At 71.7% G+C, this 56,711-nt stretch carries 51 protein-coding genes and 1 pseudogene (2 of these 52 cut by a window edge); 29 read left to right on the top strand and 23 right to left on the bottom strand.

Annotated elements, in window-relative coordinates:
* Positions 1-166, bottom strand: the 5' portion of a protein-coding gene (locus ABZU76_RS17435; RefSeq protein ID WP_354870332.1) for an NAD(P)H-binding protein. It extends 35 nt beyond the left edge of the window; only the first 166 of its 201 coding nucleotides appear in the window; it begins with the start codon at positions 164-166; its stop codon lies beyond the left edge, outside the window.
* Between the two features lie 5 nt (positions 167-171).
* Positions 172-1,032 carry an SAM-dependent methyltransferase gene (locus ABZU76_RS17430; protein ID WP_354870330.1) on the bottom strand — a complete coding sequence of 287 codons (861 nt, stop codon included), beginning with the start codon at positions 1,030-1,032 and terminating at the stop codon, positions 172-174.
* A 521-nt stretch (positions 1,033-1,553) separates the two neighbouring features.
* Between ABZU76_RS17430 and ABZU76_RS17425 the strand changes: the two genes are divergently transcribed.
* Complete coding sequence (locus tag ABZU76_RS17425) at positions 1,554-1,793, top strand: 4-hydroxyphenylacetate 3-hydroxylase C-terminal domain-containing protein (RefSeq protein WP_354870841.1); 240 nt, start codon at positions 1,554-1,556, stop codon at positions 1,791-1,793.
* Positions 1,794-1,805: 12 nt separating this feature from the next.
* Here the strand turns inward: ABZU76_RS17425 and ABZU76_RS17420 are convergent, their stop codons facing one another.
* From ABZU76_RS17420 to ABZU76_RS17405, 4 genes are all read right to left on the bottom strand, one after another.
* Positions 1,806-2,639: a DMT family transporter gene (locus tag ABZU76_RS17420; protein ID WP_354870328.1), complete on the bottom strand. Its 834-nt coding sequence runs from the start codon at positions 2,637-2,639 to the stop codon at positions 1,806-1,808.
* A gap of 190 nt (positions 2,640-2,829) precedes the next feature.
* Positions 2,830-3,666: a DNA-formamidopyrimidine glycosylase family protein gene (locus ABZU76_RS17415; protein WP_354870325.1), complete on the bottom strand. Its 837-nt coding sequence runs from the start codon at positions 3,664-3,666 to the stop codon at positions 2,830-2,832.
* 75 nt (positions 3,667-3,741) lie between these two features.
* Positions 3,742-3,870: a hypothetical protein gene (locus tag ABZU76_RS17410; RefSeq protein WP_354870323.1), complete on the bottom strand. Its 129-nt coding sequence runs from the start codon at positions 3,868-3,870 to the stop codon at positions 3,742-3,744.
* An 85-nt stretch (positions 3,871-3,955) separates the two neighbouring features.
* Positions 3,956-5,401: an aldehyde dehydrogenase gene (locus ABZU76_RS17405; RefSeq protein WP_354870322.1), complete on the bottom strand. Its 1,446-nt coding sequence runs from the start codon at positions 5,399-5,401 to the stop codon at positions 3,956-3,958.
* Between the two features lie 175 nt (positions 5,402-5,576).
* Between ABZU76_RS17405 and ABZU76_RS17400 the strand changes: the two genes are divergently transcribed.
* The 8 genes from ABZU76_RS17400 to ABZU76_RS17365 all read left to right on the top strand — a co-directional run bounded on the left by ABZU76_RS17400 (position 5,577) and on the right by ABZU76_RS17365 (position 11,808).
* Positions 5,577-6,392 (top strand): fumarylacetoacetate hydrolase family protein, encoded by an 816-nt coding sequence (locus tag ABZU76_RS17400; protein WP_354870320.1) that lies wholly within the window; start codon positions 5,577-5,579, stop codon positions 6,390-6,392.
* Complete coding sequence (locus tag ABZU76_RS17395; RefSeq protein ID WP_354870318.1) at positions 6,389-7,159, top strand: fumarylacetoacetate hydrolase family protein; 771 nt, start codon at positions 6,389-6,391, stop codon at positions 7,157-7,159. Before ABZU76_RS17400 ends, ABZU76_RS17395 begins: the two co-directional genes overlap by 4 nt.
* 14 nt (positions 7,160-7,173) lie before the next feature.
* On the top strand, positions 7,174-7,386 hold the full coding sequence (locus tag ABZU76_RS17390; RefSeq protein ID WP_354870316.1) for a tautomerase family protein: 213 nt from the start codon (positions 7,174-7,176) through the stop codon (positions 7,384-7,386).
* Positions 7,383-8,096, top strand: a complete 714-nt coding sequence (locus ABZU76_RS17385; RefSeq protein ID WP_354870313.1) for an alpha/beta fold hydrolase — start codon at positions 7,383-7,385, stop codon at positions 8,094-8,096. The genes ABZU76_RS17390 and ABZU76_RS17385 overlap by 4 nt, the downstream gene beginning before the upstream one ends.
* Positions 8,093-8,587 carry an aromatic-ring-hydroxylating dioxygenase subunit beta gene (locus ABZU76_RS17380; RefSeq protein ID WP_354870311.1) on the top strand — a complete coding sequence of 165 codons (495 nt, stop codon included), beginning with the start codon at positions 8,093-8,095 and terminating at the stop codon, positions 8,585-8,587. The genes ABZU76_RS17385 and ABZU76_RS17380 overlap by 4 nt, the downstream gene beginning before the upstream one ends.
* Positions 8,588-8,600: 13 nt before the next feature.
* The gene (locus ABZU76_RS17375) at positions 8,601-9,566 is read left to right on the top strand and encodes an amidohydrolase family protein (protein WP_354870309.1); all 966 of its coding nucleotides are present in this window, start codon (positions 8,601-8,603) and stop codon (positions 9,564-9,566) included.
* 29 nt (positions 9,567-9,595) lie between these two features.
* Entirely contained in the window at positions 9,596-10,876 is a 1,281-nt protein-coding gene (locus ABZU76_RS17370; protein ID WP_354870306.1) for an aromatic ring-hydroxylating dioxygenase subunit alpha, read from the top strand.
* 146 nt (positions 10,877-11,022) lie between these two features.
* On the top strand, positions 11,023-11,808 hold the full coding sequence (locus tag ABZU76_RS17365; protein ID WP_255637996.1) for an IclR family transcriptional regulator: 786 nt from the start codon (positions 11,023-11,025) through the stop codon (positions 11,806-11,808).
* Positions 11,809-11,818: 10 nt separating this feature from the next.
* Here ABZU76_RS17365 and ABZU76_RS17360 read toward each other — a convergent pair whose 3' ends face one another.
* Positions 11,819-12,610, bottom strand: a complete 792-nt coding sequence (locus tag ABZU76_RS17360) for a fumarylacetoacetate hydrolase family protein (RefSeq protein WP_354870303.1) — start codon at positions 12,608-12,610, stop codon at positions 11,819-11,821.
* 128 nt (positions 12,611-12,738) lie between these two features.
* On the opposite strand from ABZU76_RS17360, the gene ABZU76_RS17355 reads away from it, so the two are divergent.
* The 13 genes and pseudogenes from ABZU76_RS17355 (at position 12,739) to ABZU76_RS17295 (ending at position 26,116) form a co-directional block, all read left to right on the top strand.
* A complete protein-coding gene (locus ABZU76_RS17355; RefSeq protein WP_354870301.1) occupies positions 12,739-13,812 on the top strand; it encodes an extradiol ring-cleavage dioxygenase in 1,074 nt (357 codons plus the stop codon).
* Entirely contained in the window at positions 13,809-14,813 is a 1,005-nt protein-coding gene (locus ABZU76_RS17350) for an NAD(P)/FAD-dependent oxidoreductase (RefSeq protein ID WP_354870299.1), read from the top strand. Before ABZU76_RS17355 ends, ABZU76_RS17350 begins: the two co-directional genes overlap by 4 nt.
* An 18-nt stretch (positions 14,814-14,831) precedes the next feature.
* Positions 14,832-15,173, top strand: a complete 342-nt coding sequence (gene fdxA / locus ABZU76_RS17345) for a ferredoxin (RefSeq protein ID WP_354870297.1) — start codon at positions 14,832-14,834, stop codon at positions 15,171-15,173.
* A 13-nt stretch (positions 15,174-15,186) separates the two neighbouring features.
* Complete coding sequence (locus ABZU76_RS17340; protein WP_354870295.1) at positions 15,187-16,710, top strand: aldehyde dehydrogenase family protein; 1,524 nt, start codon at positions 15,187-15,189, stop codon at positions 16,708-16,710.
* Positions 16,711-16,917: 207 nt separating this feature from the next.
* On the top strand, positions 16,918-18,252 hold the full coding sequence (locus ABZU76_RS17335; protein WP_354870292.1) for a beta-propeller fold lactonase family protein: 1,335 nt from the start codon (positions 16,918-16,920) through the stop codon (positions 18,250-18,252).
* 173 nt (positions 18,253-18,425) lie between these two features.
* Positions 18,426-19,826: an FAD-dependent oxidoreductase gene (locus ABZU76_RS17330; RefSeq protein ID WP_354870290.1), complete on the top strand. Its 1,401-nt coding sequence runs from the start codon at positions 18,426-18,428 to the stop codon at positions 19,824-19,826.
* A 164-nt stretch (positions 19,827-19,990) separates the two neighbouring features.
* Positions 19,991-21,226, top strand: a complete 1,236-nt coding sequence (locus ABZU76_RS17325) for a beta-propeller fold lactonase family protein (protein ID WP_354870287.1) — start codon at positions 19,991-19,993, stop codon at positions 21,224-21,226.
* A 53-nt stretch (positions 21,227-21,279) separates the two neighbouring features.
* Positions 21,280-21,582, top strand: coding sequence for an urease subunit gamma (locus ABZU76_RS17320; RefSeq protein WP_354870839.1), 303 nt, complete (start codon positions 21,280-21,282; stop codon positions 21,580-21,582).
* Between the two features lie 9 nt (positions 21,583-21,591).
* Positions 21,592-21,888, top strand: a pseudogene (locus tag ABZU76_RS17315) (urease subunit beta); the annotation flags it as partial.
* A gap of 80 nt (positions 21,889-21,968) precedes the next feature.
* Complete coding sequence (gene ureC, locus ABZU76_RS17310; protein ID WP_354870284.1) at positions 21,969-23,687, top strand: urease subunit alpha; 1,719 nt, start codon at positions 21,969-21,971, stop codon at positions 23,685-23,687.
* Positions 23,688-23,737: 50 nt separating this feature from the next.
* The gene (locus ABZU76_RS17305) at positions 23,738-24,469 is read left to right on the top strand and encodes an urease accessory UreF family protein (RefSeq protein WP_354870281.1); all 732 of its coding nucleotides are present in this window, start codon (positions 23,738-23,740) and stop codon (positions 24,467-24,469) included.
* A 13-nt stretch (positions 24,470-24,482) separates the two neighbouring features.
* Positions 24,483-25,181, top strand: coding sequence for an urease accessory protein UreG (ureG, locus tag ABZU76_RS17300; protein ID WP_354870279.1), 699 nt, complete (start codon positions 24,483-24,485; stop codon positions 25,179-25,181).
* Positions 25,178-26,116, top strand: a complete 939-nt coding sequence (locus ABZU76_RS17295; RefSeq protein WP_354870277.1) for an urease accessory protein UreD — start codon at positions 25,178-25,180, stop codon at positions 26,114-26,116. The genes ureG and ABZU76_RS17295 overlap by 4 nt, the downstream gene beginning before the upstream one ends.
* Before the next feature lie 296 nt (positions 26,117-26,412).
* On the opposite strand, the gene ABZU76_RS17290 is transcribed toward ABZU76_RS17295, so the two are convergent.
* A complete protein-coding gene (locus tag ABZU76_RS17290; protein ID WP_354870275.1) occupies positions 26,413-29,058 on the bottom strand; it encodes an AAA family ATPase in 2,646 nt (881 codons plus the stop codon).
* Entirely contained in the window at positions 29,055-31,583 is a 2,529-nt protein-coding gene (locus ABZU76_RS17285; protein WP_354870273.1) for a LuxR C-terminal-related transcriptional regulator, read from the bottom strand. The genes ABZU76_RS17290 and ABZU76_RS17285 overlap by 4 nt, the downstream gene beginning before the upstream one ends.
* Positions 31,584-31,795: 212 nt before the next feature.
* On the opposite strand from ABZU76_RS17285, the gene ABZU76_RS17280 reads away from it, so the two are divergent.
* Positions 31,796-34,495, top strand: a complete 2,700-nt coding sequence (locus tag ABZU76_RS17280) for an AAA family ATPase (RefSeq protein WP_354870271.1) — start codon at positions 31,796-31,798, stop codon at positions 34,493-34,495.
* Here ABZU76_RS17280 and ABZU76_RS17275 read toward each other — a convergent pair.
* The 3 genes from ABZU76_RS17275 to ABZU76_RS17265 are packed head-to-tail and all read right to left on the bottom strand — an operon-like array spanning position 34,486 to position 36,061.
* On the bottom strand, positions 34,486-34,746 hold the full coding sequence (locus ABZU76_RS17275; protein ID WP_354870269.1) for a DUF6510 family protein: 261 nt from the start codon (positions 34,744-34,746) through the stop codon (positions 34,486-34,488). The two genes, ABZU76_RS17280 and ABZU76_RS17275, sit on opposite strands and share 10 nt — an antisense overlap.
* Positions 34,743-35,489 (bottom strand): ferredoxin reductase, encoded by a 747-nt coding sequence (locus tag ABZU76_RS17270; RefSeq protein ID WP_354870266.1) that lies wholly within the window; start codon positions 35,487-35,489, stop codon positions 34,743-34,745. The genes ABZU76_RS17275 and ABZU76_RS17270 overlap by 4 nt, the downstream gene beginning before the upstream one ends.
* Positions 35,459-36,061: a sulfite oxidase-like oxidoreductase gene (locus ABZU76_RS17265; protein WP_354870264.1), complete on the bottom strand. Its 603-nt coding sequence runs from the start codon at positions 36,059-36,061 to the stop codon at positions 35,459-35,461. Before ABZU76_RS17265 ends, ABZU76_RS17270 begins: the two co-directional genes overlap by 31 nt.
* A gap of 207 nt (positions 36,062-36,268) precedes the next feature.
* Between ABZU76_RS17265 and ABZU76_RS17260 the strand changes: the two genes are divergently transcribed.
* The gene (locus tag ABZU76_RS17260) at positions 36,269-36,535 is read left to right on the top strand and encodes a hypothetical protein (RefSeq protein WP_354870262.1); all 267 of its coding nucleotides are present in this window, start codon (positions 36,269-36,271) and stop codon (positions 36,533-36,535) included.
* Positions 36,536-36,635: 100 nt separating this feature from the next.
* On the opposite strand, the gene ABZU76_RS17255 is transcribed toward ABZU76_RS17260, so the two are convergent.
* Positions 36,636-37,382: a hypothetical protein gene (locus ABZU76_RS17255; protein ID WP_354870259.1), complete on the bottom strand. Its 747-nt coding sequence runs from the start codon at positions 37,380-37,382 to the stop codon at positions 36,636-36,638.
* Positions 37,383-37,391: 9 nt separating this feature from the next.
* On the opposite strand from ABZU76_RS17255, the gene ABZU76_RS17250 reads away from it, so the two are divergent.
* The gene (locus tag ABZU76_RS17250) at positions 37,392-37,949 is read left to right on the top strand and encodes a flavoprotein (RefSeq protein ID WP_354870256.1); all 558 of its coding nucleotides are present in this window, start codon (positions 37,392-37,394) and stop codon (positions 37,947-37,949) included.
* Between the two features lie 3 nt (positions 37,950-37,952).
* Here the strand turns inward: ABZU76_RS17250 and ABZU76_RS17245 are convergent, their stop codons facing one another.
* Entirely contained in the window at positions 37,953-38,882 is a 930-nt protein-coding gene (locus ABZU76_RS17245) for an AraC family transcriptional regulator (RefSeq protein ID WP_354870254.1), read from the bottom strand.
* A gap of 400 nt (positions 38,883-39,282) precedes the next feature.
* Between ABZU76_RS17245 and ABZU76_RS17240 the strand changes: the two genes are divergently transcribed.
* The gene (locus ABZU76_RS17240) at positions 39,283-39,780 is read left to right on the top strand and encodes a DinB family protein (RefSeq protein WP_354870251.1); all 498 of its coding nucleotides are present in this window, start codon (positions 39,283-39,285) and stop codon (positions 39,778-39,780) included.
* A gap of 84 nt (positions 39,781-39,864) precedes the next feature.
* Here ABZU76_RS17240 and ABZU76_RS17235 read toward each other — a convergent pair whose 3' ends face one another.
* Positions 39,865-42,918, bottom strand: a complete 3,054-nt coding sequence (locus tag ABZU76_RS17235) for an NACHT domain-containing protein (RefSeq protein WP_354870248.1) — start codon at positions 42,916-42,918, stop codon at positions 39,865-39,867.
* A gap of 141 nt (positions 42,919-43,059) precedes the next feature.
* On the opposite strand from ABZU76_RS17235, the gene ABZU76_RS17230 reads away from it, so the two are divergent.
* Positions 43,060-44,082 (top strand): LLM class flavin-dependent oxidoreductase, encoded by a 1,023-nt coding sequence (locus tag ABZU76_RS17230; protein ID WP_354870246.1) that lies wholly within the window; start codon positions 43,060-43,062, stop codon positions 44,080-44,082.
* A gap of 48 nt (positions 44,083-44,130) precedes the next feature.
* Here the strand turns inward: ABZU76_RS17230 and ABZU76_RS17225 are convergent, their stop codons facing one another.
* The 8 genes from ABZU76_RS17225 to ABZU76_RS17190 all read right to left on the bottom strand — a co-directional run bounded on the left by ABZU76_RS17225 (position 44,131) and on the right by ABZU76_RS17190 (position 54,949).
* Positions 44,131-45,867, bottom strand: coding sequence for an amidohydrolase (locus ABZU76_RS17225; protein WP_354870243.1), 1,737 nt, complete (start codon positions 45,865-45,867; stop codon positions 44,131-44,133).
* 329 nt (positions 45,868-46,196) lie between these two features.
* Positions 46,197-49,316: an amidohydrolase family protein gene (locus ABZU76_RS17220; RefSeq protein ID WP_354870241.1), complete on the bottom strand. Its 3,120-nt coding sequence runs from the start codon at positions 49,314-49,316 to the stop codon at positions 46,197-46,199.
* Positions 49,317-49,485: 169 nt separating this feature from the next.
* Positions 49,486-50,418, bottom strand: a complete 933-nt coding sequence (locus ABZU76_RS17215) for a TIGR03619 family F420-dependent LLM class oxidoreductase (RefSeq protein WP_354870238.1) — start codon at positions 50,416-50,418, stop codon at positions 49,486-49,488.
* Positions 50,419-50,506: 88 nt separating this feature from the next.
* On the bottom strand, positions 50,507-51,130 hold the full coding sequence (locus tag ABZU76_RS17210; RefSeq protein WP_354870236.1) for a TetR family transcriptional regulator: 624 nt from the start codon (positions 51,128-51,130) through the stop codon (positions 50,507-50,509).
* Between the two features lie 314 nt (positions 51,131-51,444).
* Positions 51,445-51,978: a hypothetical protein gene (locus tag ABZU76_RS17205; RefSeq protein ID WP_354870233.1), complete on the bottom strand. Its 534-nt coding sequence runs from the start codon at positions 51,976-51,978 to the stop codon at positions 51,445-51,447.
* 113 nt (positions 51,979-52,091) lie between these two features.
* Positions 52,092-52,913, bottom strand: a complete 822-nt coding sequence (locus ABZU76_RS17200) for a nuclear transport factor 2 family protein (RefSeq protein WP_354870230.1) — start codon at positions 52,911-52,913, stop codon at positions 52,092-52,094.
* Between the two features lie 137 nt (positions 52,914-53,050).
* Positions 53,051-53,458, bottom strand: coding sequence for a YkvA family protein (locus ABZU76_RS17195; protein WP_220240429.1), 408 nt, complete (start codon positions 53,456-53,458; stop codon positions 53,051-53,053).
* 63 nt (positions 53,459-53,521) lie between these two features.
* The gene (locus ABZU76_RS17190; protein WP_354870226.1) at positions 53,522-54,949 is read right to left on the bottom strand and encodes a helix-turn-helix domain-containing protein; all 1,428 of its coding nucleotides are present in this window, start codon (positions 54,947-54,949) and stop codon (positions 53,522-53,524) included.
* Between the two features lie 198 nt (positions 54,950-55,147).
* Between ABZU76_RS17190 and ABZU76_RS17185 the strand changes: the two genes are divergently transcribed.
* Both ABZU76_RS17185 and ABZU76_RS17180 read left to right on the top strand, forming a co-directional pair.
* A complete protein-coding gene (locus ABZU76_RS17185) occupies positions 55,148-56,173 on the top strand; it encodes an amidohydrolase family protein (RefSeq protein ID WP_354870224.1) in 1,026 nt (341 codons plus the stop codon).
* Positions 56,173-56,711, top strand: partial view of an iron-sulfur cluster assembly protein gene (locus ABZU76_RS17180; RefSeq protein ID WP_354870221.1) — the 5' portion only. Its footprint extends 214 nt past the window's final position; 539 of the gene's 753 nt are visible here — the first part of the coding sequence; the start codon lies at positions 56,173-56,175; the stop codon falls past the right edge of the window. Before ABZU76_RS17185 ends, ABZU76_RS17180 begins: the two co-directional genes overlap by 1 nt.

The raw sequence follows: 56,711 nt of genomic DNA, 5'->3' as shown, positions 1-56,711 counted from the left end.
CCGACGCGGGCGGCAGCGTCTCGGGCTTCGCGAGATCGAGCGTCACCGCCGGTTGTCCGGACTCGAGCGCGCGAGCGGTCTTGGCCGGGTCGCGGTGAGCAGCTACGGCTTCCGCGTCGAGCAGGGCGATCAGTGCCGAGCCGACGTTGCCGCTCGCGCCGGTCACAAGGATCAGGGCTTGCGCGCGATGCCGCCGACGATCAGGCGCTGGGCGACGTTCATCCCGGACAGCAGGGGACCGGCCGGCCACCAGGCCGCCAGCGGCACGATCTCCGGCTCGGCGCCCGGGCCCTGCGGCACGAGCTCGAGACCGTGGAACAGCTCCCGGATCTCCGCGCGCGTGCGCATGGTGGCGCCGCCTAGCGCGCCACTGCGAACGGTCTCGATGAGCTGTTCCATGGCCTGCGCGTCGTCGGAGCCGTCGTGCGGGTCGAGGATGTGGGAGATCACCACGAACGAACCCGGCGGCAGCCGGTCGATGAACTCCTGCGTGACCTCGGCCGGGCGGCCGCGGTCGCCTTTCCAGTGGTGCAGCGTCGCGACGAACAGCAGCGCGATCGGCCTCGTCCAGTCCAGGTGGCCGCGCACCACTTCGTCGTCGAGGATGCTGGCCGGCCGGTAGATGTCGCCCTCGACGTAACGGGTCCGCTCGTTCTCTTCGAGCAGCGCGCGGCCGTGCGCGGTGACAACCGGGTCGAAGTCGGTGTACACGACCTTCGCCTCGGGGTTGACGCGCTGCACGACCTGGTGCACGTTCTCGGCAGTCGGCAGGCCCGAGCCGCAGTCGAGGTACTGGTCGATCCCGGCGTTGCGGGCGAGGAAGGTGCACGCGCGGATGAGGAACGCCCGGTTCTCGACGGCGAGGTCGCGCACCTCCGGCATCTTCTCTGCCAGCTCGCGGGCGACCTTGCGGTCCACCTCGTAGTGCGTGTTGCCGCCCAGCAGGTAGTCGTACACGCGCGCGACGCTCGCCCGGTTCGGGTCGACGCCCGGCGGGCTGTCGAGTGCCGATCGGTCCGCGGGCTGCGACATCCGGGTGCCTCCTCGGTTTGCGTGGCGGGTACGACACCGAGGGTAGGGGTTCGCAGGTCACCGCGTAAAACCGGGCGGCGCGGTTCACGCGGCGCGCGGGACCGCCTTCGCGGCCGCCGGCTGTTGTACGCGCAGGTCGACGACCCGCAGCCGTGGCAGGACAACGCGCGGCCCGCCGACGGGCGCGTGATCCCGTTCGCCGACCTCATCCGCGAGCAGTGGAAGCGCGTCACCACCGAGGACCTCGCGCTGTCACCGATGTTCGTCGACGTGCAGTTCGACCGCGGCCGCGCCGACGCTGGTGGAGACGCCGATGCTGAGCGTGGTGTCCCAGGGCGACGACGGCATCGTCGTGCGCGGCTGGAAGGCGACGGGCACCTCGCTCGCCTTCGTGAACGGCTGCTGATCGGCAACCTGTGGCACCCGGGCCAAACGCCCGAGCAGACCGTACGCGCTCGTGCCGGTGAACTCTTAAGGACTCTCGCTCGTCTGCTGGGACTCCAACGCGACCCCGGACGCCGATCCGCGAGACCTGCAAGGCCTTTGTGATCGCTGTCGAGGAAACGGGGTTACTCACCGCCGGCGGGCTGTTCAAGCCGAACAACGTCTACGTCGACCTCGGCCGCGCCCACTATCTCGAGCACATCCACGACGTGGTCAACCAGCTGATCGAGTTCTGCGGCCGCGGGGTCGTGATGGCCCCGACGAAGGCCGATTTCGACCACCCGTACCTCGGTCCGAAGCTGGAGGAGCCGACCTGACGCAGGGCGGGGTCACGGCTGGCCGAGCGTGATGGCCGTGACCCCGGCCGCCGCGATGACGAGGCCGGTGATCTGGGGGCGGCTCCAGCGTTCGTGCAGCAGGCCGCGCGCGAGGACGATCGTGATGGCGGGGTAGAGCGACGTGATGACCGCGACCACGGCCAGCTGGCCCGCCCCGGTGGCGGCGACGAACAGCAGGTTGGCCGCGCCACCGAGGATCCCGGCGGCGGTCGCCGGCCACCACGCGCGCGACCACGACGTCGGCCGCAGCCAGATCGCGGCGATCACCAGCAGGAGCACGCCGACGGACTGGCCGGCGGCCAGCGGCCAGCTGCCCGCCCCCGTGCCCGCGCGGTCGAGGCCGATGAACAGGACCCCGAACCCGGCGCCGGCGATCACGCCCTCGACCACGCCGGACCGCTGGCGTTCCGCGTCGTCGCCCTGGTGCTGCGAGACGAGCGCGATGGCCGGCAGCACCAGCGCGATCCCCACCCACGACAGCCACGCCAGCCGGTCGCCCGTCGCGAACCCGACCAGCGCGGGCAGTGCCGCTGCGAGCACCGCGGAGACAGGCGCGACCACGCTCATCCGGGCTGTGGACAGCCCCCGGTAGAGCGCGAACGTGCCGACAGCCGTGCCGAGCCCGCTCACCGCGCCCCACATCAGCTCCTCGGCGTGCGGGGCGCGCGGGCCCATCACCAGCACGGCGACCAGGGCCGCGAGCAGGCTCCACGGCTGCGCGAGGACCGTGACGGCGTTCGGGTCGCTGCGCCGCCCGCCCACGCCGGCGACGAAATCGGAAGCGCCGTAGCTGAGCGCGGACAACAACCCCAGAAGGACACCCACGGGTCCATTCTGCCGAGTTCCCGCCGGGCCGGGATCGCGGCGTCGGTGAGGGAGCTGGTGGGCCTCGGCGGAACGGCTTCCACTCGGGCCGCCCTCGCCCTACCGGCGGCGCGGCGCGCGACCTCGCCGCACGCGAGCCAGGAGCGACGCGAGCCGCCGCGCCGAGGGCGGCTCGCCGGTGGTTCCGGCGTCAGTGAGGGAGCTGCTGCTCCGCGCTGCACCACCAGCTCGTGCGCCCGCCGACTTTGCCGCGGGCCATGGGCGCGTGGTCGCGCGGGCATTGGGCGCCGGGTTTGCGGTAGGGGATCACGGTGAGGGTGTGGACGCCGCCGTGGTCGAGGGCGGCGGTGACGGAGCCGCGGGTGGCGCGCAGGAGGCGGTCGACGGCCGGGCGGTCGAGCTCGTCGACGCGGTGGGCTGGGTGCACGCGGGCGCGCCAGAGGATCTCGTCGGCGAGGAGGTTGCCGATGCCGGCCAGGGCGTGCTGGTCGAGCAGGCGCGCCTTGACGGGTGCGGTGCCCTTGGTGATCGCGGTGCGGAACTCGGCGGGCGTGACCGCGGCGGCGTCGGGGCCGAGCAGCTCGATGTGCGGGTCGAGGGTGATCCGGCCGAGGCGGCGCGGGTCGACGAGCATCATGAGGCCGCCGTCGTCGAAGGTGAGGGCGAAGCGCGACCAGCGGTAGTCGCCCTGCACGCGGCGGCCTTCCCAGTAGTCGCCGCCGTCGATCTCGGTGCCGTCGGCGTCGGCGATCACGATCTTGCCGGACATCCCGAGGTGGACGCCGAGCGCGGGACCATCCTCGGCCGTGTCGCACCACAGCGATTTGCCCCGCCGGTGCGCGGCCACGAGCCGGCGCCCGAGGAGCGCCTCGCGGATCTCCCCGGGCGCGTGGGGCCGGCACACGTAGGAATCGGTGTCGTCGACGTCGACGATCAGCCGGCCGAGCGCCGCCCGGTCGATCACCGATCGGGCCGACTCGACCTCGGGCAGTTCGGGCACGGCGACTCCGCGGCTCGGGATGGACACGACGGCGACCATTGTCACCGACGCGATGCGATCCGGGCCGGTGACCCGCGAGCCCCGCGGATCACCGGCCGTGCGTCACTGGCAGGCTTCGCAGTCCGGGTCGTCGATGCGGCACGAGGCGCCGTCGGTGAGCTCGAAGTCGAAGTCGTCGAGCACGGGCACCGGCAGGGCCTCGGCCGTCTCGGACGCGGTGGAAGCAGTCATGTCTCTCCCTCGGGTCGGAACTGGTGTCTCCCTTCTGTAGCGCCGAAGATCGTCCGGCATTCCGTGACCCGGACCACAACGCGTGTCAGAACTGGTAGATCGACTTCGCCTGCTGGTAGCTCGCGAGCCCGTCCGGCCCGAGCTCGCGCCCGATGCCGCTCTGCTTCACGCCGCCGAAGGGGGCGGCGAGGTCCGGGACGTACCCGTTGATTCCGATGGATCCGGTGCGCACGCGGGCGGCGAGCGCGAGGCCGCGGTCCACGTCGGCGGTCCAGACGCTGCCGGCGAGGCCGTAGTCGGAGTCGTTGGCCAGCGCCACGGCTTCGTCGTCCGTGTCGTACGGCGTCACCGTGAGGACGGGGCCGAAGATGTCCTCGCGGGCGACGGCCCAGCGGTTGTCCACGTCGGCAAGGACGGTCGGCTGCAGGAACCAGCCGTCGTCCAACCCGGGCGGCCGTGCGCCACCCGTGACCAGGTGGGCGCCGTCTTCGAGGCCGCGGGAGATCGCGTCCTCGACCGTCTGCCGGTGGCGCTGCGACACCAGCGGGCCGATCTGCGTGGCGGGGTCGAGCGCGTCGCCCACGGTCAGCGAGCCGGCGAACGCGGCCAGGGTGTCGACGACTTCGGTGTAGCGGCTGCGCGGCGCGAGCACGCGGGTGGAGAGGAAACAGGTCTGCCCGTTGTTGATGAGCATCGCGCCGAACAGTGCCTCGCCCACCCGCGCCAGGTCGAGGTCGGCGTCGTCGAGCACCACGGCCGCCGATCGCCCGCCCAGCTCGAGGATCACCGGACGGATCAGCGTGCCGCAGATCTCGGAGATCCGCCGCCCGATCGCGGTGGACCCGGTGAACGCCACCAGGTCCACGCCGGGGTGGCCCACGAGGTAGGAGCTGGCGTCGGCTTCGGCGGGCACGACGTTGAGCACACCCGGCGGCAACCCGGCCTCGATCGCCGCTTCCGCGACGGCCCGGGTGTCGAGCACGGTCTGCGGCGACGGCTTGAGGATCACCGTGCACCCGGCGGCGAGCGCGGGCGCGTACTTCTGCGCAGCCAGCGCCTGCGGGAAATTCCACGGCGCGACCGCGGCGACCACACCGGCGGGTTCGCGCCGGACGTGTGTGGTGCCGCCGAACATCCCCGGGTTGCTGGTCTGCTCCGGCTGCGCGCGCACGAGTCCCGCGAAGTAGCGCAGCATCGCGGACGGGAATTGCGCTTCGATCTGCCCGGAGACGGCGATGGGCATGCCGTTCTGCTCGCTCACCGTCCGAGCCGTCTCGGCACCGCGCCGGTCGAGCGCCGCGGCGAACCGGTCGAGCGCGTCGGCGCGCTCCGAGACCGGCCATGTGGCCCAGCCGGCCGGATCGTCGAACGCGCCGCGGGCGGCGGCCACCGCCCGGTCCACGTCGGTGCGGTTGGCGGACACCGTGGTGCCGAGCGGTTTTCCGGTGCCGGCCGACCAGACGGAGATCGTCTCGGTACCGGCCGAAGCAGCCCAATCGCCGCCGATGAAAAGGGATTCACTGGTCGTCATTGCCCACTCTCCCTGGAGAAACGGTTCTCGCCCGCCGAGCCAACCGCGGTGATCGACACCGCTCCACGGATCGGTCCACTGGGCGGGCCCGGAACCTGAGCCGGCTGCTGGAGAACCGGTCCACTGGCCGAACCGTCCGGGTGATTTCGCGCTCGGCGGCCCGCACGCTGCCTGCATGGCACTCAGTGAAGAGGACGTCCGGCACCTCGCCGGCGAGCTGTGGGAGGCGGAGCGCAAGGCCGCTCCGGTCGCTCCCATCACCGGCAGGTTCCCCGGCGCGAACGTCGAAGACGCGTACGGCATCCAGCTGGAGGGCGTGCGGCTTCGTTGCGAGGCCGGCGATTCCGTGCGCGGGCACAAGGTCGGGCTCACGGCCCGGGTGATGCAAACGCAGTTCGGCGTGGACCGGCCCGACTTCGGCCACCTGCTCGCGTCGATGTTCCACCCGGAAGGAGAACCGCTGCCCGTCGGCTCGCTCATCGCCCCGCGAGCGGAGCCCGAGCTGGCGTTCGTGCTCGACTCCCCGTTGCAGGGCCCCGGCGTGACCGTGGCCGACGTGCTCGCCGCGACCGCGTTCGTGATGCCGGCGCTGGAGATCATCGACTCGCGCATCCAGGACTGGCGGATCGGGATCGTCGACACCGTGGCGGACAACGCGTCGTCGGCGCGCGTGGTGCTCGGCGGCAAGCGCACCCCGATCGCGGGGCTCGACCCGCGGCTGATCGGCGTGGTGCTGCGGCGCAACGGCGAGATCGTCGAAACGGGCGCGAGCGGCGCGGTGCTGGGGAACCCGGCGCAGGCCGTCGCGTGGCTCGCCAATACCGTGGCCGGCGACGGCGTGGTGCTCAAGGCGGGCGACGTGATCATGCCCGGCACCTGCACGCGCGCGGTCGAGCTCAAGCCCGGTGACACCGTGCGCGCGGACTTCGAGCACCTGGGCCACGTCGGCGTTTCCTTCAGCGCCGCCCGCGCCGCGGAGGTGGCCGCGTGACCGGCGTACGCACCTGGGCGGGCCGGCTCGACGACGCCGCCACCACGCAGGCGACGGTCGCGCCGCTCACCACCGACGGCCTGGCCGACCTCCGCACCGCCTACGAGGTGCAGGACACGCTCGTCCGCCTGCGGCTCGACCGCGGCGAACGCCTGGTCGGCGGCAAGCTCGGCCTGACCAGCCGTGCCAAACAGCTCGCGATGGGCGTGGACAAACCGCTCTACGGCCTGGTCACCAGCGGCATGAGCCGCGCCTCGGGCTCGCGCCTGTCGCTGAAAGACCTGATCCACCCGCGCGTCGAGCCGGAGATCGCGTTCGTGCTCGGCGAGGCGCTGGAAGGCCCCGACGTCACGGTCTCCGACGTCCTCGGCGCGACGCGGTACCTCTGCGCCGCGCTCGACGTGATCGACAGCCGCTACGAGGGGTTCTCCTTCCGTCACCTCGACGCGATCGCGGACAACGCGTCCTCCGCGGCCTTCGCGCTGGGCGACGACCTGGTCGCGCCGCACGGAGATCTCGCGTTGACGGGCTGTGTGCTCGAGGTCGACGGGCAGGTCGTCGAGTCGGCGGCCGGCGCCGCGGTGATGGGGCACCCGGCCGCCGCCGTCGCGTTCATGGCCAACCAGCTCGCCCTGGCCGGGAAACGTCTCGAGGCCGGCTGGGTCGTGCTCTCGGGCGGGCTCACCGCGCCTGTTCCGTTGCGGGCCGGTTCGACCGTGACCGCGACGCTCAGCGGGCTCGGCAGCGTCACCCTCGGCGCGGAATAAGGGAAAGGGACACCATGCCGTTCATCCAGATCAACCTTGGGGCCGGTCGCACGCCCGAGCAGAAGGACCAGCTCATCCGCGCCGTGTCCGCGGCGGCGGCCGAGGCGATCTCCGTACCGGAGACGTCGGTACGCGTGTGGGTCGTCGAAGTCCCGGCGACGGAGGTCCTCGTCGGCGGGGTCACGCTCGCCGAGCGGCAGGCCGCGAAACCGGCGGGCCCGGCATGACGCACTTCGTGCTGGTGCACGGCGGCTGGCACGGCGCGTGGTGCTGGGAGGCCGAGGTCTCCGCCCTGGAGGAGCGCGGCCACTCGGCGACGGCCGTGGAACTGCCGTCGGACGACGTGCGCGCGGGCGCCCGCCAGTACGCCGCCACGATCGCCGCCGCCGTGCGCGGTCCTGGCGACGTCGTGGTGGGTCACTCGCTGGCCGGCCTGGCGATTCCGCTGGTCCCGCAGCGGACGGCGGTCGCCGCGCTCGTCTTCCTGGCGTCGTTGCTGCCCGAGCCGGGCCGGTCGTGGCGAGACCAGCTGACGCTCGGACGCCCGATGGCCGAGTGGTTCTACGACAACGGATTGCCGAAGCAGGAACGCGACGAGCACGGGCGAACGGTGTGGCCGGCGTCGGTCGCGGCCGAGCTGTTCTTCCACGACTGTCCACCCGAGACGGCCGCCGCGGCCGCGGCCAGGCTCCGGCCCCAGTCGCCGGCCCCGATCACGGAAGTCACGCCCCTGCAGGCGTTTCCCGAGCTGCCGATGCACTACGTCGGCTGCCGCGCCGATCGGGCCGTCTCCGGGGAATGGGCCGAACGCACCGTGAAGGACCGGCTCGGCGCCGAAGTGACCTGGCTCGACACCTCCCACAGCCCGTTCCTGTCCGCCCCCGGCGAGCTGGCCGACCTGCTCGTCACCCTCGCTTCGAGATCGGAGGTCCGATGACCGCCGCCGTCACCACGCCCGACCTGCACCACCGCGTCGAACAGTTCCTCTACCGGGAAGCCGCGCTGCTCGACGAGTGGCGGCTCGACGAGTGGTTCGCGCTGATGCACCGGCGGATCGAGTACCGCATTCCGTCGCCGGGCTCCGACCACCTCGACCCGCGCCGCACGCTCCAGGTGATCCACGACGACCACACCCGCCTCGGTGGGCGCGTGACCCGGTTGAAGAGCAAGCACGCGCACGCCGAAAGCCCGCATTCGCGCACGCGCCGGCTGGTCACCAACATCCGGGCCGAACCCCTCGACGACACGGTGGTGGCGCGCGCCAACTTCCACGTGATGCGCACGCGGCTCGGCCAGCTCGACCACTTCCTCGGCACCTACCGCCACGTGCTGGTCGAAGACGGCGCCGGGTTCCTCGTCCGCGAACGGGTCGCGACCCTCGACCACGGCATCGTCGAGGCGGGCGGCACCGTGTCGATCATCCTGTGACGGGAGCGTGACCATGCTCGACCTGCACACCCACGTGGTGCCTCGGGAGACGCCCTTCATCACCTCGGCCGACTCGCGCTGGGCCCGGCTCGACACCGGAACCGGGGTCGTTTCGGTGTCCGGTAAGCCGTTCCGGACGGTGCACCGCGTCGCCTGGGATCTCGACGCCCGCCGCACCGCCGCCGAAGCCGCGGGCGGGACCGGCCAAATGCTGTCCGCCATGCCCGAGCTGCTCGCGCCGTGGGCCTCGCCCGGCGAAGGCCTCGCCTACGCGCAGGCCTTCAACGCTTGGCTCGCGAACGAAGTGGGACAGCACAACGGGTTCTTCACCGGACTGGGTGTCGTTCCGTTGCAGGATCCCGACGCCGCGGCAGATCTGCTCACCGAGATCGCCGACGCCGGTCTGCTCGGCGTCGAGGTGCCCTCGAACCCGCCGACGGCGCCCCTGCACGCGCCGGCGTGGGCCGGGTTCCTCGACGAGGCCGAACGGCTGGGGCTGCTCGTGTTCGTGCACGCGGCCGGGGGAGCGGCGGTCGCGGACTACCCGCACCCGATGGCCGCCAACGGGGTGCTGTTCCCCGCGGGCATCGGCACGGCGCTCGGCGGCCTGATCGTCACGGGCGCGCTGGCCGCGCGGCCCGGGCTGCGGCTGCTGGCCAGCCACGGCGGCGGTGCCCTGATCACCGAGCTGCCGAGGATCGACTACCTGCGCGGAATCACCCCGGCACTGCGGGAGCTGATGCCCGAGTCCGCTGTGGACTCCGCGCGCCGCCTGTGGTTCGACCCGCTGCTGTTCGACGCCGACCTGGTGCGCCACCTCGCAGAGACCGTCGGCGCGGATCGGATCGTGCTCGGCACGGACCACCCGTTCATGCCGACGGACCCGCTCGCGTTCCTCGATGACCCGGCGCTGCCCGCGGGGTTCGCGAAGGCCGTGCGCGAGACCAACCCCGCGGCGCTGCTCACCGCGCTCACCTGACCGAACTCCCGGCAAAGGAGCTGGAGACGATGACCTCCGAACCGATCGCACCCCCGTCCACCACGCTGGTCGACGACCGCCCCGCCGACGGGCTCTTCCGCGTCGACCGGGCCGCGCTCGTCGACGAGGGCGTGCTCGCGCGGGAACGCCGCGCCATCTTCGACAAGTGCTGGCTCTACGTCGGACACGTCTCGGAGGTGCCGAACCCGGGCGATTTCCGCGCCCGCACGGTGGCCGGGCGTCCGCTCGTGCTGTGGCGCGGCGGCGACGGCGAGGTGCGGGTGTTCCTCAACGCGTGCCGGCACCGCGGCGCCCAGCTGTGCCGCGTGCCCGAAGGTAACGCGCGTGGAATGTCGTGCTTCTACCACGCGTGGACCTACGCCAACGACGGCCGGCTGACCGCACTGCCCGACGTCGACGGCTACGGCCCCGACTTCGACCGTTCCCGCTTCAGCCTGAACTCCCCGCCGCGCGTGGAGGAGTACCGCGGGTTCGTCTTCTGCTGCTTCGATCCCGACGCTGTGACGTTGCCGGAGTACCTCGGCGAAGCCCGCGACTACCTGGACCTGGTGGCCGACCAGTCGCCGGACATGGAGGTGGTCGACGGTGTGCACGAGTACTCGATGGAGGCGAACTGGAAGCTGTTCGTGGAGAACAGTCTCGACGGCTACCACCTGATCCCCTTGCACCGCACGTACTTCGACTACCTGAAGTCCACTGAGGACTCCTACCTCGACCCGCGCAAGGCGACCGAGGCGAAGGATCTCGGAAACGGGCACGCGGTGATCACCGTCGAGGGTCCGTGGGCCCGCCCGGTCGCGCGGTGGACGCCGGCGATGGGGGAGGAGAACCGCGAGTACATCGAGGGGCAGCGGGCTCGGCTCGAAGAAGAGTTCGGTGCCGACCGCGCGCGCCGGATCGCGACGACCGACCGGAACCTGCTGATCTTCCCCAACCTCGTGATCAACGACATCATGGGGATCGTCGTCCGCACGATCACGCCCACCGCGGCCGGGCGCACGCTGGTGGCGCAGTGGACGATGGCGACGAAGGGCGAGCCGGAGTCGGTGCGGGCGCGGCGGCTGGACTCGTACGTGACCTTCCAGGGGCCGGGTGGGCTGGCGACGCCGGACGACATGGAGGCGTGCGAGTCCTGCCAGGAGGGGTTCGCCGTCGCGGCCGAGTCGCCGTGGTCGGACATTTCGCGGGGGATCCACAAGGAAGCCACGGATGGACCGTTCGTCGCGTCCGACGAAGTCCAGCAGCGTGCGTTCTGGCGTCGGTGGCGGGATCTGCTCGGCACCGTTTGATCGGGCACTGGATGATTCGGCAGTGTGGTCCGGCGGCGTTTGATCCGGCAGCGCTTGATTCGGCACTGCGTAGTCGGAGCGCCACCACGCGTTGACCTCACCCGAACAAATCCGGCCTGACGGCCGAGAACGGATATCGTGGCCGGATGCGCATCAGTGCCGAGGAGACGGAGCAGCACCGGTCGGTGGGGGACCGGATGCTGCTCATTCTCGACACCGTCGCGACCTCACCCGGCGAGGTGGGGCTCAGTGAGCTCGCGCGGCGGACCGGGCTGAAGAAGGCGACCGTGCACCGGCTGGCACTGGACCTCGTGGCGCACCGGATGCTCGAGCGCGGCGCGTACGGCTACCGGCTCGGGCTGCACCTGTTCGAGCTGGGCCAGCACGTGCCGGCTTCGCGGCGGCTTCGGGCGACCGCGTTGCCGTTCATGGCCGACCTGCTGACCGCGACGGGTGAGGTCGTGCAGCTCGGCGTGCTCGACGACACGGACATCGTGTACGTCGAGAAGCTCACCGGCCAGCACAGCGCCTCGGTGCCCTCGGCGGTCGGTACGCGGTTGCCCGCGTACTGCACGGGCCTGGGCAAGGCGATTCTCGCGTTCAGCGACGAATCCGCGGTCGAACGCGTGACGTCCGCGCCCATGCCGGCGCGGACCGGCACCACGATCACCGATCCGCGGCACTTCCTGCGGGAGCTGGCGAAAATCCACGACTCCGGCATCGCCTACGACCGGGAAGAGGGCACGCGGGGCATCGCGTGCGTCGCGGCGCCGATCGTGGTGGAGAGCTACGTCGGGCGCGACGGCCACCGAGCCGTCGCTGGGCTTTCCGTGACGGGGCCCGCGCACCGCCTGCAGCCGGCGCGGCTGGGGGCGGCGGTGCGGACCGCCGCCCTGAGCATCAGCCGTCTCCTGGGCTATCCGCTGCACTGACCCCGCGGGTTCACGCGTCGGTTTCGCCGGCCGGCCTGCGGACGCTCACGGTGGTGGTGCCGCCGAAGCGGGCCATGATCGTGCCCCCGGCTCGCAGCGGCACGGCGGAGGTGAGGCCGCCGGTGATGATCAGTTCGTCCTTCTTCAAGCCGCTTCCGCGCGCGGCCAGCTGCGCGGCCAGCCACGCGACTCCGTGCAGCGGATGTCCGGCGGCCGCCGCGGACGTCGCGGTCGCGACGAGGGCGTTGTCCTCGTGCAGCTCGACGGTGACCCGGTGGGCGTGCAGCGGATCCACGTCGAGCACCGGTCCCAGCACGACTCCAGCGGCCGAGGAGCCGTCGGCGGTGTTCTGTTCGGCGGTGAACCGGTAGTCACGCCAGATCGAGTCGACGACCTCGAGGCACACGCGCACCTCGGCGATCGCGTCGGCGACCTCGTGCAGCGCGAGCCCCGGCCCGGCCAGATCGCGGCCCAGGACGACGCCGATCTCCGGCTCGACGCGGGGATGCAGGAAACCGGTGGCTCGCGCGCCGACGCGCAGCACCATGTCGTCGAGCAGCGGCCCGTGGTTGGGCGCGGTGACGCCCATCTGCCGGCGCATCGCGGCGGAGGTGTAGCCGAGCTTGTAGCCGATGGCGCAGCGTCCTTCGGCGAGGCGCAGGCGAGTGAGGTCGTCCTGGATTTCGTACGCGCTGTCCAGCGACAGCGTGGTCGCTTCCGTTGCCGCGTCGAGGAGCGTGCGCTCGGTGCGGGCCCGGTGCAGCACTTGCGCGAGGGCGGGGGTTTCGATCGTCTCGGTCACTTCCTCATCGTCGCGGCCGGCGGCCGTCGATGAGTCCGACCGGTCCACTCGCCGGTCCGAAGCGTGGCCGGAGGTCCCGCCGGTTCCGAGACTGGACGTCACCACCCACTCGACGACGAGGAGGAACCATGGCCGAAGTACTGGGTCTCGGGGTCACCCACTACCCGCCGCTGAGCGGCACCGACGACAACCTGACGCGGGTGTTCCGCGGCGCGCTCGCGGACCCGAAGCTGCCCGCCGAACTGCGCGACCCGGCGTCGTGGCCCGAGCGGGCCCGCCGGGAATGGGCCGAAGACGAAGGTGTCGCGGCCGGGAAGGCGCACCGCGCGGCCTTGCTGGAGGGCTTCCGCCGCACGCGCGCCGCGCTGGACGAGTTCCAGCCGGACGTCGTGCTGATCTGGGGCGACGACCAGTACGAGAACTTCCGCGAGGACCTCGTGCCGCCGTACGCCGTGCAGATCTACGACGACCTCACGGTGCACCCGTGGCGCCACGCCGACGAGTCGTCGAACATGAAGGGCAAGCCCAACGTCTGGGGCGAGGGCGAGAACACCGAGCGCCTCATCCGCGGCCACCGGCCGTTCGCCCGCCACCTGGTGGAAGGGCTGCTGGCGCGCCACATCGACGTGCCGTACTCGTACGAGCCGCTGCACCACCCGGGTCTCGCGCACGCGTTCTTGAACACGGTGCTGTACCTGGACTACGACCGCGAGGGGTTCGACTACCCGGTGGTCACGTTTCCCTTGAACTGCTACGGCCGCAAGGTGATCAGCTTCCAGGGCAACATCAGCCCACTCGGTGTGGAGCGCGAGCTCGACCCGCCGTCGCCCTCGCCGGCCCGGATCATGGACGTCGGCGCGGCGGTCGCGCGGATCTGCGCGGACAGCCCGTACCGGGTCGCGATCGTCGCCAGCTCCAGCTGGTCGCACAGCTTCCTCGTGGACTCGACGATGCGGCTGTTCCCCGATTCCGCGGCCGACGAGAAGATGTACGACGCGCTCGTCGCCGCGGACTATCCGGTGTGGGAGAACACGACGCTCGCGGACGCTGAGAAGGCCGGCCAGCAGGAGCTGCTGAACTGGTGGGCGTTGCTCGGCGCCATGCGGGAGCTGGGCCGCGCGCCGAGCTGGACGAGCTTCGTGGCGTCGAACATTTTCGTGTCCAACAAGGTCTTCGCGGTCTACGACGCGGAGCAGCGGTGACGCGCTGCGACGTCGCGGTCGTCGGCGCCGGGCCCGCGGGGCTGTTCGCGGCCGTGTACGCGGGGATGCGCGGGCTGTCGGTGGCGGTCGTCGACGCGCTGCCGGAGCCCGGCGGGCAGATCACCGCGCTGTACCCGGAAAAGCTGATCCGGGACGTCGCCGGGTTCCCTGCGGTGAAGGGCCGTGATCTCGTCCGCGGACTGGTGGAGCAGCTCGACCAGTTCTCGCCGCGGATGCTGCTCGGGCACCGGGCGACGGCGCTGGACGACCTGGCGGACGGGCGGCTGCGGCTGGGCTTCGACGATGGTGCTGTGCTGGAGGCCGGCGCGATCGTGGTCACGGGTGGGATCGGCACGTTCTCACCGCGCAAGCTGCCGTGCGGCGAAGAGTTCCTGGGCCGCGGGCTCAGCTACTTCGTCCGCGATCCGGCCGAGCTGGCCGGCGGCCGCGTGCTCGTGGTCGGCGGCGGCGACTCGGCGCTCGACTGGGCCGAGACGTTGCAGCACACCGCGGACGTCACGCTCGTGCACCGCCGCGACACCTTCCGCGCGCACCTGCACACCGTGGGCCAGGTACTGGCCGGCCCGGCGACCGTGCGCACGAACGCGACCGTCGAACGCCTCGACGGCGACGCCCGGATCACGCGCGCGACCCTGCGCGACACGGTGAGCGGCGAGACGACCCAGGTGCCGTGCGACTACGTCGTGGCGGCGCTGGGGTTCGTCGCGAACCCGGGCCCGCTGCTGCAGTGGGACCTGGCGACGCACGACCGCAAGATCGTGGTCGACGCAGCCATGCGCACGTCGCGGCCCGGCGTCTTCGCCGCCGGAGACATCTGCACCTACGACGGCCGGGTCCCGCTCATCGCGGTCGGCTTCGGCGAGGCGGCCACCGCCGTGAACCACGCGGCCGTCCACCTCGACCCGGCCGCCTCCCCCTTCCCGGGGCACTCCACCGACGGCCCGGCGATCGCCGCCCGGCCCCTGCGAGTCCCCGCCTGACCCGAGAGGACCCCGGCCATGGCCTACGTCATCACCGACGCCTGCGTCGACATCCTCGACCGCGCGTGCACCGAGGAATGCCCGGTCGACTGCATCTACGAAGGCGACCGCAAGATGTACATCAACCCCGTGGAATGCATCGACTGCGGCGCTTGCGAACAGGCCTGCCCGACGGGCGCGGCGCTCGCCGACCGGATGCTCGCCGGCACCGACGCGCAGTGGAACACGGCTGACAATGCCGGGTTCTTCACCGAAGTGCTGCAAGGCCGGGAAACCCCGCTCGGCACCCCCGGTGGCGCTACGCACCTGGGCGCGGTGGGTGTGGACACCGAGACCGTCGCCGCGCTGCCTCGTACCTGATTCGGAGAGAACTGTGACAACCCTGGAAAACCGGCCGGTCGCCGGAGTCGATCCGTGGACCGGTGAGGCGCTGGAGGCCGGCGCGGTGGAGAACAACGCGGAGGAAGTGCGCGCGATCGTGGCGGAGGCGGCCGCGGCGGCGCCGGGGCTGGAGGCGCTGGGCCGGCGAGGGCGGGCAAACCTGCTGCGTGCGCTCGCGCGGGCGCTCGAAGCCGCGCGCGAGCAGATCGTCTCGGTCGCCGACGCCGAGACGGCGCTGGGTGCGCCGCGGCTCGGCGGGGAGCTGACCCGAACGTGTTACCAGTTGGAGTTCTTCGCCGGCGTCGTGGAGGACGGCGGCTACGTGGAGGCGACCCTCGACCCGGCCGGGCCGACGCCGATGGGGCCGCGGCCGGACCTGCGGCGGATGCTGGTGCCGATCGGGCCAGTCGCGGTGTTCGGGGCGAGCAACTTCCCGCTGGCGTTCTCGGTACCCGGCGGGGACACGGCGTCGGCCCTGGCGGCGGGAAACCCCGTGGTGGTCAAGGCGCACGGCTCGCACCCCGGGACTTCGCGGCTCATCCACGAGGTCCTGAGGGAGGCGCTCGTCGCGGCGGGGGCGCCGGCCGGCGCGCTCGGGCTGGTCTTCGGGCGGGCGGCGGGTGAGAGCCTCGTGACCGATCCCACGATCAAAGCGGTCGGGTTCACGGGCTCGCTGTCCGGCGGCCGGGCGCTGCTGGACCTCATCCACGGCCGCGCGGAACCGATCCCGTTCTACGGTGAGCTGTCCAGCCTCAACCCGCTGGTCGTCACCGCTGCCGCGGCGCGCGAGAGGGGCGCCGAAATCGGGGTGGGCCTCGTCGCGTCGGTCACCGGGTCGGCGGGGCAGCTGTGCACGAAGCCCGGGCTCGTGCTGGTGCCGGCGGGTGCCGACGGCGACGCCGTGGTGGCCGCTGCGGCCGAAGCACTCGGCAAGGCGGAAGTCGTGCCGTTGCTCAACCGGCGAATCCACCAGGCGTACCTCAGCGACACCGCCGAGCTCGTCCGTGCGAAGGAAGTGTCCGAAGTGGCCAGTGGACCGAAACCCGGCGGCGGGTATGGGGTGGCTCCGCTTCTGACCACTGTGGATGCCGACGGGATCCCCGCCGAGGCGTTCGCGGAGTACTTCGGCCCCGCCGCCGTGATCGTGCGGTACCGGAGCCAAGCCGAGCTGCTCGCCGTCGTCGACCAGGCGCCCGCGTCGCTCACCGCCACGCTGCACCTCGGCGCGGACGAGGCCCCGAAGGACCTGGTCACCGAGCTCAGTCGGCGCGTCGGCCGCCTGGTGTTCAACGGCTACCCGACCGGCGTGGCGGTGAGCTGGGCCCAGCACCACGGCGGCCCGTGGCCGGCGACCAACAGCCTCCACACCTCCGTCGGCGCCACGGCGGTCCGCCGGTTCCTCCGGCCCCTGGCCTGGCAGAACGCCCCCGCGCACCTGCTGCCTGACGACCTCGCCGACCACCCCGCGGCACCCCTGCCGCGCCGGATCGACGGGCAGCTGCGGACCCCGCGCTGAGGAAACAATTCTTACCCGTCGATTACGGCGCGACCCCGGCGGGTAAGAATTGGATATCCGCACAAATCAACCCTCGATAACTCGTAGTAGATCAGTAATATATTACTGTTCCTTTCGCGCCCTTCCGTCACGTTTCCGATCACCCTTAGGGTCGTGCTCAGCCACGTCGGAAAATTCCCGTGACGTGAGTAAAGGGAGGAACGATTCATGAGCAAGTCTTCGTCGCGCAGGGCGGTTCGCACCGCGCTGGCGGCCGCGGTGCTGGTGCCGTTCGCCGCGGTGTTCGCGGGGGGCACCGCGGCGGCGTCGCCGGCCGCGGACTGGACCCGGCCGGGGTCGGTTTTCGTGGGCACCAACCACAACAACAGCAGCGACCCGAGTGAGCCGGGCAACCAGATCGCCTACTACCACCGCGCAAGCGACGGCAAGCTGACGCTGGTCGGCACGTTCGCCACCGGTGGTCAGGGGTCGGGTCCGGGTCAGCGCTTCGCGGGTGACGGCCTCGGTTCGGGCAATTCGGTCCGGCTCACCGCCGACCACCGTTTCCTGCTGGTGACCAATGCCGGGAGCAACACCCTTTCCGTGTTGCGGATTCTGCCGGATCGCCTGCAGGTGGTCGACGTCGTACCGACCGGCGACGGTTCTTCTTCGCAGCGTTTCCCGAACAGCGTCACGCAGCACGGAAACGTCGTTTACGTCCTCAACGCTGCGGGCCAGGGCAGCATCACCGGCTTCCGGCTCGGGCTCGACGGCCGGCTCACTCCGATCGCCGGCTCGACCCGGCAGCTGAAGGCCGCTCAGGACCGCTTCGCGCCCGACGCGCTGAAGGACCCGACGCAGGTCGCGTTCAGCCCGGACGGGCAGCACCTGCTGGTGTCCATCAAGGACGGCCCCACCAACGACGTGATCCCGGGCGCCAACCCGACCGGGCCGGGCCGCGTGCTCACCTTCGGCGTCGACGGTGCGGGACGGCCCAGCAAGGACTTCGTCCGCACCGACTTCGATAACCGCGGCCCGTTCGGGTTCTCCTTCGACAAGGCGGGCAATGTCGACCTCGCCGAGTTCGTCGGCGGCGGCGTGGAGGACGGGCACCCGACCGGCGCGGCGGGCAGCTACCGCCTCGGCCGCGACGGGCACTTGACCCCGATCAGCACGGCCGTGGCCGACCACCAGATCGACACCTGCTGGGTCGTCAACAACGGCAAGTACGCCTTCGGCTCCAACTACACCTCCGGCACCATCTCCAGCTGGAAGGTGAACCCCGACGGCAGCCTCACCCTCCTGCACGAGGTGGCCGGCACCACGGACAAGTCGGCGAACAGCCAGGGCAGCACCCCGCTCGACCTGGGCGTGAGCCCGGACGGGAAGAACCTCTACAACGTCCTGCCCGGCTCCGGCAAGCTCGCCGCCTGGTCGATCGGCGCGAACGGCGAGCTCACCAAGATCGGTGAGTTCGGCGGCCTGCCCCAGACCGTGAACGGCGACCACGCGCCGAGCGACTTCAGCGCGCTCGGCAGCCCCGCGGGCATCGACGTGAGCTGACCCCACGCCCGGGATGGCCACCGAAAACCGGCCATTCCGGGCCTGGTCCGTGAAAACCCCGCGGCCCACTGGGGTCGCCGGCTCGGGTGTTCCTCGATGCGACGGCGCCGCCCACCGGGGCAGGGTCGGCCCGTACCGCGTTGTCCACACTCGTGCGCAAAGGGCCTTCAATCATGGAAACCGTCGAAAATTCGCTCCAAGCCGACCTCCTCGTGGTCGGCTTCGGCAAGGGCGGCAAGATCACCGCCGGTACCATGGCCCGGCTCGGGAAGCGGGTCATCGTCGTCGAGCAGTCGCCGGAGATGTACGGCGGCACCTGCCCGAACGTCGGCTGCGTGCCCACCAAGGCGCTGGTGCACCGCTCCCGCAACCGCCGCCCGTCCGACTCGCCGCAGGAGTGGTACGAGCGGGCCGTGGGCGAGGTGCACGCGATCACCTCGCTGTTCAACAAGGGCAACTTCGACGGGATGGACGGCCTCGAGACGGCGTCGGTCCTCACCGGGCACGCCGTGTTCACCAGCCCCGACACCGTCCTCGTGGACACCGCCGACGGCCCCGTCACCGTCCGGGCCGAGCACATCCTCATCAACACCGGCTCCACGCCCGTGATCCCCGACCTGCCGGGCCTGCGCGAGAGCAAGTACCTGGTCACCAGCACCGACCTCATCCACCGCACCGAGCTGCCGAAGCGGCTGGCGATCGTCGGCGGCGGCTACCTCGGCATCGAGTTCGCCGCCATCTACCGGCAGTTCGGCTCCGAGGTCACGCTCTTCGAGTCGACAGCGCGCATTCTCGACCACCTCGACGACGACGTGCAGGCCGTGGCCGAGAAGATCCTCGTCGACGAGGGCATCGAGATCGTCACCGGCGCCAATGTCACGGGCGTCGAGGACGGCGACGGCGAGGCGATCGTGCAGTACATGCACGACGGCCGCGAGCGCACCCTGGCCGTGGACGCGGTCTTGTCCGCCGCCGGCCGCAAACCGGCCACCGAGGGCCTCGGCCTCGCCGCGGCGGGCGTCCGCGTGACCGCCCGGGGCGCCGTGGAGGTCGACGAGCACCTGCGCACCAGCCAGCCGCACATCTTCGCGCTCGGCGACGTCAACGGCGGGCCGCAGTTCACCTACGTCTCCCTCGACGACAGCCGCATCGTGCTAGATCAGCTGCGCGGCGAGGGCAAGCGCACCACGACCGACCGCGTCGCCGTGCCGCGGACGCTGTTCATGACCCCGCCGTTGGCGATGGTCGGCCTCACCGAGCGTGAGGCGCGTGACGCGGGCCACCGGATCAAGGTCTCGAGCCAACCGGTCGCGGAGATCATCGCGATGCCGCGCGCCTACGTCGTCGACGAGACGCGCGGCGTGATGAAGTTCGTGATCGACCTCGACACCGACGAGATCCTCGGCGCCTCGCTGCTGAGTGTCGACGCACAGGAGCTGATCAACACCGTGGCGCAGGCGATGCGCCACGGCATCAAGGCCGCGCAGCTGGGCGAGGCGATCTACACGCACCCGTCGTCGACGGAGGCGTTCAACGATGTGATCTCCACGGTGGTCCGGAGCGACGAGAAGTAGCCGCCACACGCAGAAACGCCCCATATCGTCCACAAAGGATGGTGTGGGGCTTTTCTTTTCCCGCCACCACAACGCACTGGGGGGTCGGGCCCGGGTGCACCCGGACGCGACGCGGGCGCCGCGCGGGCAGGCTCTCACGCGACGACCGGAAACGGAGAACCCACATGCCAGGTATGCAGGCCGCCGGCCACCTCTACCTCCAGACCAACGAGGTCAGGAACGCGATCATCCACTACGCTCGAGGGGCCGACGGCGCCCTCACCGAGGTGGAGCGCGTGCCCACCGGGGGTGGCGGGTCCGGGGTGTACAAGCCGATCAGCGGTCAGGAGAGCGCGCCGAACGCCTTCGAGGCGGCGGGCAGCGTGATCCTCACGGCGGACCAGCAGTTCCTGTTCGCCACCAACGGCGGCGACAACTCCGTCTCCAGCTTCTCCGTCGGCAGCGACGGCAAGCTGACGCTGCTCGACGTGAAGCGCACCGGCAACATCGTGGCCGGCCGCAGCGGCACCGCGAAGTCGCTGGCGTTCTCGCCGGCCACCAGCACGCTGTACGTGCTGCACTCGTTCGGCCCCGACCACGTGCGGCTGATGACCGTGGACCCCGAAGGCCGGCTCACCGCGCGGCCCGAAGGCTACACCGTGAACACGCCGGACAAGCCGCTGCGCGTGTCCACGATGGTCGTGCTCTCGCCGGACGAGCGGTTCCTCGTCGTCGGCACCACGTTCGACCAGCCGGCCGCGGCCAACCCGGACGGTTCGCCGATCCTGTGGGCCGACCAGCCGGACGGCTCGAAGAAGTCGGTCGCGTCCAACGCCCCCGACCCCGACGGCATCATCGTCTTCCCGCTGCAGCACGACGGTTCGCTGGGCGAGGGCATGTTCCAGGACGGCGGTGGCGGTTCGCCGTTCTACCCCGCGTTCCTGCACCACCGCCCCGACCACTTCGTGATCGGCTACGCCGTGGCCGACGGGGTCGCGCTGGCCAAGCTCGACGACCGCGGCCAGATCGGCACCGGACCGGTCGTGAAGATCGACACCAGCGCGGGCCTGCCCTCGGAGCTGTGCTGGCTCGCGGTTTCGCCCGACGACAAGTGGATCTTCGCCACGAACTTCGGCTACAGCAACATCTCCTGCTTCCGCATCGACGGCGACGTCGTCTCGCTGGTGCACGACAACGCCTGCCCGAAGGTTCCCGGCGACGGCACCTTCCGCGCGCTCAACGGCACCGTCAGCAGCGGCCCGAGCGACAACTGGCTGACCCCGGACGGCACCCACCTGTACCAGATCTATGCCAACGCCTCGAAGCTCGTGGGCTACGCGGTGCAGTCCGACGGTTCGCTCGTCGAGGTCACCGCCGCGGAGATCCCGTACAACAGCCCGCAGGGCCTGGCCGGGTTCTGAGCGTGACGGCGGGTGAGGCCGGCCAGGCGCGCATCGAGGCGACATTGTCGTCGCTGATGCTCAGCCCCCGGGAAATCGAGAAGCTGGTGATCTACCAGGTGGCCGAGCTGGCTCGGCGGCGCAAGGACCGCGGTCTGAAGCTCAACTTCCCGGAGTCAATCGCGCTGATCACCGAGGCGCTGCTGGAGGCGGCCCGGGACGGCCGGTCGGTGGCGGAGGTGACCGAGCTGGGCAAGCAGGTGCTCACCCGTGAGGACGTGCTGTCCGGCGTGCCGGAGATGGTGAACGTGGTGCAGGTCGAGGCCACGTTCCGCACGGGTACGCAGCTCGTGGCCGTGGCCAACCCGATTCCGTAGGAGCACAGGATGATTCCAGGCGAGTGGCTGCTGGCCGACGAGCCGATCGAGCTCAACGCCGGCCGGCGCACCGCGCGCCTGCCGGTGCGCAACACCGGTGACCGGCCGATCCAGATCGGTTCGCACTTCCACTTCTTCGAGGTGAACCGGGTGCTGGACTTCGACCGCCCGGCGACGCTGGGCATGCGGCTCAACGTGCCCTCGGGGCAATCGATCCGCTTCGAGCCCGGCGACGAACGCGACGTCGAGCTCGTGGAGTTCGGCGGTGCCGGGCGGGTCGTCGGCTTCAGCGGTCTGCTCGACGGTGGTTTCGCGGTTCGCGGAGCGGCGGCCCGGGCCCAGGCGCGGGCCGCCGAGCGCGGCTTCACGGGAACGGGGGAGCAGTCGTGACGACGGTTTCGCGGCGTCATTACGCGTCGCTCTACGGACCGACGGCGGGCGACCGCTTCCGCCTGGCCGACACCGAGCTGCTCGCCCGGGTGGAACGCAGTCTCATCCTCCCAGGTGAGGAAGCGATCTACGGCGGCGGCAAGTCCATTCGGGACGGGATGGCGCAGGCACCCGGCGTGCGCAACGCCGACGGCGCCCTGGATCTCGTGATCACCTCGGTGATCGTGTTGGACGCCGTGCTCGGCATCCTCAAGGCGGACATCGGTGTGAAGGACGGGCTGATCGCCGGCATCGGCCAGGCCGGCAACCCGTACGTGCAGGACGGGGTGTCGCCCAGGCTGGTGATCGGGCCGGGCACGGAGGTGATCTCCGGCGAGGGCCTCGTCGCCACCGCCGGGGCCATCGACACCCACGTGCACTTCCTGACGCCGGCCCAGATCCCGCACGCGCTCGCCAGTGGCGTCACCACGCTGCTGGGCGGCGGGACCGGGCCGGCCGACGGGTCCAAGGGCACGACCTGCACGCCCGGTCCGTGGAACCTGGCCCGGATGTTCGAGGCGACGGCCGCGCTGCCGGTCAACATCGGCCTGATGGGCAAGGGCAACAGCAGCCGCCCGGAAGGCCTGCGCGAGCAGGTGGAGGCCGGCGCCTGCGGGCTGAAGGTCCACGAGGACTGGGGCGCCACCCCGGCGGCGCTGGACTGCGCGCTGTCGGTCGCCGACGAGTACGACGTGCAGGTGGCGCTGCACGCCGACACCCTCAACGAAAGTGGCTACCTGGCCGACACGCTCGACGCGATCGACGGCCGGACGATCCACAGCTACCACACCGAGGGCGCCGGCGGCGGCCACGCGCCGGACATGATGGCGATCGCGTCGCTGCCCAACGTGCTGCCGTCCTCGACCAATCCGACGCGTCCCTACACCACGGACACGACGGACAACCTGTTCTACATGACGATCGTGACGCACCACCTCAACCCCGACAACCCCGAGGACGTCGCGTTCGCGCAGTCGCGGATCCGCGCCGAGACCGAGGCGGCCGAGGACGTGCTGCACGACCGAGGGGTGCTGAGCATGTACTCCTCGGACGCGCAGGCCATGGGGCGCATCGGCGACACCGTCACGACGTGCTGGCGCACCGCGGACAAGATGAAGAAGCTCACCGGCAGCCTGCCCGGGGAGGCCGCGGGCGACGACAACCAGCGGATCCTGCGGTACCTCGCGAAGCTCACGATCAACCCGGCGCTGGCGCACGGCATCGGCCACGTCGTGGGCTCGCTGGAGCCGGGCAAGCTCGCCGACATCGTGCTGTGGCCGACGAACACCTTCGGTGTCAAGCCCAAGTACGTGCTCAAGGGCGGGTTCGTCGCGTGGTCGGTGATGGGTGACGCCAACGCGTCCATCCCGACGCCGGAACCGGTGCTGCTGCAGCCGATGTTCGCCGGGCTCGGCAAGGCGGTGGGGCGCACGTCGATCACGTTCCTTTCGCGGGCGGCGCAGGAGAGCAAGCTGTTCGAGCGGCTCGGGATCGACCGGTGGACCGAGGCTGTGCGCGGATGCCGGACGGTGGGCAAGGCGCAGATGGTGCGCAACGAGCTCACGCCCGACATCGCGGTGGACCCCGAGACGTACCAGGTCACTGTGGACGGTGAGCCGGCCGTGGTGGCCGCGGTCGACGAGGTGTCCATGTCGCAGCTGTACTACATCGTCTGACGGGCGGGATCGTCTGATGTGCGCGCCTGTCCGATGATCGGGATCTGCTGATGCCGCCGTATCTCGGGGGCGCCGACTGGCTCACGGGCTTCCTGTCCGTGCTGCAGCTGAGCGATTCGGCGTTCCCGAGCGGCCGCTACACGCTGTCCTACGGCCTGGAAACCCTGGTGCAGTCTGGTTTCCTGGCGACGCCGAGTGACCCGCGGGTGCTCTCGGCGCTGCTGCGGGACCAGCTGCTGCTCGGGGTGGCGCCGTCGGACGGGGTGGCGCTGGCGTGCGCCCACCGCGCCACGGCGTCGGGGGACTCCCTCGACCTCGAGTTCGTGACCCGAGCCGACGAACGGCTGACCGCGGTGAAGCTGGCGCGGGAGGCGCGGGAGACGTCCACCCGCACGGGGCGGGCGCTGCTGCGGATCGCCGGGTCGGTGTTCCCGACCGAGGCGTTGCGGCACTACGCCGACTGTGTCGCGAAAGGACGGTCGCCCGGCAACCACGCGGTGGTGCTGGGAATCCTGAGCGCGTCGGTGGGTGTGCCGCGGCTGGAGGCGGTGGCGGGGGAGCTGTTCGCGTTCTCCGCGGCCTGGGTCGCGGCGGGCGTGCGGCTGGCCGTCACCGACCACAGCACCGCGCAAGCCGTGCTCCACGACGTGCGGGCCGCCACAGCCGAAGCGGCGATGTGCGCCGTGGACAAGGACCCCGACGCCATCACGAGCTGCACGCCGCTGCCGGACGTGGCGGCGATGCGGCACGAGGAAACGCAACTGCGGCTGTTCGCCAGCTGAGGGAAGGAAAACCATGGAGCCCCACCCGCATTCGCACGACCACTCGCACTCCCACGCGGAGTTCTCCGCCGTGCGCACCCCCGGCATCGCCCGGATCGGCATCGGCGGCCCGGTCGGGTCAGGCAAGACGGCGCTCATCGAGGCTTTGGTGCCGATGCTGATCGCGGCCGGCCACCGCCCGCTGGTCGTCACCAACGACATCTTCACCAGCGAAGACGCCCTGCACGTGCGGCGCACCCTGGCCGGCGTGCTCGCGCCGGAGCGGGTTGTCGGCGTGGAGACCGGTTCGTGCCCGCACACCGCGGTGCGCGACGACCCGACCATGAACCTCGACGCCGTCACCGAGCTCACCGACCGCTACCCCGACGCGGACGTGGTCCTCGTCGAGTCGGGCGGTGACAACCTGACGCTGACGTTCAGCGCGGCGCTGGCCGACTACTTCGTCTTCGTGATCGACGTGGCGCAGGGAGACAAGATCCCGCGCAAGCGCGGCCCGGGCGTGACCCACTCCGACCTGCTGGTGATCAACAAGGTCGACCTGGCGGACCTCGTCCGGTCCGATCTGGCGGTGATGGACCGCGACGCCGGCGCCGTGCGCGAAGGCCGCCCGTTCGTGTTCACCAACTGCTTCACCGGTGAGGGGCTCGACGAGGTGACCCGCCGTGTCCGCGACGTGATCGGCCGGTTCGCGCCCGCAGCCGAAGTGGGATGACCCGTCGCGACGACCCGGCGTGGTGCACGCCGGCCCGGTTGCCCGAGGAGCTGCTCGGCTTCGACGGGCCCATCCGCGACGGCCTCGGCGTCGGGGCGCCCGGCAAGCTCGGCGTGCTCGACCTCGCGCTCGCCCCGCGCGGTGGCACCACCCGGGTCGTCCGGCAGTACCAGCGCGCCCCGCTGCACATCTACCGCCCGATCCACCTCGACCCGCTGCGGCCGGACATGGCCTTCGTGTTCCTGCAGCAGCAGGGCGACGGCTTCGTGCAGGGCGACCGCTACCGCATCGACGTCGACTGCGCCCCCGGCTCGGCCGTCCACCTGACGACGCAGGCGTCCACCAAGGTCTTCGGTGCGCGCGACAACTACGCGACGCAACTGGTGAACCTGACCGTCGGGGCCGGCGCGGTGCTGGAGTACCTGCCCGACCCGGTCGTCCCATTCCGCGGCTCGCGCCTCTTCCAGCGCACGGCCGTGAGCATCGCGCCCGACGCGACGGTGATTCTCGGCGAGATCCTGCTCCCGGGCCGCGTGGCGCGGGGCGAGGCCCACGTCTACGACCTCTACTGGGCGGAGCTGGAAGCCCGCACCCCCGACGGCGCGCTGCTGTTCACCGACACCTTGCGCCTGCGCCCGGGCGGTGCCGGCGACCCCGCCTCACCCGCGACGCTGGGCGGGTATCAGGTCGTGGCGAGCCTGTACGTGGTGTCGGACCGGATGCCGCCGGCCGAGCTTGTGACCGCGCTGCGCGAGGCCCTGGCCCGGGTGCCGGACGTCCTCGCCGGCGTCTCCGAGCTGCCGGCCGCGTGCGGCGTGGGCGTGCGGCTGCTGGGCCACACCTCCCAGTCGGTCCAGGCCGCGATGCACGCCGCGTGGGACCGCGCGCGCCTCGGCCTGCTGGGCGCGCCGGCACCCGACCTGCGCAAAGGCTGAGCTCACGGGTGGACGTTGGGGGCAGGCAGGCGTATGCGTCTTGCGCGCACCCCGGGTCTGCCGGGCTGAGCGAGTTCACCCTGTGGGGGATGACCTGGCTGAGGGCCGGGGCCGGTGGCCCGGGACGTGCAGATCGGCCATAAGGCTGTGCGCCACGGGCCTTGCGGCCCCGGATCGCCTCAGTGAGCGACCGACCCGAGATCGGCGACTGCCGCCCTGGCGCTGCCGGCACGACCACACCCCCTGCAGCCCCGACCTCACCACCCTCCACGAGAAGACCGCTTGGCATAGGGCTCTCAGTCGTCCGCACAAACGGCCAGGACCAGGTGCAGCTCGGTGCGCGTGGTGATGGACAGTTTGGTGAACACCTTGTGCAGGTGGTACTCGACCGTGCGTGGGCTGATGGACAGGGCGGTGGCGATCTCGGGGTTGGAGCGGCCGTCGCGGGCGAGCGAGGCGATGCGGCGCTCCTGCGGCGTCAGCTGGGAGCTGGTTTCCGGCACCCGGCGGCGCGCACGTTCGCCGGTGGCGAGGAGTTCGCGCATGGCGCGGGCGGCGAAGGCTTCGGCGCGCATGGCGAGGAACGCCTCGTGGGCGGCGCGCAGGGGGCCTCGTGCGTCGACGCGCCTGCCGCGGCGGCGGAGCCACTCGCCGTAGAGCAGGCGGGCGCGCGCGAGGTGCGGGGTGATGCGGGAGCGGCCCAGGCGGTCGATGGCTTCCGTGTACAGGTCTTCCGCTGCTTGGCCGTCTCGAAGCAGCGCGCGGGAACGCGCGTCGACGCCGAGGGCCCATTCGGTGCCGCTGAGGCAGGCACGTTCGGAGAGGCGGTCGGCCGCCGCCGCAGCGGCGGTCAGGTCGCCGGAGCGGACGGCGCCTTCGACGAGCTCGACGAGGGACCAGCCTTGGAGCTCGATGCCGTCGCGGTCGAGGACGTCGCGGGTCGCGTCGGCTGCTTCGGCGTACGCGGTGAGGCCGTTGCGGAGCACGGCGGTGGCGTAGCGGGCGGTGGTGCGGGCCATACCGCCGTTTTCGAAGCAGGACTCGGCGAACGTCGGCAGCTCGTGCCCGCGCCACGCGGCCAGCACGCAGGCGGCGTGCGGGAACGACGGGGTGCCGGAGAGCCGGGTGAGGGATTCCGCTTCGGCCACCAAGGACTCCGCGACGGCGAATTGTCCGAAGTGGACTTCGGCCAGTGCGCGGTGGGTGAGGACGTACGGCAGGATCGTGCGGGCGCCCGTCTCGCGCGCGCCGGCGAGTTCCCGCCGGGTGAGGTCGTGCCAGGTGTCGTCGTCCCACAGGTCCGGTGCGACGAGGCAGGCCAGCAGCCGGGAGCGGGCGTCGTCTTCGTGGTCGTTGTCGAGGGTTTTCAGCGCGAGCTTGAGTGGCTCGACCGCGGCCGCGTAGCCGGCGGTGCAGCGTTGCGCGACGCCTTCGAGCAGCCGGTCCGAGCTCGTCGGCCGGTGGGTGGCCAGGCGTGCGAGCACAGCGTGGACGATGTCGACGTGGCCGGTGAAGATCGCGGCGCCCAGGGCTTCGAGGTACGCGGGCCTCGCGAGTCGGGGTTCGCACACCTCCAGGTCCTGGGCCGACGTGAGCAGCCGTCCGACCGCGGGCCCGCCGCGGCCGGAGTCGAACGCCATGCGGGCGCGCACCCGGTTCGACCGCGCCCGGGCGGCGACGCCGGGGGAGCCCAGCTCCGCGACCGCCAGCAGGCGGACCGCCGCGTCCACGGCTCCGGCCGCGTGGTGCGCGTCGGCCGCCGCGATGGCCCGCTCGGCGCGCAGCCGCGGGTCGGCGGTGCGCAGCGCGGCGTGCTCCAGGAAGGCGGCCGCGGCCGGCAGCCCGCCCCGGCGTCCGGCCTCGTCGGCGAGGCGGGCCAGGGAATCGGCGACGGCTTCGGCCGGCTCGACCGTCGCGTGGGCGAGGTGCCACGCGCGCCGGTCGGGTTCGAGCTGCGAATCGGTCGCGAGGGCGAGGGCGCCGTGGACCAGGCGGCGTTCCGCACCGGACGCGAGGCCGTAGACGCATTGGCGCAGGCGGGGTTCGCGGAAGGTGACCCACGCGCCGAACGACACGAGGCCGGCCGTTTCGAGCGGCTCGGCCGCGTCCGGTCCGATCGCGAGCCCGGTGGCCGCCTGCCACAGCCGGACGGGCTCGCCGAGCGGTTCGGCGGAGGCGAGGATGAGCAGGAGCCTGCTTTCCGGTGTCAACGTTGTCGACGAGCCGGCGATTTCGGGACAGGACAAGGGAACCACGCCGTAACCGCCGGCGAGGCCGGCCGCCGGGTGGACGGCGTCGAGCAGCAGCCGCGGATTTCCCCGGGCCTCCGCCACGACGCGGTCGAGCACGGCGTCGTCCAGCGGCGCGGCCGGCGCGGACCTGAGGAGCTCGCGAGACTCGGCATGGCCCAAGGGTTCGAGGCTGAGACTCGGCAGGTCGGCGAACCGCTCTCCGCGTTCGGCGAACACCAGCGCGACGGGCACCGGCCCGAGCCGCCGGGCGACGGCCGCGAGGACGGAGGCCGAAGCCTCGTCCAGCCACTGCGCGTCGTCGATCAGGCACAGCACCGGCTGCTCTTCTGCCGCCAGCGCCAGCAGCTCCACCACGGCGACGCAGACGGGGAGCCGTTCGGGCGCGGCACCCGCGCGGAGTCCGGCGGCCCGTTCCAGCACCTCGCGCCGGTGCGCGTGCAGCCGGGCGAGCTCGGCGGGCAGGGCCGACCACAGCAGGTGCAGCGCGGCGTACGGCAGGTCCGCTTCGGCGGCGATCCCGCGGACGTCCACCACCCGGTGCTCGCCGGCCGCGTTCGCGATCTGCGTGAGCAAGGCCGTTTTCCCGAGTCCCGCCGCGCCGCGGACCACGACCGCGCCGCCGCCGGTCAGCAGGTCCTGGAGCCGGGCGCGTTCGGCGGCGCGTCCGACGAGGGGGAGCGTTGCGTTCATCGGGCGGTGGCCTCGATTCCGTGCTGGTGCTCGGTGAAGGCCAGGTGCAGCTCGGTTCGCGACGTGATGCGCAGCTTCGCGAAGACCTTGCGCAGGTGGTACTCGACCGTGCGGGGGCTGATCGACAGCGCGGCGCCGATCTCCGAGTTGGTGAGGCCGCCGCGGGCGAGCGCGGCGACCCGGTGTTCATGCCGGGTCAGCGCCGAGGTGGTGACCGCCGGGCTCTCGCGTTCGCCGATCGCGAGCAACGCGCGGTCCGCGAAGGCCGTAGCCCCCATGCGGAGGAACTCATCGTGCGCGGCGCGCAACGGCTCACCGGCTTCCTCGTCGCGTCCCTGCCGGCGCAGCCATTCCCCGTAGCCGAGCCGAGTGCGGGCCAGAAGCGGCCGGATCCTCGTCCGGGCCAGCCGTTCGATCGCTTCGAGGTACAGGCATTCGGCCTCGGGGCCTTCGGCCGCAAGCGCACGGGACCGGGCCTGGGCACCGAGCGCCCAGTCCGTCCCGCACCGGTCGGTGCGGTCGACGAGCACCTCGAGCGCCGTCGTCGCGATGTCGAGCCGGCCCGCGCCCACGGCGGCTTCGACCAGCTCGACCAGCGCCCAGCCCGCCGTCGCCAGTTCGTCGCGCCCGACGACATGCTGTGCCGCGGCGAGTGCCCGCGGGTAGTCGCCGACGGCGTTGCCCGCCACCGCGGTGGCCAGCTCGCCGCACGTGCGGGCGAGTCCGTGGCTGGTCGGGCCGCCGAACTTCTGACCACGCCAGGCGGCGACGAGCACAGTCGCGTGCTCCAGCGGTGCCTGGCCCAGCTTCGTGCTCATCGTGCGAGCCTCGTCGTCCAGCGCGGCCGCCTCGGTGAGATTGCCGGTATGGACCGAAAACAGTGCTCTTCCGGCCAAGACATCCGGCAGGGCGCCGGGATCGGCCGCTTCGCTCACCAATCGGTGCCACGCCTGGTCGTCCCACAGTTCAGCGGCGGCGAGCCCGGCCGGCCACGATGGCCGAGCGGTTTCGAGAGCTGTGGTCAGCGGCCCGACGGCAGCGTCGAAACCTTCGGTGCCGCGCAGAATCAGCGCGGCCCCGAGTCCGTCGTCGTGGCTGGGCGGCATGGCGGCGAAATCGACGCCGGTGAGGACGGCGGCGCCGAGCGCGTCGAGACACGCTTGGCTTGCCGGGCCGAAGGGGAGGCTGTAGCGGGTCGCTCGCAGCAGTACTTCCGTTGCGGAGGGGGTGCGGGTCGAGATGAACGTGAGCCACGCTCGCAGCCGAGTGGCTTCGGCCCGTTGTGCCGGTTCGAGGGGGCCGACCATCGCGTCCAGCAGCTGAAGCGCGTTTCCGGGCTGCCCGGCGTCGAGTTCCGCTGCGATCGCGGCCAGAGTGCGCTCCGTCCGCAGGGCGCGGTCGGAGGTGAGCGTGGCGGCGACACGCACGAACGCGGCCGCCGCGCTTTGCCCGCCACGCTTGCGTGCCGAGGGCACCTGTGCGAGCAGGCCGTCGGCTGCCGCCGGATCCGGGCCCGGCACCGAGTGGGCGCGGTGCCAAGCCCGCCGGTCTTCTGACGTCGCCGTGTCAGCCAACGCTCGATGGACCGTGCGCCGCTCCGCAGGCGTGGCCCGGTGATAAACCCAGCCGCGCGCTGCCGGGTCGGAGAACGTGACCCACTCGCCGAACGCGAGCAACCCGTCCTGCGCGACCGCCGGGATCCCCAGCCGCGCGGCGGCCCGCCACAGCAGAGCCACCTCGCCCGTCGGATCCGCGGCGGCGGCCAGCAGCAGCGTGCGGCCGTCCGGGTCGAGGCGCAGCACCCGCTCCTGGGTATCGGCGTCCGGGTTCCCGTCGGGCAGGCCGAATCCACCGGCCGGCGCGAAGGCCGGCACAGCCGAAAGGATCGCTCGCGGATTCCCCCGGGTCTCCGCGACGAACCGTTCGACCACGTCCTCGTCCACCGGACCCGGCACCAGCGAATCGACCAGCGCGCGAGCACCGGCCCGGCACAACTCGGACACCACCAGCTCCGGCAGGGCCTCCAGCCCACCGGCCCCTGTGCGCTCCGCGAAGAGCAGCACCACCCGTCGCCCTGGCAATCGCCGTGCCACGAAAGCCAGAGCGCGCGCCGAAGGCTCGTCCAGCCGGTGTGCGTCGTCGACCACGCACAGCAACGGGGCCGCGGCCGAGACGAGGAACGTCGCTGCCACCCCGACCTCGAACGGATCGGAGTCCTCCGTGACCGCACGCAGTGCCAGCGCATGGTGCGGCATCAGCTGCCCGAACACCCCTTCGAGCGCGGTCGACAGCTGCCGCAGCCCCGCGTACGGCCGCGTCCCGGACGAGCCCACATGGACCACCCGGTACCCGCGCGTTCGCGCGACGACGTGTCGCAGCAACGCAGTCTTCCCCACACCAGGAGCACCCCGCAGCACGAGCGCGCCGTGGCCGCCCCGCACGTGCTGATCGAGCAGGTGGACTTCGGCGGCACGGCCGTGCAGAGTGACGTCGGTTACTACACTGGCCGGGTTCGGGTCGGGCACGGCATCGACGCTCGCGGGTCCCCGGCCGCTTCGAACCCGGGCCGCCCCGGGCACGACCCCGGGACCCGGGCGAACTCGGGCGAACTCGGGCGAACCGGGCGACACCGGTGAACGCTGTGTACCCGGCGCTGTCCGATGATCGGGATATCCTGCGGGCGCCCGCTGGTCGCCGTGACCGGAAGGGAAGAGCGAGCACACGGGCAGGTGGGTGAGTGCTGGACCGGCGCGCGGAGCGCGAGACCCTCGACCGGCTGCTGGACTCCGTCCGCGCCGGCAAGAGCCAGGTGCTCGTGCTGCGCGGCGAAGCGGGTGTCGGCAAGACCGTGCTGCTCGACCACCTGGCCCGCCAGGCCGCCGGGCTCCGCGTCGCCCGCGCCGGGGGCGTCCAGTCCGAAATGGAGCTCGCGTTCGCCGGCCTGCACCAGCTGTGCGCGCCGATGCTCGACGGCGCCGAGACCCTGCCGGACCCGCAGCGAGTGGCGCTGCGGACCGCGTTCGGCCTGAGCCCGGGCCCCGCGCCCGACCGGTTCCTCGTCGGCCTGGCCGTGCTGGGTCTGCTGGCCGAGGAGGCGCGAAACCGGCCGTTGCTGTGCGTGATCGACGACGCCCAGTGGCTGGACAGCGCTTCCGCGCAAGCCCTCGCCTTCGTCGCCCGCCGGCTGGTCGCCGAGTCGGTCGCGCTGGTGTTCGCGGTGCGGGAGCCGGCCGCGGCCACGGAGCTGACGGGCGTCGCGCAGCTCGTGGTCGAGGGCTTGCCCGACGCGGCGGCCCGCGACCTGCTCGACTCCGTGCTGCGCCTGCCCGCCGACGACCGCGTGCGCGACCGGATCGTCGCCGAGACCCGCGGAAACCCGCTGGCGCTGGTGGAGCTCTCGCGCGGGCTGAGCCTGAAGGAGCTGGCCGAGGGGTTCTCCCTGGCCGGGGCGACCACGATCCCGCGCCGCATCGAGCAGCGCTACCAGGCGCGGCTGGCCCAGCTCGACTCCGACACCACGCGCTTGCTGCTGATCGCCGCACTGGAACCGCAGGGCGACCCGGTGACGCTGTGGCGTGCGGCCGGCCTGCTCGACATCGGCGCCGAAGCGGCGGAACCCGCGCTGGCGGCCGGGCTGATCGAGATCGGCACCCACGTGCGCTTCCACCACCCGCTGGTGCGCTCGGCGATCTACCAGGCCGCGGCGCCGAGCGAGCGGCGCCGGGCGCACTGGGCGCTCGCGCAGGTCACCGACCCCGAAACCGACCAGGACCGCCGCGCCTGGCACGCCGCGCAGGCCGCCGAAGCACCCGCGGAAGAGGCCGCCGAAGAGCTCGGCCGGGCGGCGTGCCGGGCGCAGTCCCGGGGCGGCATGGCGGCCGCCGCGGCGATGCTGGAGCGCGCGGCGGAGCTGACGGCGGACCCCAAGACCCGGGCGAAGCGCACCCTCGAGGCGGCCCACGTCACGCACGTCGCGGGCGCGCCGGAGGAAGCGCTGCGGCTGTTGTCGATCGCCGAGGCCGGCCCGCTCGACCGGCTCGAGAAGGCCGAGGCCGACCTGCTGCGCGGCCGGATCTCGATGACCGTCAACCGCGGCCCCGAGGCACCCCGGCTGCTGTTCGCCGCGGCCCGTCAGCTCGAGGAGCTGGACGTGCGGCTGGCCCGCGAGACCTACCTCGACGCGCTGCTGGCCGGGATGTTCGCGGGCGTGACCGACGCCGACCTGCGTGAGGTCGCCCGAGCCGCGCGTGCTGCACCGCGGTCGCCGCAGCCGCCCGGCCCAGCCGACCTGCTGCTCGACGGCCTGGCGATCCGGTTCACCGACGGCTTCGCAGCCTCGCTGCCGATGCTGCGGCGGGCGCTGAGTGCGTTCCGCACCCCCGACTTGTCGCTGAAAGAACTGCACTGGCTGTGGCTCGCCCACATCATGGCGGGGAACATGTGGGACGAGCAGACGCTCGACACCGCGCGGCACCTGCAGCTCGCGCGCGACAAGGGCGCGCTCAACACTCTGCCGCTCGCGCTCGCGTCCCACATCGGCGCCCACGTCTACGCGGGTGACCTGGTCACCGCGGCGCACCTGCGCGACGAGCTCGCCGAGGTGTCGCGGGCGACCGGGATTCCGGCGGCGACGTACGGGACGCTGCTGCTGGCCGCGTGGCGCGGGCGCGAGGACGAGGCACGCGACGTGATCGCGCGCACCGAAGCGGAGGCAGTGCGGCGAGGGGAAGGGTTCGGGCTGCTGATCGTCGGGTCGGCCCGGGCGGTGCTGTGCAACAGCCTCGGCCACTACGCGGAAGCGCTGGCGTCGAGCGAAGACGCGCGCCGCCGGCCGCCGGTGATGGGCGTGGAGCCGTGGCTCGCGCTGGTGGAGCTGATCGAAGCCGCCACCCGGCTCGGCAGGACCGAGGCGGCCGAGAACGCGTTCGCCCGGCTCGTGGAGACCACCCGCGCCAGCGGCACCGACTGGGCGCTGGGCGTCGAAGCCCGCTCACGCGCGTTGCTGGCCACCGGCGAAGACGCCGAGAGCGCTTACCGCGAGGCCGTGGACCGCCTGTCGCGCACCCGGATCCGGGGCGAGTGCGCGCGGGCGAGACTCCTGTACGGGGAGTGGCTGCGCCGCCGGCGCCGTCGCGCGGACGCGCGGGAACAACTGCGCGCCGCCCACGACATGTTCACCGAGATGGGCATGGAGGCCTTCGCCGAACGCGCGGGCCGCGAGCTGCGGGCGACCGGCGGCACCGCGCGCAAGCGTTCCGTCGAGACCGGCACGGAGCTCACCGCGCAGGAGGCCCAGATCGTGCGGATGGTGCGCGAGGGACTGTCCAACGCGGAGATCGGCGCGCGGCTGTTCCTCAGCCCGCGCACGGTGGAATGGCACCTGGGGCGGATCTTCGACAAGCTCAACGTCACGTCCCGGCGCCAGCTTCAGAGCTGAGCGGGCTCCTCCAGCGCCGCGAAGCCCGACACGTCCACGCAGTTGATACCGCGCTTCTCCACGATGACCATCAGGATCGCGTCGCAGTGCCGGCAGCGGGCCACCACACCCGGCGCATCGCGGTAGACCCGCAGCTGCGCCAGGAGTTCGGTGGCGCCGCACGACGCGCAGGTTCCGCTCGCCGTGGTCATCTCGCCGCCGAACACCGCGTTGAGGGTGCCGGCGATGGCGTTGCCGTCGAACGTCGTCATGGTGTCCCCGTTCCGCCGAAGCGTTCGGTCCGGATCCGCTCGGGCCGGTGACCGAGGTCGACGAGCGTGTTCGCCACCGTCTCGACGAACCCGGTCGGCCCGCACACGTAGACCAGGGGCTCCTCGGTGGGCGGCAGGCCGGCCCGAGTGAGGAAGTCCCGGTCGATCCGCCCGTGCTCGCCGATGCCCGAGTTTTCGCGAGTGAGTGTGACGCGGATGTCGATCCCGCCGCGTCCCCCGATCCGGGTGAACTCGTCGGCGTAGATCAGCGTTTCCCGCGACCGCGCCGAATACAGCAGCCGCATCGGCACCGTGCTGCCCGCCGCGGCGTGGTGGCGCAGCATCGAACGGAACGGCACCACGCCGGAGCCGCCCGCGACGAGCAGCACCGGACTGTCGCACCCGGACTCCCACACGAAGTGCCCGCCGACGGGGCCGCGCAGCTCCACCTCGTCGCCGACGCGCAGCTCGTCGACGAGGTAGGGCGAGACCTCGCCGTCGTCGAGCCGCTCGACCGTGAGCACCACGTGGGGATCCTCGGGCGCCGAGGCGATCGAGTAGCTGCGCTCGGCCTGGTAGCCGTCCTCGGCGGTCAGGCGCACGTCGACGTGCTGGCCGGCGCGGTGGCCCGGCCAGTCCGGCAGGGCGAACGCGATGCTGCGGGTGTTCGGCGTCTCCGGGACGACGCCGGTCACCGTGGCCTGCTGCCAGGTCAGTCGCCGGCGTAGCGCTGTTCCCGCCATGGGTCTCCGTAATTGTGGTAGCCGTAGCGCTCCCAGAAGCCGGGTTCGTCCTGCTCGCGCAGGTCGAGGCCCCGCACCCACTTGGCGCTCTTCCAGAAGTAGAGGTGGGGCACGAGCAACCGAACCGGGCCGCCGTGTTCGGGTTCGAGCGGGGCGCCGCCGAACTCGTGGACCAGCCAGGCCTTGCCCCCGGTGAGGTCGGCTAGCGGCAGGTTCGTGGTGTAGCCGCCTTCGCTGAACACGATCGCGTAACCGGCCCGGGTTTCCACACTGTCGAGCAGCGTGTCGAGCGAGACGCCGGTCCACGTCGTGTCGAGCTTCGACCACTTGGTGACGCAGTGGATGTCCACGGTGATCGACTCGGCGGGCAGCGCGCGCAGCGCGTGCCAGGTCCAGGTGACGGGCCGCTTCGCGGCGTCGCGGACGGTGAACGTCCAGTCGTCGGCGACCACCTTCGGCGTCGGCCCCGCGGAGAGCACCGGGAACCCCGGCGTCACGTACTGCCCGGGCGGAACCCGCGCCGGGTCGCCCTCCTCGCGGCGCTTGCCGCGGAAGTTGCGGGTGAAGGCCATCAGGCGCACCTCCCGTGCCCGGCTGCTCCGAGTTCCATGCAGCGCAGCGTTTCTCCCCGGCCCCGTGCTTCGCGTCGGGGAATCCCCGGGTGGACCCACCGGGGCGCGCGGGACTGGGGTCCCACGCCCGGGCTCACCCCGATGCGACGGGCCGCGGTGCCAGGGCACCCTGGCGGGCAAGGGGAGTAGTCGGGGAGGAGTGAAGGGGTGACCGGCACGATCGGCTCCCGGGCCGGCCTGCGGGTGGTGGTCACGGGGGTGCTCGAGGTCCGCGCCGCGCAAGACGGGCGGCTCGACCTGGCCGTCGTCCTGGACGGTTCGGGGGACTGCGTCGCGCTCGAATTCCCGTCGGACCCCACCGCGCTGACCCGGGCCAGCATCCTGCGCCCGGTGACCGCTTCGGGCTGGCTGCGCCAGGCCGGCAGGCGCTGGATCCTGCATGTGGAGTGGTTGCGTCCGGTGCGGTGCGGTTAACCCCTCGATGGGACCGGAACGCGACCTCTCACGGGCTACTGAACCACGCGATTCGTAAGCCGTCTCCCGGCTGGAACGCTCTCGCGGGCGTTCAGGCTCTTCAACGGAAAGTGTCGCTGACGTGGTACGCGAGTGAGATCGCGGACGGCCAGCCGACGGACACAAAGGCGCCCAGAACCGATCGAACGGCGGTCAGCAGTTCGTCGTCGGCCATGACGGCGGAGCTGAATTCCGTGAAATAGCGTTGAACCAAAGAGATCGTCTTGTCTGCCGCCAAGGTGTCGTAGGTATATTCGTCGCCGTTTCCGAAGGCGGCGGCAACAACGTGGAACACGCGTGCGGGAGAGTCGGCCGCCAGGTGTGCCGACGTCTCGACGACGACATAGGTAAGGGCCGGATACTTGAATTGCGCCAGCTTCTCAAGGACGACCCGCGCTTCCTCGGTGAATCCGGGGTCCGGCGGCGACGGAGTTTCGTCACCTGGCGCGTATGCGCCCGACGCGTAATAGAGGGTGTGGGCCGCGGTGTCGGCCAGCTGGAAGACTTCAGCCTGGTCCTCGCCGAACTCTCGCAGCGTGGTCAGCCTGCTGACAGCGACATCCAGGTGTCCCTGTTCGGCGGGACCACGGCGACGGTGATGAGCGCGCTCGTCTCGGGCACTGGAGACCTCAACTGGCCCGCGTACTACCTGATGATCGCCGGCGTGATCGGCGGCATTTGTGTCTTCTTCATGCGGGAGACGGCGCGCAAGCCGCTGCCGGGATCGGTCGCGCGAGAGGATTAGCCGGCGCAAGGCGTCACCCGTCCGGGCACAGCCGGTCACGCCTGAGCGGTCGCGGTAGGCCATCGTGGTCGTATGGACAACACCTTCGAAGGCCGCCTGCTCATCGGGGCGACCGGCTCGGCCGCGGTCGCGACACTGCCGATGTACCTCGGCGCGCTGCGGACGGTCTTGCGCGGCCCGATCACCGTGCTCATGACGCACACCGCGGCGACTTTCCTGCCCGCGCACACCGTCGGCCTGTTCGCCGACCGCGTGGTGACCGGCGCGGACGCGGCGACGTGGCCGGCCGACAACCACGCCACGCTGGCCGCCGGACACGACCTCACGGTGATCCTCCCGGCCAGCGCCCACACGCTGTCCACGGTCGCGGCGGGCGCCGCGCCCAACATGCTGGCCACGACCGTGCTGGCCGCCACGCACCCCGTGGCGTTCTTCCCGGTGATGACGGGGGAGATGTGGGCCAAGGCCGCGGTGCAGCGCAACGTGACCCAGCTGCGGGAAGACGGCTACCACGTGTACGACCCGGCGTCCGGCCCGCGCTACGACGTGGCGACCGGCGCGTTCGTCGAGAGCCCGCAGCCCCCGCCGCCGCCCCGGTTCCTGGAGATCGTGCGCGAGCTGATGGGCTGACTCTCAGGGCCGGTTCGCCCGGAAGGTCCCCGGTGTCGTGCCTTCGACGGCGCGGAACGCCCGGTGCAGCTGGGCCGCGCCACCGAACCCGGACTGCGCGGCGATCGCGGCCAGCGGCAGGTCCGGCCGGTCACGCAGCAGCCGCCGCGCGCGGGCCACGCGCAGGCGCCGGATCAGCGCGGTGAGCGACTCCCCGTCGTCGGCCAGCGCCCGGAACATCGACCGCCGCGACAGCCCGCACCCCGCGGCCACCGCGCCGGCGTTCAGCGCCGGATCGGCGAGGTGCTGCCGGACGAACCGGTGGATCCGTTCCCGTGACAGCGTGGCCGACGTCGGAGTGGTGCCGCGGGCGGCCCAGTCGAGGGCCGTTTCCAGCAGGCCGACGGCGTGCGGCAGCAGCGCGGCGGCCACCTTCGGGTCTTCGCGCTGCTGCCGGGCCAGCCCGGCGAGGAACTCGGCGACGAGCCGGCCGGGGCCGCGCCCATCGAGCTCGACGGCCGTGACCCCGGCCGCGACCCGGGCGGGCAGGAGCGTCCGCGGCACCCGAAGGATGACCTGGGAGAACGCTCCCGCGAACTCGAGCCGGTAGGGCCGCGTGCTGTCCAACACCGTCATCGTGCCCGGCTCCAGCGCGGCCGTCCGCCCGTCCTGCTGCGCCAGGGAACGCCCGCCCGTTTGCACGTTGACCAGCAGGTACTCCTCCGGGTCGCGCGCGATCAGCCGTTTCGTGCGCGCCACTTCCTGCGGGCCGGAGGCGACCGTCGACAGCCCGACGCCGTCGAGTGCGGCGTGCTCGAGCCGGCCCGTGAACGGCGCCTCGCCGGTCGCGCGGGCCGAGACCTGCACGAGGGCGTCGCAGATGACGTCGGACCAGTACCCGAACGCATCGGGCGCGGCGACGTCCTCTGTGGACCAGGACGAGGGCTCTTCCACCTTGCGATGGTGACACAGGTCCAGTGACCGGACTCCGGGAGGACACGCCGCCGGGCGGGCTTGATCGACGGGCCGGAACGCCGAAGCCGGTGTCGATCGCGGTCGACCCCGCACCCCCCTTGGGCTAGAGTGCGGGCAACGCCTGCGCGCGATGCACCAGACCGGAGACGACCCGGTTTCTCCCGCCGCGCAGATCTTGCGACTCAGAGCCGGCAACCGCGTGCTCAGCGAGCGACTCGCCCAGACCACTGGCACGGCGACGCCGGAACCTCCATCACTTGCCCGCCACGGCGCGACGTGGTCTTCGTCCGTGCCGACAGGTGCGCCGAGAACCGAAACCGCAAGTACACCGGGCAGATCCACTCCCACCAGCAGAATCGAGCCGACAATGACATGGTCCATGCCACCGATCACCACCGGCACCGAACGCCGTTTGCTCGAGAGCATGCTCGACCGCAACCGGGCCGAGTTGGTCAGCACGGTGCGCGGCCTGTCCGAAGCCGAGGCTCGCCGCCGCTTCGTTGCGTCGCTGACCACCCCGATCGGATTGGTCAAGCACGCCGCGGTCGCCGAACGGATCTGGTTCCAGCACGTCCTGGCGGGTCTGCCCGAGAGCGAATGCGACGGCGGCACGACGCCCGGCGACGCCAGTTTCATGGTCGACGACAACGAAAGCCTGTCCGACGTGATCTCCGAATTCGAGCGCGCCGCCGAGCGTTCCCGCGTGATCGCCGCCGAGCTCGACCTCGACGACATCAGGACACACCCCCGTGTCGGCGACGTCAGCTTGCGGTTCGTCTACCTGCTCGCGATCGAGGACTTCGCGCGTCACGCAGGCCACGGCGACATCCTCCGTGAGCAGATCGAGCATCCCGCCGCACTCGGCCGGCCACAGTGACCTTCGACGACGAACGAGATCATCGCCGGTCCGCGGGATCGGAATCAGGAAGCCGAACTCGACGGAGGAGCTGCTTGAGGACCGTCAGCGTTCGGTGATGCTCGCCGCCTCGTCGAGGTGCAGCACGAGGTCGGCTTCCGGCAGCGCCTCGCGCGCCGCCCGCTCGTCGGCCGGGGTGAGGCCCGACAGCTCGATGCGCAGCGCGCCGAGCCGACGAAGGCGCACGAGGTCACGGGCCGGGGTTGCGGCGGTGAGGACGAGGGCGCGCAACGACGGCAGCGCGGCGAGCTCGTCGACCTCCGCGACGGAGGGAATGCCGGCCGCGGCGACGGTGTGCACGTCGGCGAGGCGGGTGATGCCCCGCAGGTCGCGCTGGTCCGCGCCCATGTCGACCACGAGCTCGCCCACGCGCAGGCCCTCGGGCAGCACATCCAGGCCGTCGACGAGTTTGCGGTGGCGCACCGACAACCGCGGCAGGTAGGTGCCCTCGACCGACGCCAGGGCTTGGATCGCGTCGAGCGTGCCGGCGTGCAGCCGCAGGTCGGTGAGGTGCATGCGCGACAGCGCCGAGAGGTCGGTCAGCGCACTGCCGAAGCCGGTGATCCACAGGGAACGCAGCGCGCGGCAGGCGACGAGCCCTTCGAGGTCGTGCACGACGTCGTTGGACTTGATCTCGAGGTGGCGCAATGCGGGCAGCCGGGTGAGCGGGTGCAGCCCGAGGGCCGGGTCGTCGAGCGTCACGTCGCCGACCAGCTGGATCGCCGTGAGCGTGCGGAGGTGGCGCAGCCGGCGCAGCACGTCCCAGCGGTGCACTTCCAGCACGAAGTCGCCGAAGTCCACAGTGGACAGCAGGGTGGCGGCGTACTCCTCGGAGTACTCGTTGTGGCGCCAGGCGCGCAGCAGCTCGTCGATCACCGAACCCCGGTGCGTGCGGCTGAACGCCTGGATCTTCTCCCACGACTCCTCGCCGCCGATCAGCGCGAGCGTGCGGATCACGCGCGCCGCCACCAGATCCGCGTCGGCGCTCGCGTGCCGGGCGATCTCGGCCGGTCCGGGGAGCAGGTCGATCACGAACGAGCCGGCCTTGGCCAGCAGCTCCGCCTGGTCGAACCCGGCGGGTGGGATGAGCCCGCGGACCGCGGCCAGCACGTCGGTGCGCACCTGCTCGGGCTCGATCACGTCGACGTAGCTCATCGCCGCCGCGGCCAGCAGCGACAGCCGGTCGGCCACCTCGCGGTTGCCGCGCTTGCGCGCCCGCTCCAGCAGCCGGGCCAGCAGGTCGCCGGCCTCCCGTGCGCGGGCCTGGGCGGCGACCATGAACACGACCTCGTTGAGCGCGTCGTCGTGGGCGTGCTCGACGAGATAGCCGAGCTCGCCGGACTTCACGAACTCGCCCGCAGCGAGGAAATCGCGGAACGTGCGGTGCACGAACGCGATCCGCCCGTCCACGGTGTTCTGCCGCAGCACGCCGCTGCGCTCGAGCAGGTGCCGCAGCACCAGGTCGGGCTCGATGCCCTGCGAGCGCAGCCCGGACATGGCGCGGCCGAAGCGCTTGCGCGCGTCTTCGGGGTGCACGAGCAGCTCGGCGTTGCGGACCATCGGCGCGGCGAACCGCTCCAGGAGGATGATCTTCTCCTTGTCCGACATCTTCAGCTCGTCCTCGACCTGCACCCCGCGGCGGGTGTCCCACTCGCCGAGCAGCAGCTTCAGCGCTTTGTCGAGCAGGTCTTTGCGGCTCTGCGGGAGGTACATGTTCTCCCGCCGGTAGAGCGCGCACAGCAGGGAGCACAGCAGCGGGCTCGAGACCAGCCCGCGCACGTCTGGGCGGGTCGCGAGCGAGTCGCCGAGCCGTTGTTCGCAGTCGGCGAGCCAGGTGCGCTGCAGCTCGTCGGTCTCCATCGCGCGGGCGGCGCTGAACCAGTTGCCGATGAGCTCCCGCATGCCCCGTCCGCTCAGCGGCAGCAGCTCGTACGCGGGGAAGGGCTCGCCGGCGATCGGCCACTCGGGGTCGACGACGGCGGGCCGGGTGCTCACGACGTAGCGCGCTCCGGGGTACCCGCGCAGCAGGCCTTCGAGCCAGCGGCGCACCTCCTCTCGCCGCGGCTGCAGGACCTCGTCGACGCCGTCGACGAGCACCATCGCGCGCCCGGAGCGGAGCAGTTCGCTGACCCACCGCGCGGGTTTCTCGCCGGCCAGCGCCGGGGCCGTCACGCGCACGAGGTCTTCGGGCTGGGGCAGGCCGCGGTCGGCGAACTCACGCAGCGGCACGAAAAACGGCACGACGCCGCGCCAGGGGTCTTCGCTTTCGCCGTCGCGGGTGAACTCCGCGGTGGCCGCCGTGTAGGCCAGCCACTGCAGCAGTGTCGTCTTCCCGGCGCCCGCGCCGCCGACCAGCAGCACGCGCCGCTCGGCGGCCAGCGCGTGGGCGGTGTTGGTGCCCGCGCCCGTCAGCGCCGAGCCCGCGGCCGTCCCGCCCTGGCGGGTGACCGACGGGGCCGCGTAGTACTGCGAGAACGAGTGGCGCACGGGGGCGCGGCCGTGGCCGACCTGGAACAGTTCGAACGTGGCGTAGTCCGTGGCGAGGTAGGACAGGTAGTGCTGCTCGAAGGCTTCGGCGCGGTCGCGCGTGCGCCGGTCCTCCTGGCTCTGCAGATCGGCGACGGCGCGGCGGATCTTCAGCACGTCGCCGGCCATCCCGGCCTGCACGGCGCGCATCACCTCGTCGACGGCCCGGGCGCGGCGGGCGATGCGCCGGCAGCACTCGTCGAGCAGGCGGTGGAACGCCGCGGTGCCGTCGGAGCCCAGCGTGGCGGCGTCGAGCGCGTGGCCGCCGGCGGCGCGGACGCGGGCTCGCAGGCGGTCTTCGTCGACGAGCACGGCTGGGTTCGTGCGGACGAGCTCGCCCACGTCGGCGGCGTCGAGGGCGACCGCCACCGCGTCGAGCGCGGCCTGCCAGTCTCCGTCGGGCACGGCCGGGAACTCGACTCGCCGCAGCTCGGCCAGATCCTCCTCGGCCGCGACCAGTTGCCGGTGGGGGTCGCCCAGGGCCCGCGCCCGGCGTTGAGCCGTGAGCTTGTCGGCCCCGCGCTCGACCGCCCACTGGTACAGCGCGGAGAAGGTGGCACCCAGCGTGGCCACCAGCGCGGAGGAGAGCGGATCTACGACGACACCCCCAGAGTGCGTTCTGTGGTCAGTTTACCGGCCGGGGCGACCCGCGGCGAGGACGTGAGCCGCACCGCGTGCGGGAATCAATCGAGGCCCGCGTACGCTTCCACGGGCGTGAAGAAGATTGGTTTCCTCTCGTTCGGCCACTGGTCGGACACCGCGCACTCAGAGACCCGGTCGGCGAAGGACTTCCTGCACCAGTCGATCGACCTGGCGGTGGCGGCCGAGGAGCTCGGCGTGGACGGCGCCTACTTCCGCGTGCACCACTTCGCGCGGCAGGCCGGCAGCCCGTTTCCGCTGCTCTCGGCCATCGGCGCCCGCACCTCGAAGATCGAGATCGGCACCGGCGTGATCGACATGCGCTACGAGAACCCGCTCTACATGGCTGAGGACGCCGGCGCGGCCGACCTCATCTCCAGTGGCAGGCTCCAGCTCGGCATCAGCCGGGGATCCCCCGAGCAGGTGATCGACGGCTGGCGTTATTTCGGCTTCGCGCCCGCCGAGGGCGAGACCGACTCGGACATGGCCCGCCAGCACGCCGAGGTGTTCCTCAAGGTCATCGAGGGCGACGGTTTCGCGCAGCCGAACCCGCGGCCGATGTTCGCCAACCCGCCCGGCCTGCTGCGCGTCGAACCGCACTCGCCCGGCCTGCGCGAGCGCATCTGGTGGGGCTCCGGCTCCAACGCGACCGGCGTGTGGGCCGCGAAGCTCGGCATGAACCTGCAGAGCTCCACGCTCAAGGACGACGAGACGGGCGAACCCCTCCACGTCCAGCAGCGCAAGCAGATCGAGGCCTACCGCGAGGCGTGGAAGGAGGCCGGCCACGAGCGCGAACCGCGCGTGTCGGTCAGCCGCAGCATCTTCGCGCTCACCAACGACCTCGACCGCGCCTACTTCGGCCGCGACCGCGACTCGCGCGACCAGGTCGGCATGATCGACGAGAACACCCGGGCGATCTTCGGCCGTTCCTACGCCGCGGAACCGGACGAGCTCGTGCGCCAGCTCAAGGAGGACGAGGCCGTCGAGGCCGCGGACACCCTGCTGCTGACGATCCCGAACCAGCTCGGAGTGGAGTACAACGCCCACGTGCTGGAGAGCATCCTCACGCACGTTGCGCCGGAACTCGGCTGGCGCTGAGGCTCCCCACCGAGGCCCGGCCGGTTGGCCGGGCCTCGCTCGTTGCGGTCAAGCCTCGTGCACCACGCGCCCGCCGACGACGGTCATCTGGACGGCGAGGTCCTTGATCGAGCCCGGGTCGGTGGTCAGGGGGTTGGCGTCGAGGACGACGAGGTCGGCGAGTTTGCCGGTGTCGAGGGTGCCGAGAGTGTGCTCGGCGAACTGCGTCTGCGCGCTGCCGAGGGTGTAGAGGTGCAGGGCTTCGCGGGCGGTGATGGCCTGTTCAGGGCCGAGGACGTCGCCCTTGAGGGTCTCGCGCGTGACCATCCAGCCGAGCGACCACAGGGGGCTGGGTGGGACCACGGGGGCGTCGGTGCCGCCGCCTGCGACGAGGCCGGCGTCGAGGATGTCGCGGATCGGCACGGCGCGGGAGCCGCGTTCGGCGCCCCACCACTTGACCTGGTTGGCGCCGAGCAGCACGGGGTGGTCCTGCACGCTCGCGAGCAAGCCCATCTTCCGCATGTGCGCGAGGTTCGGGCCGCTGGGCAGGAACAGGTGCATCAGCACCCAGCGCAGGTGCGTGAGCGACGTGTCGCGGTGCACAGTGGCGAGGACGTCGACGATGAAGTCCATCGCCGCGTCGCCGACCACGTGGGTCTGCACCTGGAACCCGTGCCGCGCGGCGCGGCGGTACATCTCGGTCAGCTCGTCCTTGCCACCGGGCGGCAGGAGCTGGACGCCGTGGTAGTCCGGGCTGGTCTGCTCGCCGGGCACGAGCTGGTAGGGGTCGCGTAGGAAGCCGCCTTCGACGCCGCCGTCGGAGAGGTACTTGAGGCCGTCGAAACGGAGCATGTCGTCGCCGGTGCGCGGCTTGAACGCCGCCACGGCCGCATCGACGTCCGCGAGCGCCGCGATCCGCCAGAGCAGGTGCGCTCGCGTGGTCATCTCGCCGTCGTGCCACAGGCGCGTGTAGATCTCGATCTGCGACGGGTCCAGCCCCGGCTCGGTGACGCCGGTGATGCCCAGCGCGTTGTGCTCGGCCATCTGGTCGCGCAACTGCTGCCGCTGCTGGTCGGCCGACGGCGGGGCCGGCAGGAACGGCGTGACGAGTGAGCGCGCGCGTTCCAGCAGCACGCCGGTGGGTTCGCCGCTCGCGTCGCGGACGATGACACCGCCCGTCGGGTCGGGGGTGTCACGCGTGATGCCGGCGAGTTCCAGCGCGCGGCTGTTCACCGTGGCGACGTGGCCGCCGCGCGGGATGAACACCGGATTCTCGGGCGACACCGGGTCGAGCTCGGCCCGTGCGGGCAGCCGTCCTTCGGCGAGGAGGCTTTCGTGCCAGCCCGACCGCGCCTGCACCCACGCGCCGGACGCGCTCGCGGCGACCCGGGTGCCGATGGCCGCCACGACGTCGGCGATGCTGCGCGCTTCCAGCAGCGACACGTTCGGCCGGTCGAGCGCCGAGGTGAACTGGTGCAGGTGGCTGTCGATGAGCCCCGGCACGACCGCGCGGCCCTTGAGGTCCACGGTGCGCGTGTGCCGCCCGCGCAGGCGCAGGATCTGGTTCGACGTCCCTGCCGCTTCGACGCGTCCGCCGCGGATCGCGATCGCCTGCGCGGTGCGCCCGTGCAGCGCCGCGGTGACGACGTGTCCATTGTGGAGGATCAGGTCGGCGCCGGTGTCCGGGTGGGCCGCGGCGTTCGCCGGCGTTCCGAGCATCATCGGCGTCACGGCCAGCCCGGCCGCAGCGGCGAACAACGTCCGCCTCGAGACCGCGGAGCTTTCCCGCGCTTCGGAACCGCACAACTGGCACATACTTCGACCCTTCGGACGAAAGACCCGTGGTACATCGCGTGCTTGTGGCGGCGGTGACCGTATCAACACATCGGGGTCGAGTAATAGATCTTCCCAACCGAAGATCCTTTTGCTACAGCGGCGTCAGCCTGTCCGGATCCGCCGGTTCAGGACAGGAGACACGAATGGCCGCTCAGTCGGTGCTGAACCGCCGCTCGGACCGTGTGCCGGCCGGCGAAGGGGCCGCCACGGCCGCGCGCACTTCGTCTACATCGGACTCGAGGTGGTCGAGGTGGCGGGGCTCGTCATGCTCGGGATCGCGGCGCTCGCCGGGTGACGGCCTAGTGTCCGCTGCAGCACGACGTGCGGGCCGCTGCGACGTAATGCGGGTCGTGCCACCAGAAGGCGGCGTTGGCGGGGTGGTCGGGGATAGGGGCGAGCCGGGTGTTGACCGCGGCCGTGGTTGAGGGTGACGCCGAGGCGAAGGGCGCCAGCAGGTCGTCCACCGCGTGCACGCGACCGGCCAGCAGGGTCTGCCGGACGTCGGCCGCGGCGGTGATGTCGGTCAGCGGGTCGGCGCCGAGGACGACGAGGTCGGCGTAGCAGCCGCGGGCGACGCGGCCCAGCGGCTCGCCCAGGACTTCGCCGGCGATGCTCGTGGTGGTGGTCAGCGCTTCGTAGGGGGTGAAGCCGTACTTGACCATCGCGCGCAGGTTCATGTGCGTGCTCACGGCGGTGTGGTCGATGGGGGAGTCGGTGCCGGTGACGACGCGGCCGCCGCCGCGCAGGATGGCGGCCGCCTGGGCGACCTGGCGCCGCAGGTTGTCCAGCAGCGCGGTCTGGTCGGCGGATTTCGCGGCGGTGACGGAGTTCTGCAGCGACGTGTACTCCCACGCCGGGTACAGCGTGCGCACTCGGCGGTCGGTCACGAGGCTGGTGTCGTCGCGGAACAGGGCACTGGCAGCGAACAGCGTGGGCGTGCGCGCGGCGCCGCGGCGGACGAAGGGTTCCACCACGTCGTCGTAACCGGAGCCGAGCAGGGACACCGTGCGCGAGTAGCCCAGGCGGTTGGTGGCGCCCATGTGTTCCATGCCGTCGCCGCCGAACGCGAGTGCCGGGTGGTGGTAGTGCGACGTCACGGGCAGCCGCCGTGCGTGGGCCCAGTCGATCACGCGCCGGTGCATCTCGGGGCTGAGCCGGACGTAGGCCTTCATCAGGTCGTAGTCGAGCTTCTCCGCGCGTTCGAGCTCGAGCTCCAGCTGGCGCTCGTCGAACGTCGGGCGCATGAAGTTGTAGTAGATGCGCGAACCGTCGATCGCCTCGCCGGTCGCGAAGTACCGCGGCCCGAGCCGGGCGCCGGACTGGATCGACTCGCGTTCCTCGACCATGTGGTAAGCCGGGCTACCGGGGGAGCGGGTGGTGGTGAAACCGAGCGAAAGCCACAGCCGGCCCTGCCGGTCGCCGTAGCCGTACCCCTGCATCTGGCGGTGGTTGTGCATGTCGATCATCCCGGGCACGACCACACCGTCGCGCGCGTCGACGACCGTGCCGTCGAGCCCGCTGCCCGCGCGTTCCACACTCGTGATCCGGCCACCGTCCACCACGATGTCCACATCGGACCGCAGTGTGCGCGAGGTGCCGTCCCACATCCGGCCGGCGCGCACGATCACGCGGCCGCGGCTGCGGGCGTTGGTCCAGGTCAGGTTCGTCGGCACGGTGCGCGGCTTCCCGCCCGAAGCCGCGACCAGCCGCAGCCGGCCGTTGTTGAGGTACAGCAGCGTGCGCGAGTCGCCGCTCCAGCTCGGCGCGTCGGTGACCTCGTCGGTGATCTGCCGCGGTTTCCCGGCGAAGGTGCCGTCCGCGTGCACGTCCACCACCCACAGCACGCTGGCCACCACGAACGCCATCCGCCGCCCGTCCGGCGACCACACCGGCCCGTCGTCGCCGCGGGTCTGCAGCGATCGCTCCGGCATCGGGTCGACGTAACGGCCCTGGCCCGTCGCGACGTCCACCAGCAGGATCTTGCTGAGTCCCTCGCGGTAGCGCGCGGAGAACGGCTTCACCGCGGCCAGCGCGATCACCTTGCCGTCGGCCGACCACGTCGGGCGCCCGGGCTCGAACGTCGCCGTGAAGATCTGCCGCACCGCCCCCGTCGCGACGTCGACGGTGTGCAGCGCGCCGGTCTGGTCGAGGAACGCGATCTTCGTGCCGTCTGCCGACCAGGTGCCCGACACCGCGGCGAGGCCGGCCAGGTTCGTCAGCTGCCGGTCCTGCCCGGTTTTCAGGTCGCGGATCCAGAGGTCGAGCGTGCCGCCGCGATCGGTGGAGTAGGCCAACTTGGTGCCGTCCGGTGACCACGCGGGGTCGCTCTTCCACCAGCCGTCGCCGGTCAACGGCCGCGGCGGACGGCCGAGCTCCATCACCTGGATGTCGTTGAGCGCCCGGAAAGCCACGCTCCGGCCGTCGGGCGAGAGCACGGGGCTGCCGATGCCGAGCACGGGATTCGGCTTGGTGGAAGTGAAGTCACGCGGCCTCGCGTGTACCGGGCCTTTCGCGACCGTGACGGGAGCGGTGAACGGCACGTCCGTCGCCGCACCGCCGCTGAGTTTGCGGCGCCGCAGCGCGCCGTCGGCGGTGTAGAGGTACTCCTCCGCATTGAGCCACGAGACGCGGAACGGGAAGACGTCCTCGCCGGTGAACAGCGGTTTCCCGCCGCGCACCAGCTCCGCGGCGCCCACCGCGATCGGTGGCACCCCACCTGAGTAACGCGCGTAGACGAGGTCGCCGCCATCCGGTGTCCACATCGGACTGTGCAGCACCGTGCCGGGTTCGGTGGCGAACGTGCTGCGGGCGCCGCCGGCGACCGGGACGACGTCGATCCTCGTCCCGGCCGCCACGAAGGCGAGCTTGCTCCCGTCCGGCGACCACGCCGGTTCGTACTCCTCGTCGGCCGTGTCCGTGACGAGCGTGGCCTGGCCCGACGCGACGTCCAGCACGTGGATGCCGTAGCTGCCCGGCGCGTCGGACGAGTAGGCGATTTTCTTGCCGTCCGGCGAAAAGACGGGCTCCCGGTGGTCGAACGGCCCGCTCGTGAGACGGCGCAGACCGGTGCCGTCGGCCCCGATCGTCCACAGGTCGAAGCTGCCTTCGCGGTAGGACTGGAACACGAGCGCGGAGCTGTCCGGCGACCACGTCGGCATCGCGATGTCGAACAGGTCGCCGGTGAGGCGCCTGGCCTGCCCGCCCCGCGCCGGCACGAGCCACAGCACGCCGAGCAGGTCGAGGGCGACCTGGCGGCCGTCCGGGGAGACCTGCGCCGCGACGTTCGTGCCCTGGCGCACCGCGAGCGGCTGACCCGCGCGGGGCTCGGCCACCGCGAGCCCGGCGCCGGCCGGGCCGAGGCCCACGGCCCCGACCGCACCCGCCACGCCCGTCAGGAATCCCCGCCTGTTGACCGTCACCGAGCCCCACCTCCACCTCGACGCAAGATCGAACCGGACCCTAGTCCCGAAGTTGCGCCGTGAGTGAACACTCGACCACGGAACGACACGAACAGAGCAGTCGGCTTGCCCGGACGTCCCCGGTCACCGGGGCGTCGGGGCCTCCGGGCGACGCCGAAAGGCCCGGTTATCAGATCCCGGCCGCGCCGAACGCCGCGTGGAACTCGGCGAGCAGGTCGCTGTACTCCTCGATGTCGCGTGAGATATTCGGCAGCGTCAGCACCGACTCCTCCACGCCCGCGGCACCCAGTTCGGCGAGGTCGCCGAGGATCTGCTCGATGCTGCCCTGGTACGGCGGGCGCTCGGCCGTGTCCACGCGCACGAACTCGCCGCCCAGCGCGATGATCGCGATGCAGCGGATCGCCCGCGGGTCCCGGCCGTGTTCCTCGGCCCGCTTGCGCAGGTCGGTCAGCGTGGAGGCGACCTGGGCGGGCGGCACCATGACCGGGAGCCAGCCGTCGGCGCGGCGGGAGATGCGCTCGAGCGGCTTGCCCGACCAGCCGCCGAGGAACACGGGGATCCGCTCGGCGGGTTTGGGGCCGGTTTCGGCCGGCCACAACGTGTAGCGCTCGTTCTCGAACGACGCCGGGTCCGGGCCCCAGACCGCGTCGGCCACGTCGAGGAACTCCTCCAGGGCGGCGCCGCGCTCTTTCATGGGCCGGGGTGCGGTGGCGGCGAACTCGTCCACGGACCAGCCGGTGCCGAGGCCCGCGATCACCCGCCCGCCGCTGATCGCGCCGATCGCGGCCAGCGAGTTCGCCAGCCGGTAGGGCATGTGCAGTGGCGGCAGGAGCACCGAAGCGCCGATCCGGACCCGTGAGGTGACGGTCGCGGCCATCGTCATCGCCACCAGCGGGTCGAGCACCTTGCGATAGACGTCGGGCCAGGCGCCGTCGCCGTACTCGGTGAGCCGGTGGATCCCCGTCTGGTCCCGCGGGTAGAGCACCCGTTCGGCCACCCACACGCTGTCGTAGCCGATTTCCTCGGCCTCGCGGGCGCCGCGGACCAGGTCGGTGCGGGGGTCGAACTTCCAGTTCTGGGGCAGCGTTACGCCGAGCTTCATCCAGGTCTCCTTGCTGACCATCAAGCATTGACTGTCAATCAACGATCAGCGTACGCCGAAACTGGTTGAGCGCGAAACCATGTGCGGGCTACAGGTGGGCGAGCGCCTTGGTCACGTCGAGGGCGGGGTCCAGCTCGTGCGCGCCGCGCAGTGCGCCGGCGAGCAGCGCGCAGAACGCCTCCACCAGCGCGTCGAGCCCGAACGGCCGGTCATCGCGCAGCCAGTCGGCCATGAGGCGTTCGGCGCCGTCGGCGAACGAACGCAGCGTCGCGGCCACGGCGGGGCGGTCCGGGTCGAGGCCGAGCAGTCCGGCGAGCACCCGCAGGTTCCGGTCGCGGAGGCCGGCGAACGCCGGGTCCCGGCCGGCGGCGAGGACCAGGTTCAACGCCACGTCGGGGTGCGCGGCGAGGAAGCTGACGAACCCGCGGAAGCGTGCCCGGATCCGATCGGGAACCGTCGTCGGCTGCTCGGCTTCCTCTGCTTCGCGCAGCTGCTCGTAGACCTCGGCCACGGCGGCGCCGTACGCGCCTTGCTTGCCCTGGAAGTGGTGTGACACCAGCCCGTGCGCCACGCCGGCGGCGCGCGCGATGTCGCCCACGGTCACCTCGGCGTAGGGCCGCCGCGAGAACTCGGCCAACGCGGCTTCGAGCAGCTTCTGCCGGGTCTGCTCGGCGGCGGCCTGGCGCGCGGTCGGCGGCTTCTCGGGGGTCACGGACCGTCACGGTACTGCAGGCGGCCGGTGGCGGCGTTCGTGGTCACCGCGAGCGCGACGGAAACGCGATCCTATTTCGCAGAAAGAATCGCGAAGAATGGGTCAGGATTCTGCGACGGTGAAACCGCTCACGCACATGCCCGCGGTGGCGAATCCGCTCACGACGTGACCGAGAATCCTGCGAAGGCGAAACATTGTCATTTCCTCCCTGTCGATTCCGGTGGGCTCTCCGGAATCGACGGTAACAGGAAAAGGGGGAGCCGCCAGGCTGAAAACGATCTTGCATGCTTTCGTGCCCGCGGTGCCGGTTCCGCTCACGCTCCGTCGTGGGCAAGGGCTTTCCCGGGCGCAGTGCGCCGGACCCGGCCCCACGGCCTGAACACCGTCAGCAGATAGGCGAACAGGAGCAGGCTCGGCGCCACGACCATCGGGGGCAGCAGATCGACCGGCTGTGCGGGGCCGCCGGCCATCAGCGCACGGGCGTAGTCGGCGGCCGCGTCGATCCCCGGCCGCAGCGAGAACAGGATGAGCACCGCCATCAGCAGGTTCACCGCCAGTTTCGCGGCAACCCACCAGTACCGCACCAGGCCGTACCTCGAGCCCAGTCCGAGCACGGCGCCGGTGCCGAGCGTCAGCACGCTGGCCGTGAACATCGGCCACACCGCGAAGAACCGCAGCGCACCCAACGAGGTCGCTTTCACGGTGAGGTCGTCGGTCAGCAGGGCCGTGCCCGCGAGGAAGTCCAGCGCGAGATCGAGGCCGAACCACGCCGCCGCGGCCACGATGTGCCCGACGAGGAACGCCTTTCGCGCGCGGGCACTCAGCCGCCACTCCTGTCCGGTCCCCATGCCGTCTCCCCCTTCGATGGCCCTCTGTGTCCATCGTCGGGGGAAGGTGGGTGCGCGTCGTCCGTCGAGCTGCGGTACTTCGGCGTACTACTGCGCGCGTACGCGGGTGGTGGTCACGCGGCCGGCGCTTCGATGTCGTCGTACACGCGGACCGCGCTCAGCAACCCGTCGGGGCCTCGGTCGAAGACGCACACCCCGGCCTGCGGTGGCACATCGTGCCGGCCCCAGGCGACGCAGTTGTACTCGAGGACGCAGCGCACGCCGTCGTCGGTGACCACGCACGGTTCCAGGTGAACACCGCCGGCGGCGAACGTCTTCGTGAAGAACTCGCGCAGCTCGCCGGGGCCGGTGTGCTGCGTGTGCGTGCCGATCGGCTCGCGCAGGTAGCCGATGGGGGCGAAGGTGCCGACGATCGCGTCGGCGTCGCCGGCCGCCAGCGCCGCGAGATAGTGCCCGACGACATCGCCGAGCGGGGTGTCGGCGGACGCGAGGATCGGCGGCCGCAGGTGCCGGCGCCCGTCGACCGGCCACTGGCTGCAGTAGGTGCGGAAGACCACGGACCGTTCGGTCGCCGACTCGGCGACCACCGCCACCGGCCAGGCCACCTCCTCCCCGTCGCCGCTGAGCCACGCCAGCAGCTCGACCACGGCCCGCCCGCCGACGCGCGTGGTCGCGATCGTCTCCGCGCGGGCGTGCTGCTCGCCCAGCCAGACCTGGTTCACGTGGACGAAGTGCCGCAGCTCCTTGCGGCTGCGGATCTCCCCGGCCCGGGGGTCGAACACCGCGACCTCGCCGGGCCAGACCGTCTCGAGCGTGTGCGCGTCGCCGTCGTTCAGCGCCGCGAAGAACTGCCCGACGGGATCCGCGTGCCCCTCGACGCGAGTCTGCTTGCGCGCCAGCTCGGCCGCGTTGACGAAGTCCGGGAACCACGGCATCTCGACCCACGCTCCTTCTCCCGAGCGGACACCCGGACCCCACCCTGCCGTGTCGCGCGCCGCGGCGACAGTCCCGAAGCGCTGACTTCACCCTGTGTATAACGCTCTACACGGCGCGGCGAGGGCTTCCGGCAGGGTCAGAGGCCGGTCAACCGCGTCAGACCGGCGAACCCGTCTTCCGTGCCGGGCCAGTGGGCCCGGACGGCGTCGATCCCGGCGTGGCGCACGACGCTGCGCAGCACGAGGGTGACGACGATGGCGTCGTCCGCGTAGCCGAGCACCGGGATGAAGTCCGGGATCAGGTCGATCGGCAGCGCGAGATAGACCAGCAGTAGACCGAGTCGCACCCGCACGCCGCGGGGGAGTTCCCGGTCGGCGGCCAGGCGGCGGATCAGCCGCAGGACGTCGGGAAGCAGGCGCAGCGCCTCGCGCAACAGGTCGCCCCGCGGGCGGGCCACGACGAGCACGGCCACGAGGGCGAGCCACAGCAGCAGCAGCCCGGCGGCGACCCCGAGCACCAGGTCCCACCAGAACGAGCCGGTCACCGGTTCGGGCCGGGGTCGTCGGAGCCGAGGTCAATCGTCACGGCCTGATGCTACGGAAGCCCTTCAGGACCGCAGTTGCCGGTTCTTGATCCCGTACTGCGCCATCTTCCGGTAGATCGTCGCGCGGCCCATGCCGAGCTCGGCGGCCGCGCGGACGACGGTGGCCCCGGGCTGGGCGAGACAGCGGACGATCTCGTCGCGTTCCATCGCCTGCAGGCGGCTGAGCCGGTGGCCCGTGGTGGTGAACACCTCCGGCGGCAAGTGGTGCGTGTCGACGGTGTCCGCGCGGGCGGCGGCCTCGGCGACGACGCGCCGGAGCTGCTTGGCGTTCTCGGGCCAGTCGTGGGTCGCCAGGGCCCGGGTGGCGGCCGGCGTGAAGGAGACGGCGCGGCCGCGGGCGCGGTGGGCGAAGTGGTGGGCCAGGGGGAGAATGTCGTCGGGCCGCAGCCGCAGGGGTGGGAGCTCGACGACGGTGTCCACGAAGGACAGCAGCGGCTGCGGGATGGCGGCGGAATCCGTTGCGGTCAGGACGAAACCGGTCGGGTGGCCGGTGAAGCGGGCGGCCAGCTCGCCGGCGGCCCAGGCGGGCAGGGCGTCGACGCCGGAGACGATCACGCACGTGTCGGCCTTGCCGACCTCCGGGGCCCACATCGCGAGCCACGCGTCCACGTCGTCGGGCGCGGGCGGTCGTGCGTTGAGCACGCGCTCGCGCGGGTGCAGCTCACGACGGGCCAGTGCGGCCAGCGCCGTCTTGCCGACGCCCGGCTCACCGACCACCGCGACGGTGCGGCCGCGACCCATCGTGTCCATCGCCTCCAGCAGCGCGTGCTGCCACGCGGCCGAGAGCTCGGGCGGGTCGATGCGGTCGGCGTACACGCGGAAGACTTCGCCGCGCGGTGCGGGGCGCGGGCGGCGGTCCGAGGCGCGCGCGAGCATCAGCGAGGAGGTGTGCCCGGCGGCCGTCTGGGCGAGAGCGAGCAGCAGGCCCGAGGACTGCTCGGACCACGTCGTGAGGTTCACGCTGCCCGCCAGCGCGCCCGTGATCGGGTCGAGCACCGGCACCGCGGCGCACGTGTAGCCCCGCAGGCTCGTGCAGTAGTGCTCACCCGCGCGGACCAGTGACGGCGTGCGGTCGGCGAGCGCCAGGGCGAGGCCGTTGGTGCCGGCGTTGCTCTCCGCGTAGGAGAACCCCGGCGCGAGGTGCACCCGATCCAGCGACCGGGTCATCCCCGGGTCGCCGCACAGCCGGCTGAGCACCAAGCCTTCGCTGTCGGTGAGCATCAGGCTGATGGGTTCGTCGGCCAGCGTCGCGTGCAGGCCGCGCAGCACCTCGTTGCCGCATTCGAACAGCAACGAGCCCGTGTCGACCGTGGCCGTGAACACGGGTTTCACCTCGTCGTCGGGCACCCCGTAGCGCGCGCTGCGCCGCCAGGACGCCCTCAGCCTCGGCGTGGTGTCGCCGCGGGGCTCGAGCCCGTCACCGCGTGTCACATGCCACCTCCCGGAAGACGCCACACTGCGTCTCGGCCGTATGTGCGTCCGGCTTGGGCAAGGCTAGAAGACCCGGGGTAGCCGCCGCCGCACTCTCGTGTCTCAAATCGAGACAGCAAGGGCCACCTCCACCGGCAATGATCGCCCTAAGTTCCGGTCTTGACGTGCCGATGTGGTCACGAATGCGGAGGAAAGCCCATGTACACCAAGGACGGCGAGAAGTACTTCATCCTCGATGCGCACGTCGCGCTCTGGGACGCGCGGCCGGAGAACCAGCGCAACATCCACGGCAAACAGTTCATCGACTGCTTCTACGACTACCACCGCAACCTCAGCCCCGAGTCCGAGGTGTGGTCGTACGAGGACTACCTCTACTACGGTGGCGAGCGGCTGATGAAGGACCTGTTCACCGACGGGTACGTGGACCACGCCATCTTCCAGCCCGCGGCGCTGCCCGCCTTCTACAACAACAACTTCGGGCAGACCGACGAGGCGTTCGCGCTGGCGCAGAAGCACCCCGACAAGCTCACCTACAACCACTGCTGGGACCCGCGCTACGGCGAGGACGGCCTCAAGCAGCTGCGTGAGGACGCCAAGCGCTTCAACCTCAAGGGGGCCAAGCTCTACACGGCCGAGTGGTTCGGCGACTCGCGCGGCTGGAAGCTCGACGACAAGTGGAGCTACAAGTACCTGGAGGCCGCGCAGGAGCTGGGGATCAAGAACATCCACATCCACAAGGGCCCGACCATCCGGCCCCTGGACCGCGACGCGTTCGACGTCGCCGACGTGGACAAGGTCGCCACCGACTTCACCGAGCTCAACTTCGTGATCGAACACTGCGGCCTGCCGCGGCTCGAGGACTTCTGCTGGATCGCCACGCAGGAGCCGAACGTGCACGCCGGCCTCGCCGTCGCGATGCCGTTCATCCACACGCGACCGCGGTACTTCGCGCAGATCGTCGGCGAGCTGCTCTACTGGCTCGACGAGAACCGCATCCAGTTCTCCAGCGACTACGCGATCTGGACGCCGAAGTGGCTCGTCGAGAAGTTCGTGGACTTCCAGATCCCCGAGGACATGACGGAGTACGCGCCGCTGACCACGGAGATCAAGAAGAAGATCCTGGGCCTCAACGCCGCGGCCATGTACGACATCCCGGTGCCCGAGGAGTTGCAGGTGAAGAACCCGCCCGCGGACGCGAAGGCCGAAGCGGCGGCGGTTGCCTGATGCCCGATCTCGAACAGCTGGCGCGTAGTGCGCTGGACTCGGTCTACGACCCTGAGCTCGACGAACCCATCACCGATCTGGGGTTCGTGCGTTCCGTGGCCGCGACCGAGGACGAGCTCACCGTGCACCTGCGGCTGCCGACCTCGTTCTGCTCGCCCAACTTCGCGTACCTCATGGCTTCGGACGCGAAGGACGTGCTCACCGCCGTCGGGGGTGAGCGGCGCGTGGTCGTGCAGCTCGACGACCACCACGACTCCGACCTGATCAACCGCGGCCTCGCCGCCGACGCCGGGTACCTCGGCACGTTCGGCTCCGAGGCCGAGAAGGACCTCGACGAGCTGCGGCTCACCTTCCGCCGCAAGGCCCACACCGCCGCCATGGAGCGAGCGCTGACGGGCCTGCTGCGCGCGGACAAGGAGTTGAAGGAAGAGGACCTGCACGACGTGAAGCTCGGCGACCTGCCGGCGGGGCGCACCACCACTGCCCTGGTGCGGCGGCGGGCGGCGCTCGGCCTGAGCGTCGAACCGGGTGAACCGGT

Origin of the sequence: Amycolatopsis sp. NPDC005232 (assembly GCF_040607795.1) — a bacterium.
Lineage (GTDB): Bacteria > Actinomycetota > Actinomycetes > Mycobacteriales > Pseudonocardiaceae > Amycolatopsis.
The sequence above is the reverse complement of the archived record's forward strand: the minus strand, read 5'-3'. Positions and strand labels throughout refer to the sequence as shown.

Excerpts from the sequence above, each read along its gene's own strand:
- ABZU76_RS17430 (WP_354870330.1), bottom strand. The coding sequence starts at position 1,032 with ATGTCGCAGCCCGCGGACCGATCGGCACTCGACAGCCCGCCGGGCGTC.
- ABZU76_RS17410 (WP_354870323.1), bottom strand. The coding sequence starts at position 3,870 with ATGACTGCTTCCACCGCGTCCGAGACGGCCGAGGCCCTGCCGGTGCCC.
- ABZU76_RS17405 (WP_354870322.1), bottom strand. The coding sequence starts at position 5,401 with ATGACGACCAGTGAATCCCTTTTCATCGGCGGCGATTGGGCTGCTTCG.
- ABZU76_RS17400 (WP_354870320.1), top strand. The coding sequence starts at position 5,577 with ATGGCACTCAGTGAAGAGGACGTCCGGCACCTCGCCGGCGAGCTGTGG.
- ABZU76_RS17390 (WP_354870316.1), top strand. The coding sequence starts at position 7,174 with ATGCCGTTCATCCAGATCAACCTTGGGGCCGGTCGCACGCCCGAGCAG.
- ABZU76_RS17385 (WP_354870313.1), top strand. The coding sequence starts at position 7,383 with ATGACGCACTTCGTGCTGGTGCACGGCGGCTGGCACGGCGCGTGGTGC.
- ABZU76_RS17380 (WP_354870311.1), top strand. The coding sequence starts at position 8,093 with ATGACCGCCGCCGTCACCACGCCCGACCTGCACCACCGCGTCGAACAG.
- ABZU76_RS17375 (WP_354870309.1), top strand. The coding sequence starts at position 8,601 with ATGCTCGACCTGCACACCCACGTGGTGCCTCGGGAGACGCCCTTCATC.
- ABZU76_RS17370 (WP_354870306.1), top strand. The coding sequence starts at position 9,596 with ATGACCTCCGAACCGATCGCACCCCCGTCCACCACGCTGGTCGACGAC.
- ABZU76_RS17365 (WP_255637996.1), top strand. The coding sequence starts at position 11,023 with ATGCGCATCAGTGCCGAGGAGACGGAGCAGCACCGGTCGGTGGGGGAC.
- ABZU76_RS17355 (WP_354870301.1), top strand. The coding sequence starts at position 12,739 with ATGGCCGAAGTACTGGGTCTCGGGGTCACCCACTACCCGCCGCTGAGC.
- fdxA (WP_354870297.1), top strand. The coding sequence starts at position 14,832 with ATGGCCTACGTCATCACCGACGCCTGCGTCGACATCCTCGACCGCGCG.
- ABZU76_RS17335 (WP_354870292.1), top strand. The coding sequence starts at position 16,918 with ATGAGCAAGTCTTCGTCGCGCAGGGCGGTTCGCACCGCGCTGGCGGCC.
- ABZU76_RS17330 (WP_354870290.1), top strand. The coding sequence starts at position 18,426 with ATGGAAACCGTCGAAAATTCGCTCCAAGCCGACCTCCTCGTGGTCGGC.
- ABZU76_RS17325 (WP_354870287.1), top strand. The coding sequence starts at position 19,991 with ATGCCAGGTATGCAGGCCGCCGGCCACCTCTACCTCCAGACCAACGAG.
- ABZU76_RS17305 (WP_354870281.1), top strand. The coding sequence starts at position 23,738 with ATGCCGCCGTATCTCGGGGGCGCCGACTGGCTCACGGGCTTCCTGTCC.
- ureG (WP_354870279.1), top strand. The coding sequence starts at position 24,483 with ATGGAGCCCCACCCGCATTCGCACGACCACTCGCACTCCCACGCGGAG.
- ABZU76_RS17295 (WP_354870277.1), top strand. The coding sequence starts at position 25,178 with ATGACCCGTCGCGACGACCCGGCGTGGTGCACGCCGGCCCGGTTGCCC.
- ABZU76_RS17290 (WP_354870275.1), bottom strand. The coding sequence starts at position 29,058 with ATGAACGCAACGCTCCCCCTCGTCGGACGCGCCGCCGAACGCGCCCGG.
- ABZU76_RS17275 (WP_354870269.1), bottom strand. The coding sequence starts at position 34,746 with ATGACGACGTTCGACGGCAACGCCATCGCCGGCACCCTCAACGCGGTG.
- ABZU76_RS17270 (WP_354870266.1), bottom strand. The coding sequence starts at position 35,489 with ATGGCGGGAACAGCGCTACGCCGGCGACTGACCTGGCAGCAGGCCACG.
- ABZU76_RS17265 (WP_354870264.1), bottom strand. The coding sequence starts at position 36,061 with ATGGCCTTCACCCGCAACTTCCGCGGCAAGCGCCGCGAGGAGGGCGAC.
- ABZU76_RS17255 (WP_354870259.1), bottom strand. The coding sequence starts at position 37,382 with ATGGCCTACCGCGACCGCTCAGGCGTGACCGGCTGTGCCCGGACGGGT.
- ABZU76_RS17250 (WP_354870256.1), top strand. The coding sequence starts at position 37,392 with ATGGACAACACCTTCGAAGGCCGCCTGCTCATCGGGGCGACCGGCTCG.
- ABZU76_RS17240 (WP_354870251.1), top strand. The coding sequence starts at position 39,283 with ATGCCACCGATCACCACCGGCACCGAACGCCGTTTGCTCGAGAGCATG.
- ABZU76_RS17215 (WP_354870238.1), bottom strand. The coding sequence starts at position 50,418 with ATGAAGCTCGGCGTAACGCTGCCCCAGAACTGGAAGTTCGACCCCCGC.
- ABZU76_RS17205 (WP_354870233.1), bottom strand. The coding sequence starts at position 51,978 with ATGGGGACCGGACAGGAGTGGCGGCTGAGTGCCCGCGCGCGAAAGGCG.
- ABZU76_RS17200 (WP_354870230.1), bottom strand. The coding sequence starts at position 52,913 with ATGCCGTGGTTCCCGGACTTCGTCAACGCGGCCGAGCTGGCGCGCAAG.
- ABZU76_RS17185 (WP_354870224.1), top strand. The coding sequence starts at position 55,148 with ATGTACACCAAGGACGGCGAGAAGTACTTCATCCTCGATGCGCACGTC.